At 62.8% G+C, this 56009-nt stretch carries 53 protein-coding genes and 1 tRNA gene (2 of these 54 cut by a window edge); 28 read left to right on the top strand and 26 right to left on the bottom strand.

From position 1 onward, the window contains the following. The 9 genes from O3299_RS18540 to O3299_RS18500 all read right to left on the bottom strand — a co-directional run. Nucleotides 1-310: the 5' portion of an acyltransferase gene (locus O3299_RS18540; protein WP_305054181.1), read on the bottom strand. It extends 779 nt beyond the left edge of the window; only the first 310 of its 1089 coding nucleotides appear in the window; it begins with the start codon at nt 308-310; its stop codon lies off the left edge, out of view. Between the two features lie 360 nt (nt 311-670). Beyond that, nucleotides 671-1543, bottom strand: coding sequence for a dTDP-4-dehydrorhamnose reductase (gene rfbD, locus O3299_RS18535; RefSeq protein ID WP_305054180.1), 873 nt, complete (start codon nt 1541-1543; stop codon nt 671-673). Nucleotides 1544-1584: 41 nt separating this feature from the next. Beyond that, on the bottom strand, nt 1585-2130 hold the full coding sequence (gene rfbC, locus O3299_RS18530; RefSeq protein WP_099666301.1) for a dTDP-4-dehydrorhamnose 3,5-epimerase: 546 nt from the start codon (nt 2128-2130) through the stop codon (nt 1585-1587). 24 nt (nt 2131-2154) lie between these two features. Beyond that, complete coding sequence (rfbA, locus tag O3299_RS18525) at nt 2155-3048, bottom strand: glucose-1-phosphate thymidylyltransferase RfbA (RefSeq protein WP_251350080.1); 894 nt, start codon at nt 3046-3048, stop codon at nt 2155-2157. Continuing rightward, complete coding sequence (gene rfbB, locus O3299_RS18520) at nt 3048-4127, bottom strand: dTDP-glucose 4,6-dehydratase (protein ID WP_099666303.1); 1080 nt, start codon at nt 4125-4127, stop codon at nt 3048-3050. Before rfbB ends, rfbA begins: the two co-directional genes overlap by 1 nt. 91 nt (nt 4128-4218) lie before the next feature. Continuing rightward, nucleotides 4219-5682, bottom strand: coding sequence for an undecaprenyl-phosphate galactose phosphotransferase WbaP (gene wbaP, locus O3299_RS18515; RefSeq protein WP_305054179.1), 1464 nt, complete (start codon nt 5680-5682; stop codon nt 4219-4221). A gap of 77 nt (nt 5683-5759) precedes the next feature. Further along, complete coding sequence (locus tag O3299_RS18510) at nt 5760-7178, bottom strand: mannose-1-phosphate guanylyltransferase/mannose-6-phosphate isomerase (RefSeq protein WP_305062888.1); 1419 nt, start codon at nt 7176-7178, stop codon at nt 5760-5762. A gap of 152 nt (nt 7179-7330) precedes the next feature. Further along, nucleotides 7331-7687, bottom strand: coding sequence for a diacylglycerol kinase (locus O3299_RS18505; RefSeq protein ID WP_305062887.1), 357 nt, complete (start codon nt 7685-7687; stop codon nt 7331-7333). Between the two features lie 235 nt (nt 7688-7922). Beyond that, on the bottom strand, nt 7923-8177 hold the full coding sequence (locus O3299_RS18500; protein ID WP_251350084.1) for a hypothetical protein: 255 nt from the start codon (nt 8175-8177) through the stop codon (nt 7923-7925). 299 nt (nt 8178-8476) lie between these two features. Here O3299_RS18500 and O3299_RS18495 point away from each other — a divergent pair. The 3 genes from O3299_RS18495 (at nt 8477) to galE (ending at nt 10489) form a co-directional block, all read left to right on the top strand. Continuing rightward, a tRNA-Gly gene (locus O3299_RS18495) sits at nt 8477-8550 on the top strand. A 92-nt stretch (nt 8551-8642) separates the two neighbouring features. Further along, nucleotides 8643-9323 carry a tRNA (guanosine(46)-N7)-methyltransferase TrmB gene (gene trmB / locus O3299_RS18490; RefSeq protein WP_305062886.1) on the top strand — a complete coding sequence of 227 codons (681 nt, stop codon included), beginning with the start codon at nt 8643-8645 and terminating at the stop codon, nt 9321-9323. Between the two features lie 146 nt (nt 9324-9469). Continuing rightward, nucleotides 9470-10489: a UDP-glucose 4-epimerase GalE gene (gene galE, locus O3299_RS18485; RefSeq protein WP_305062885.1), complete on the top strand. Its 1020-nt coding sequence runs from the start codon at nt 9470-9472 to the stop codon at nt 10487-10489. 175 nt (nt 10490-10664) lie between these two features. Here galE and O3299_RS18480 read toward each other — a convergent pair whose 3' ends face one another. The 7 genes from O3299_RS18480 to O3299_RS18450 all read right to left on the bottom strand — a co-directional run bounded on the left by O3299_RS18480 (nt 10665) and on the right by O3299_RS18450 (nt 18425). Then, nucleotides 10665-11951: a Glu/Leu/Phe/Val dehydrogenase gene (locus O3299_RS18480; RefSeq protein ID WP_034785857.1), complete on the bottom strand. Its 1287-nt coding sequence runs from the start codon at nt 11949-11951 to the stop codon at nt 10665-10667. Nucleotides 11952-12113: 162 nt separating this feature from the next. Then, nucleotides 12114-13091, bottom strand: a complete 978-nt coding sequence (locus tag O3299_RS18475; RefSeq protein ID WP_077408735.1) for a LysR family transcriptional regulator — start codon at nt 13089-13091, stop codon at nt 12114-12116. Nucleotides 13092-13135: 44 nt separating this feature from the next. Then, nucleotides 13136-13630 carry a hypothetical protein gene (locus tag O3299_RS18470; RefSeq protein ID WP_305062884.1) on the bottom strand — a complete coding sequence of 165 codons (495 nt, stop codon included), beginning with the start codon at nt 13628-13630 and terminating at the stop codon, nt 13136-13138. Then, complete coding sequence (recQ, locus tag O3299_RS18465) at nt 13630-15453, bottom strand: DNA helicase RecQ (protein WP_305054174.1); 1824 nt, start codon at nt 15451-15453, stop codon at nt 13630-13632. Before recQ ends, O3299_RS18470 begins: the two co-directional genes overlap by 1 nt. Before the next feature lie 6 nt (nt 15454-15459). After that, nucleotides 15460-16305: an undecaprenyl-diphosphate phosphatase gene (locus tag O3299_RS18460; protein WP_099666310.1), complete on the bottom strand. Its 846-nt coding sequence runs from the start codon at nt 16303-16305 to the stop codon at nt 15460-15462. Between the two features lie 168 nt (nt 16306-16473). Further along, nucleotides 16474-17622: an MFS transporter gene (locus O3299_RS18455; RefSeq protein ID WP_289900109.1), complete on the bottom strand. Its 1149-nt coding sequence runs from the start codon at nt 17620-17622 to the stop codon at nt 16474-16476. Between the two features lie 32 nt (nt 17623-17654). After that, nucleotides 17655-18425, bottom strand: a complete 771-nt coding sequence (locus tag O3299_RS18450) for a DeoR/GlpR family DNA-binding transcription regulator (RefSeq protein ID WP_305062883.1) — start codon at nt 18423-18425, stop codon at nt 17655-17657. Between the two features lie 145 nt (nt 18426-18570). Between O3299_RS18450 and O3299_RS18445 the strand changes: the two genes are divergently transcribed. After that, on the top strand, nt 18571-18807 hold the full coding sequence (locus O3299_RS18445) for a hypothetical protein (protein ID WP_077408729.1): 237 nt from the start codon (nt 18571-18573) through the stop codon (nt 18805-18807). A 36-nt stretch (nt 18808-18843) separates the two neighbouring features. Here the strand turns inward: O3299_RS18445 and O3299_RS18440 are convergent, their stop codons facing one another. From O3299_RS18440 to O3299_RS18425, 4 genes are all read right to left on the bottom strand, one after another. Continuing rightward, nucleotides 18844-19116 (bottom strand): YkgJ family cysteine cluster protein, encoded by a 273-nt coding sequence (locus O3299_RS18440; RefSeq protein ID WP_305062882.1) that lies wholly within the window; start codon nt 19114-19116, stop codon nt 18844-18846. Nucleotides 19117-19186: 70 nt separating this feature from the next. Next, nucleotides 19187-20056 (bottom strand): head GIN domain-containing protein, encoded by an 870-nt coding sequence (locus O3299_RS18435; protein ID WP_305054171.1) that lies wholly within the window; start codon nt 20054-20056, stop codon nt 19187-19189. Nucleotides 20057-20237: 181 nt separating this feature from the next. Then, nucleotides 20238-21485 carry a PAS domain-containing sensor histidine kinase gene (locus tag O3299_RS18430; protein ID WP_305062881.1) on the bottom strand — a complete coding sequence of 416 codons (1248 nt, stop codon included), beginning with the start codon at nt 21483-21485 and terminating at the stop codon, nt 20238-20240. Beyond that, nucleotides 21475-22818 carry a sigma-54 dependent transcriptional regulator gene (locus O3299_RS18425; protein WP_305062880.1) on the bottom strand — a complete coding sequence of 448 codons (1344 nt, stop codon included), beginning with the start codon at nt 22816-22818 and terminating at the stop codon, nt 21475-21477. The genes O3299_RS18430 and O3299_RS18425 overlap by 11 nt, the downstream gene beginning before the upstream one ends. Nucleotides 22819-23075: 257 nt before the next feature. On the opposite strand from O3299_RS18425, the gene O3299_RS18420 reads away from it, so the two are divergent. The 8 genes from O3299_RS18420 to O3299_RS18385 all read left to right on the top strand — a co-directional run bounded on the left by O3299_RS18420 (nt 23076) and on the right by O3299_RS18385 (nt 33449). Next, nucleotides 23076-24371 (top strand): efflux RND transporter periplasmic adaptor subunit, encoded by a 1296-nt coding sequence (locus O3299_RS18420; protein WP_305062879.1) that lies wholly within the window; start codon nt 23076-23078, stop codon nt 24369-24371. Nucleotides 24372-24403: 32 nt separating this feature from the next. Continuing rightward, the gene (locus tag O3299_RS18415; RefSeq protein WP_099666317.1) at nt 24404-25084 is read left to right on the top strand and encodes an ABC transporter ATP-binding protein; all 681 of its coding nucleotides are present in this window, start codon (nt 24404-24406) and stop codon (nt 25082-25084) included. After that, nucleotides 25081-27474 carry an ABC transporter permease gene (locus O3299_RS18410; RefSeq protein ID WP_305062878.1) on the top strand — a complete coding sequence of 798 codons (2394 nt, stop codon included), beginning with the start codon at nt 25081-25083 and terminating at the stop codon, nt 27472-27474. Before O3299_RS18415 ends, O3299_RS18410 begins: the two co-directional genes overlap by 4 nt. A 16-nt stretch (nt 27475-27490) precedes the next feature. Beyond that, nucleotides 27491-29911, top strand: coding sequence for an ABC transporter permease (locus O3299_RS18405; RefSeq protein ID WP_305062877.1), 2421 nt, complete (start codon nt 27491-27493; stop codon nt 29909-29911). A gap of 248 nt (nt 29912-30159) precedes the next feature. Next, nucleotides 30160-30810 (top strand): TetR/AcrR family transcriptional regulator, encoded by a 651-nt coding sequence (locus O3299_RS18400; RefSeq protein ID WP_099666319.1) that lies wholly within the window; start codon nt 30160-30162, stop codon nt 30808-30810. Between the two features lie 169 nt (nt 30811-30979). Further along, a complete protein-coding gene (locus O3299_RS18395) occupies nt 30980-31630 on the top strand; it encodes a protein-L-isoaspartate O-methyltransferase (RefSeq protein WP_034788761.1) in 651 nt (216 codons plus the stop codon). A 13-nt stretch (nt 31631-31643) separates the two neighbouring features. Further along, nucleotides 31644-31967 (top strand): rhodanese-like domain-containing protein, encoded by a 324-nt coding sequence (locus tag O3299_RS18390; RefSeq protein ID WP_034745954.1) that lies wholly within the window; start codon nt 31644-31646, stop codon nt 31965-31967. A gap of 141 nt (nt 31968-32108) precedes the next feature. Continuing rightward, nucleotides 32109-33449, top strand: a complete 1341-nt coding sequence (locus tag O3299_RS18385; protein ID WP_099666320.1) for a TolC family outer membrane protein — start codon at nt 32109-32111, stop codon at nt 33447-33449. 68 nt (nt 33450-33517) lie between these two features. Here O3299_RS18385 and O3299_RS18380 read toward each other — a convergent pair whose 3' ends face one another. Next, nucleotides 33518-33985: a DMT family transporter gene (locus O3299_RS18380; protein ID WP_305062876.1), complete on the bottom strand. Its 468-nt coding sequence runs from the start codon at nt 33983-33985 to the stop codon at nt 33518-33520. 93 nt (nt 33986-34078) lie between these two features. On the opposite strand from O3299_RS18380, the gene O3299_RS18375 reads away from it, so the two are divergent. Then, nucleotides 34079-34984, top strand: coding sequence for a LysR substrate-binding domain-containing protein (locus tag O3299_RS18375; protein WP_305062875.1), 906 nt, complete (start codon nt 34079-34081; stop codon nt 34982-34984). Between the two features lie 4 nt (nt 34985-34988). Here the strand turns inward: O3299_RS18375 and gloA are convergent, their stop codons facing one another. From gloA to O3299_RS18360, 3 genes are all read right to left on the bottom strand, one after another. Next, nucleotides 34989-35396, bottom strand: a complete 408-nt coding sequence (gloA, locus tag O3299_RS18370) for a lactoylglutathione lyase (RefSeq protein ID WP_010401713.1) — start codon at nt 35394-35396, stop codon at nt 34989-34991. 114 nt (nt 35397-35510) lie between these two features. Next, a complete protein-coding gene (locus tag O3299_RS18365) occupies nt 35511-35933 on the bottom strand; it encodes an OsmC family protein (RefSeq protein ID WP_035828320.1) in 423 nt (140 codons plus the stop codon). 106 nt (nt 35934-36039) lie between these two features. After that, nucleotides 36040-36306 (bottom strand): hypothetical protein, encoded by a 267-nt coding sequence (locus tag O3299_RS18360; RefSeq protein WP_289900118.1) that lies wholly within the window; start codon nt 36304-36306, stop codon nt 36040-36042. 262 nt (nt 36307-36568) lie between these two features. Here O3299_RS18360 and O3299_RS18355 point away from each other — a divergent pair, with 262 nt between their 5' ends. From O3299_RS18355 to can, 7 genes are all read left to right on the top strand, one after another. Then, nucleotides 36569-37528 carry an NAD kinase gene (locus O3299_RS18355; protein ID WP_257218838.1) on the top strand — a complete coding sequence of 320 codons (960 nt, stop codon included), beginning with the start codon at nt 36569-36571 and terminating at the stop codon, nt 37526-37528. A 47-nt stretch (nt 37529-37575) separates the two neighbouring features. Beyond that, the gene (gene recN / locus O3299_RS18350) at nt 37576-39243 is read left to right on the top strand and encodes a DNA repair protein RecN (protein WP_289912898.1); all 1668 of its coding nucleotides are present in this window, start codon (nt 37576-37578) and stop codon (nt 39241-39243) included. 106 nt (nt 39244-39349) lie between these two features. After that, nucleotides 39350-40459 carry a ferrochelatase gene (gene hemH / locus O3299_RS18345; RefSeq protein WP_305062874.1) on the top strand — a complete coding sequence of 370 codons (1110 nt, stop codon included), beginning with the start codon at nt 39350-39352 and terminating at the stop codon, nt 40457-40459. 344 nt (nt 40460-40803) lie between these two features. Beyond that, the gene (grpE, locus tag O3299_RS18340; RefSeq protein ID WP_251350097.1) at nt 40804-41340 is read left to right on the top strand and encodes a nucleotide exchange factor GrpE; all 537 of its coding nucleotides are present in this window, start codon (nt 40804-40806) and stop codon (nt 41338-41340) included. A gap of 91 nt (nt 41341-41431) precedes the next feature. Further along, nucleotides 41432-43375 (top strand): molecular chaperone DnaK, encoded by a 1944-nt coding sequence (dnaK, locus tag O3299_RS18335; RefSeq protein ID WP_070290878.1) that lies wholly within the window; start codon nt 41432-41434, stop codon nt 43373-43375. A gap of 163 nt (nt 43376-43538) precedes the next feature. After that, nucleotides 43539-44672, top strand: coding sequence for a molecular chaperone DnaJ (dnaJ, locus tag O3299_RS18330; protein ID WP_034745985.1), 1134 nt, complete (start codon nt 43539-43541; stop codon nt 44670-44672). Between the two features lie 136 nt (nt 44673-44808). Continuing rightward, complete coding sequence (gene can / locus O3299_RS18325; protein WP_290599984.1) at nt 44809-45480, top strand: carbonate dehydratase; 672 nt, start codon at nt 44809-44811, stop codon at nt 45478-45480. Nucleotides 45481-45501: 21 nt separating this feature from the next. Here the strand turns inward: can and O3299_RS18320 are convergent, their stop codons facing one another. Next, nucleotides 45502-45987 (bottom strand): tetratricopeptide repeat protein, encoded by a 486-nt coding sequence (locus O3299_RS18320; RefSeq protein ID WP_305062873.1) that lies wholly within the window; start codon nt 45985-45987, stop codon nt 45502-45504. A gap of 212 nt (nt 45988-46199) precedes the next feature. Between O3299_RS18320 and O3299_RS18315 the strand changes: the two genes are divergently transcribed. The 4 genes from O3299_RS18315 to O3299_RS18300 are packed head-to-tail and all read left to right on the top strand — an operon-like array spanning nt 46200 to nt 49848. Further along, nucleotides 46200-47084 (top strand): TauD/TfdA family dioxygenase, encoded by an 885-nt coding sequence (locus O3299_RS18315; protein WP_099666330.1) that lies wholly within the window; start codon nt 46200-46202, stop codon nt 47082-47084. A 34-nt stretch (nt 47085-47118) separates the two neighbouring features. Beyond that, a complete protein-coding gene (locus tag O3299_RS18310; protein ID WP_370385290.1) occupies nt 47119-48132 on the top strand; it encodes an ABC transporter substrate-binding protein in 1014 nt (337 codons plus the stop codon). A gap of 1 nt (nt 48133) precedes the next feature. Beyond that, complete coding sequence (locus O3299_RS18305) at nt 48134-48979, top strand: ABC transporter ATP-binding protein (protein WP_305062872.1); 846 nt, start codon at nt 48134-48136, stop codon at nt 48977-48979. Beyond that, nucleotides 48976-49848 carry an ABC transporter permease gene (locus tag O3299_RS18300; protein ID WP_305054158.1) on the top strand — a complete coding sequence of 291 codons (873 nt, stop codon included), beginning with the start codon at nt 48976-48978 and terminating at the stop codon, nt 49846-49848. The genes O3299_RS18305 and O3299_RS18300 overlap by 4 nt, the downstream gene beginning before the upstream one ends. On the opposite strand, the gene O3299_RS18295 is transcribed toward O3299_RS18300, so the two are convergent. Beyond that, nucleotides 49849-50736: an HTH-type transcriptional regulator ArgP gene (locus O3299_RS18295; protein WP_305054157.1), complete on the bottom strand. Its 888-nt coding sequence runs from the start codon at nt 50734-50736 to the stop codon at nt 49849-49851. 144 nt (nt 50737-50880) lie between these two features. On the opposite strand from O3299_RS18295, the gene O3299_RS18290 reads away from it, so the two are divergent. From O3299_RS18290 to O3299_RS18275, 4 genes are all read left to right on the top strand, one after another. Further along, a complete protein-coding gene (locus O3299_RS18290) occupies nt 50881-53343 on the top strand; it encodes a penicillin-binding protein 1A (protein ID WP_305062871.1) in 2463 nt (820 codons plus the stop codon). Nucleotides 53344-53347: 4 nt separating this feature from the next. Beyond that, nucleotides 53348-53971, top strand: coding sequence for a trimeric intracellular cation channel family protein (locus O3299_RS18285; protein WP_099376350.1), 624 nt, complete (start codon nt 53348-53350; stop codon nt 53969-53971). Between the two features lie 96 nt (nt 53972-54067). Continuing rightward, entirely contained in the window at nt 54068-55948 is a 1881-nt protein-coding gene (locus O3299_RS18280; protein WP_305062870.1) for a beta-propeller domain-containing protein, read from the top strand. A 49-nt stretch (nt 55949-55997) separates the two neighbouring features. Next, nucleotides 55998-56009 carry the beginning of a sigma-70 family RNA polymerase sigma factor gene (locus tag O3299_RS18275; RefSeq protein ID WP_305062868.1) on the top strand. 555 nt of this gene lie beyond the right edge of the window, so only the first 12 of its 567 coding nucleotides appear in the window; it begins with the start codon at nt 55998-56000; its stop codon lies off the right edge, out of view.

Genomic DNA, 56009 nt, shown 5'->3' with positions numbered 1-56009 from the left:
ATGGAAACAATAGTGTGCGGGTGCGGGAGATGATTTTCTTGACGTAGCTTTCGGTTGACCATTGTGTGTCATGAAAGAATAGATAGCCAGAGATGAGAAAAAACAGGGGGACGGCGCAACGTGCAATTTCCTGTGAAATAAGAGATTGAATGAAATCGCTAATATGATTCTTCTCACTTGCTCCAGTGGCGATCCCGGAAAACATCAATGTGGCGCCATACACATGAATGAAAACGACACCAACAATCAAAGGGAAACGCAATAGTTGTAGTCTCAAAGATTGTTCATTGCTTAGGGATTTTTTTATCATGGAAAATGAAGTTAATTATTGATTTTTGAGACGAAAAAATCACGAGAGGGAGACGATAAAAAAATGAATGGGCCAATACGGGGGAGATAGCAACTTCACGGTCCTCTGTATTGGCTGACCTGGCGATTACGCCCATGTATCGCCAGATCGTTGCTGCCGACGCGCGTTCTGGCGCAAACTCATTTGAGTCATGCACTACGCCGTGGTGCTCGTTAGCATTGCTCAATGTGAAAAGATTGCTGTCAGCGCGTGTTAAGACACATCCCGAGCACGTGGCTCCGAGATGTCGTCGCTGCTTGAGCTACCTCCGTGGGCCGCGCGGACTTTGCACTGAGTATGCAAAACGGAGTTGGCTCGAGCTCAATCCTGGCACAGTTTCAGCGCATCTTGCCACTGCGGCAAACTACAGAAGGTATTGATAAGACGCTGCGACGATAGTACTGAATTGTTCGGCCGCTTTGCCGGTACCGGATAGTCGCGCGCCAGAATCGGTTTCACGCGGGGTTTTTTCTGAACCGACGTATGTGCCATGATCGCTTCGGTAAAGCCAAACCAGCTTGTCTTTCCTTGGGCCGTCAAATGGTACAGGCCCGAACGTTCTTCCCACCATCCTTGTCGGTCAGCCGTGGCCAGGCTTTGCGCCACGATATGCGCCGTGGTATCGGCAATGGTGCGGCTCCATGTCGGCGCGCCGAACTGGTCGGAAACGATACTCAGTTCGTCACGTTCCTGGGCCAGACGGAGCATGGTCAGCAGAAAGTTCTTGCCGTGCGTACTGTAAACCCAGCTGGTGCGCAGGATCAGATGCGGGATGCCGGTCGCCTGGATCGCCTTTTCGCCGGCCAGCTTGCTGCTGCCATACACATTCACGGGGCAGGTCGGATCGGTTTCGACGTAGGCACCGTCTTTCGACCCGTCAAAGACGTAATCGGTGCTGTAATGGATCATCGCAGCGCCCAGTTTCTTTGCTTCTTCCGCCATGACACCCGGCGCTTCGCCATTGATTCGCAGCGCCAGTTCCGGTTCACTTTCAGCCTTGTCGACCGCCGTATAGGCTGCCGGGTTGACGATCAGCGTCGGTTTGATGCGGCAGATGACGTCGCGCACCTGGTCCAGGTCAGCCAGGTCCATCTGGCTGCGGTCCACCGCGATGATCTCGCCCAGGCCCTGCAGGCTGCGTTCTAGTTCGTAACCGACCTGGCCGGTTTTTCCTGTGATTAAAATACGGCTCATGAAATAGTTTTGTTCCAGTGTGTCAGATTGGTCGGTAACGGTCAGGCAAAAACGTCGGCATTGGCCAGCAAGGTACCGACTTTATCTTTGCCAGACAGCAGTGGTTCGCCATCGAGCGGCCAGTCGATACCGATGGCTGGATCGTTCCACAGGAGGCTGCGTTCGAACTCCGGTGCCCAGTAGTCGGTCGTCTTGTACAGGAACTCGGCGCTGTCGCTGGTGACCACAAAACCGTGGGCAAAGCCTTCTGGTATCCACAACTGGCGTTTATTGGCCGCTGATAAGGTCACGCCTATCCAGTGGCCAAACGTCGGCGAGCTTTTGCGCAGGTCGACGGCGACGTCGAAGACTTCGCCAGCGGTCACACGCACCAGCTTGCCTTGCGGTTGCTGGATCTGGTAGTGCAGGCCGCGCAACACGCCCTTGGCCGACTTGGAATGATTGTCTTGCACGAAATCGCGCGTGACGCCGGTCAGTTCGGCAAAGCGCTTCTGATTGAAGCTTTCGTAGAAAAAGCCCCGGTCATCGCCGAACACGGTGGGTTCAAGGATCAGGACGTCCGGTATGGCGGTGGTTTGAATTTGCATGGTGTGAAATGAGCCGTTCAGGCTTTAGTATATTTTTTCTTCGAGCAAGCGCAGCAGGTATTGACCGTAAGCGTTCTTTTTCAAGGGTTGTGCCAATGCTTCGAGCGTGGCTGCATCGATGTAGCCACGGCGGTAGGCGATTTCTTCAGGGCAAGCAACTTTCAAGCCCTGACGGTTCTCGATGGTGGCGATGAATTGGCCCGCTTCGAGCAGGGATTCATGCGTGCCGGTGTCGAGCCAGGCCATGCCACGGCCCATCAGTTCTACGTTCAACTGCCCGCGCTCCAGATAAGTACGGTTGACATCCGTGATTTCCAACTCGCCACGTGGTGACGGGGCGATGCCGGCGGCGATATCGCACACCTGGCTGTCGTAGAAATACAGGCCGGTGACGGCGTAGTTCGATTTTGGCTTGAGCGGCTTTTCTTCAATGCTGATGGCCCGGCGTTGTGCATCGAAATCGACGACGCCATAGCGTTCCGGATCGGTGACATGATAGGCAAACACGGTCGAGCCGCTGGTGCGCGCCGAGGCCTCGCGCAACTGCGATTCAAAGTCGTGACCGTAATAGATGTTGTCACCCAGAATCAGCGCCGATGGTGCATCGCCGACAAACTCTTTGCCGATGATGAACGCCTGTGCCAGGCCATCCGGGCTGGGCTGCACGGCATAGGTCAGGCTGATACCCCACTGGCTGCCATCGCCCAGCAACTCCTGGAAGCGCGGCGTATCTTGTGGCGTGGAAATGATCAGGATATCGCGTATGCCGGCCAGCATCAGGGTGGTCAGCGGATAGTAGATCATCGGCTTGTCGTATACGGGCAGCAGTTGCTTCGAGACGGCCATGGTGACAGGGTACAGGCGCGTGCCGGAACCGCCAGCCAGGATGATGCCCTTGCGTTCGATGGGGGTTGCCATTATTGCTGCTCCTTGGCCGTGTCGCGTGCCGCGTAGTTTTTCTCTACCCACTTGAGGTAGTCACCCGACTGGACATCGCGTACCCAGGCCTGGTTGTCCAGGTACCATTGAACGGTCTTGCGGATGCCGGTGGCGAAGGTTTCGGCCGGCTTCCAGCCCAGTTCGCGCTCGATCTTGCGTGCGTCGATGGCATAGCGGCGGTCGTGGCCAGGGCGATCCTGTACATAGGTGATTTGTTCGCGATAGCTGCCGGACGCCTTGGGATCGAGCGTATCGAGGATGTCGCACAAGGTATGCACGACTTCCAGATTGGCCATTTCATTCCAGCCGCCCACGTTGTACACCTCGCCCAGACGACCTGCTTCCAGGACGCGGCGAATCGCCGAGCAGTGGTCGCCCACGTACAGCCAGTCGCGCACTTGCATGCCATCGCCATAGATAGGCAAGGCCTTGCCGGCGCGGGCGTTGCTGATGATGAGCGGAATCAGTTTTTCCGGGAAATGGAAGGAGCCATAGTTGTTCGAACAGTTGGTCGTCAGCACGGGCATGCCATACGTATGGAAATACGCACGCACCAGATGATCGGACGCCGCTTTCGATGCCGAGTAGGGGCTGTTTGGCGCATACGGCGTCGTTTCCGTGAATGGCGGATCATTCGGTCCCAGGGTGCCATACACTTCGTCGGTCGAGACGTGCAGGAAGCGGAATCCATCCTTGGCTTCGCCCGTCAAGCCGCTCCAATAGGCGCGTGCCGCTTCCAGCAGGCTGAAAGTACCGTTGACGTTGGTCGAAATGAATTCGCCGGGGCTATGGATCGAGCGATCGACATGGCTCTCTGCGGCAAAATGCACGATGGCGCGTGGCTGATGTTCTGCCAGCAGGCGCGAGATGTGAGCGGTATCGCAAATATCGCCACGCACAAAGATATGCCGCGGGTCTTGCTCCAGGCTGGCCAGATTGCTGAGATTGCCAGCATAGGTCAGTTTATCAAAATTGATCACGGGCTCATCGTTGAGCGCCAGCCAGTCGCGTACAAAGTTGGAGCCGATGAAGCCGGCGCCGCCAGTCACTAAAATCATGTTGTTATCCTTTTTTACTTGAACATCGTCACGATGCTTCACTCTTCTATTTCCGAAATGAAATTATTTGAAATTTTATTTGATCATGTAGTTAATACGCGCCATCTTTCTTGAAAATGACTTTAACCGTTTTCAGTAGAATAACAATGTCATTGAATAAAGACCAGTTCTTGACATACCATGCATCCAGATAAACGCGCGTATCATAGCTGACGTCGTTCCTGCCGCTGACTTGCCATAGACCCGTGACGCCGGGTTTCGCTTCCAGGTAATAGTCTACTTGGGGGCCATAACGCTCCAGTTCCGCATCAACAACCGGGCGCGGCCCGACCAGGCTCATTTCGCCTTTCAGTACGTTCCATAGCTGCGGCAATTCATCAAGACTGGTCCGGCGCAGGAAGTGGCCGATCGAGGTGATGCGAGGGTCGTTCTTCAGTTTGAAATCACGGTCCCACTCGGCACGGGCTTCAGGGTCGCGCTCCAGCAATTCTTTCAGCAAGACGTCTGCATTGACGGCCATGGTACGGAATTTGTAGCAGAGAAAATGCTTGCCATTCTGCCCCACACGTTTGTGGCCGTAGAAGATGGGGCGGCCAGAGGCCATGACCTTGGCGGCGATCCACAGCAGGATGGGCGCCCCGACGACCATCACGGCGATCGCCGTCGTCAGATCAAAGCAGCGCTTGATCATTTGTAAACCTGGCCGTGCCAGGTTGTTGCGCATGGTCAGCAGCAGCACCTCATGTGTAAAGAAATGGTTGACCTCCATGCCATACAGGGGCAGGCCGCGTACGGCAGGTACCACTTGCATATTGGCAACGCAACGGCTGACTTGCTGGATCATGCCCTGATAGGCATCGATGCCGCCTTGCTCCAGAGCGACAACTGCATGCGGATCACCCAGCAGCTTGAGCGTTTCTTCAGGATTGACACCAAGCGGAATGCACGGCACCGCCTGTTTGCTGCGGTTCACGTAGTGTTGCTCCAGGCGGCCTTGGCCTTCGGGGATCAGGAAGGCAATCAGGCGATAGCCCATCAATGCTTCCTCATCGAAGGCCCGCGCTGTTTGCAAGGCATTGTCACCCCATCCGATGATGACCATGGGGCGTATCCAGCCGCCAGCTTTCATCAGCAGGTATTTGACCATGCCGCGCAGCAGCAGGACACAGCATGGCACCAGCAGCCAGGTGGCCAACAGTGCCTCGCGCGAAGAGTCGCGCTTGTCGAGGAAGACCAGGGCCGCGTCGATCAGGCCCATGACCATGGCGATCTTCAGCAGTTCCTTGATTTCATTCGAGTACGGGCGGCGTTTGGCATGATGGCCCTTCAGCTTGAAGATCGCCACAGTGACCACGGATAGCAGGCCGTAACTGAGCAGGCGTGAGCTATCCAAGCCCCAGTTGTTCAAATCGCCGCCATCGAGGGTCCATGTGCCGGCGAGCCAGAATGCCGTGAACATGGCTAACGCATCGGCAAAGGTGAGGAAATATTTTTCTACCCTGCTGCTGCAATACCATTTTATTTCCTGTACAAAGATGCCTTCGATTGGTTTCATGATGACTTGCTAAACCTTATAAACTTCAGTGTAAATTCTTGTGGTGCCGTATGCATGGTGCTTACGTATCTGCTCGGTCAAGTGCGGCCGTAGCGGTCTTCAAAGCGGACAATATCGTCTTCCCCAAGGTAGCTACCCGATTGAATTTCAATCAATTCCAGCGGCAGCTTGCCCGGGTTGGCCAGGGAGTGGACGACGCCGAGGGGGATATAGGTGGACTGGTTTTCGGTCAGCAAATATTCCTTGTCGCCATTCGTGATCTGCGCCGTGCCGGATACCACGATCCAGTGCTCGGCGCGGTGATGATGCATTTGCAATGACAGCTTGGCGCCAGGCTTGACAGTGATGCGCTTGACCTGGAAGCGCTCGCCAGTGCCTATGGAATCATAGGAGCCCCATGGGCGGAAGACTTCGCGGTGCATGGTGGCCTCGGGACGCTCCCTGGCGACCAGCTGCGCGACCATTGTTTTCGTTTGTTGTGCCTGATCCGCGTCCATGACCAGCACGGCATCGGCGGTTTCTACGATCACGGTATTACGCATGCCGATGGTGGTGACCAGGCGGCTGGTACTGTGCACCAGGCAATCGTTGCAATCCTGGATCAACACATCGCCGTGGGCGCTATTATTATTGGCATCTTTTTCCGCCACGTCGAGTACGGCTTTCCAGGAGCCGATATCATTCCAGCCCGCATCGAGAGCGATGGTAGAGGCATGGCTGGTGCGCTCCATGACGGCGTAGTCGACGGCAATGTCGGGACTGGCAGCGTAGGCATTCTTGTCCAGACGAATGAAGTCGAGGTCGCTTTTCGCTGCGCTGATGGCAGCGCGGCATGCGGCCAGAACAGCGGGTTGGAAGTGTTCCAGCTCTTCCAGGTAGCGGCTGGCGCGGAACAGGAACATGCCGCTGTTCCAGAAGTAATCACCGCTAACGATATATTGTTCTGCAAGCGCCTGAGCCGGTTTTTCCACGAATTCGAGTATGCGCTGGACTTGCCCGCTTGCAGCGTTCTCGGCGCGAATATAGCCGTATCCTGTTTCTGGACCCGTTGGCGTGATGCCGAAAGTCAGCAAATTGCCTGCCTCTGCAGCAGTACGCGCCAGTGCGATTGCACGATGGAAAGCCGGGGTATCCAAAATGACGTGGTCCGATGGCAGTACCAGCAGGAGCGGATCCTCACCACTCTCCATCGCATGCAAGGCTGCCGAGGCGATTGCTGGAGCCGTATTGCGGCGCATGGGTTCAAGCAGCATGCGGCTATTTTCCAGACCGATCTCACGCACTTGCTCTGCGACAACAAAACGCGAGGATTCGTTGCATACCAGCAGTGCTGGCGACACGGTGTCTATGCCTGCCAGGCGCTGCAGCGTTTGTTGCAGCATGCTGCCCTGAGTGGACAAGCGCAGAAACTGTTTCGGGAATACCTCGCGCGAAAGCGGCCATAAACGTGTGCCGGAACCACCACAAAGAATTACCGGTACGAGGGGAATAGTCATTTATGCTTCAATGTAAATGTAATTATTGCCAATGGGAGCAATATTTTTAATAAATTACAGGAATCTTTGTATTTTCTCCGGACTCCATGGAGCCTGAGAGACACGCACTTTGGCGCGTCCTGTATTGTAGTTTGCTGCCCCGGTATTTCTGCTTAGCACGCAACGTTTTCAAGCAAAAAAGCAACAAACACGCATAGGGCACTGATACTGAGAATGAGCACGGCTCCTGCGGCGCAGTCCTTGACGATCTTGATGCTGGGATGGAGGGCCGGATGAAGGTGATCAATCAGATTTTCGAGAGCGGTGTTGAAGAGCTCCGCCGCGAGGACCATGCCACAGTTGAGCAATAACAAAGCCCACCAGATCATCGCTGGCCGGTACCAGGCAAGTACAAGCAATACCAGGAGGGCGGCAAGGCATTGCAGCCGGAAGCTCGATTCCATGCGCAAGGCGGCACCCAAGCCTTGCAGGGCAAATCCCATGCGTTTATGGAGAGGCTGGTTTTTCATTAACTATGCATGATTGGTCAGGGCGTTTCATGTTCCTGACGGCTGCGGCTCTTGGCGCGCGCATTATTGAAGAAAAATAAAAAGCCCGTTTTCAAGAAATGAAAAAGGGCTTTTATCGAGGAAGTGGCGCTGCGTATGACAAAGCCAGCTTCTCGTGAGACCAGGCCAGCGTCTCGCGATTTGACGTCAGGTCGCGGGCTTGGTCTTGTCTGTTTCAGCCAAAGGCGTCGACAGATTATTTGGCGTGGCTTGGGGTCGTGTGCGCGGTGGTCGAGTCCGAGCTAGCTGCACCGGCCACAACGGCAACTGCGGCGCCGATTGCGATCAGGGCGCTCGTGCTCAGGCCGGCAACAGTGGCGCCGGCAGCGGCGCCAGCAGCAGCACCACCAGCTGGTGCCGCTGCGACTGGTACAGGAGCTGGAGCCGATTGAGCCATGGCTTGTGCGGAAGCGAAGCACAGGATTGCCGAAGCGATCAGAATTTTCTTCATGGGATATCCTTTTAGGTTGAACAGCGGGAATGCTAAACTGTCACATGATTGTAGCAACATTTCTCTTGCTAGTCTGCGCCGTACAGTCCGTGGCAACGATAATTTATTCTATTTTAGCTACATACCTGACCATTCTGCGTGTCTGGCGGTCTGAAGATGTTGTTCTCTATCAACAAAAACAGCACCTTGCCGAGGCTGCGGTCCATGTTTTTGTCAAATATCGCGGGAATTGCTGATGCATTCGAAAGCGATCCACAAGTTTGCCAAGTCCTCGCCATCCCGCGTAAAATGCAGGCTTCGCGGGTGTAGCTCAATGGTAGAGCAGAAGCTTCCCAAGCTTACGACGAGGGTTCGATTCCCTTCACCCGCTCCATTTTTCGCTGGCGCATGGCTTGATGCGGCGCAGCCACTTATTTCTCCATTCCCATGTCTTCTGATACCCCAGCAAACGGCCCGGCGCGGCCGATGATGTACGATCCGACCGAACACCGCATCCGCAGTTTCGTGACCCGCGCGGGACGGCTTTCCGTGGCGCAGGCGCGCGCGCTCGAGACCCTGGGCCCGCAGTTCCTGTTGCCTTTCGCCAAAGAACCGATGGATTTCGAGCAGGTGTTCGGCCGCAAGGCGCCCGCCATCCTGGAAATCGGCTTCGGCATGGGCGCGACGACCGCGCATATCGCCAAAGCCATGCCGGAGAAGGATTTCATCGGCGTCGAAGTGCATACGCCTGGTGTCGGCAGTCTGTTGAAGCTGATCGGTGAAGAGTCGCTGACGAATCTGCGTCTGCTGCAGCACGATGCCGTGGAAGTGCTCACGCACATGATTCCCGCCAATTCGCTGGCCGGTATCCACGTTTTCTTCCCCGATCCATGGCACAAGGCGCGTCATAACAAGCGCCGCCTGATCCAGTCGCCATTCGTCAAGCAATTGACCGATCGCCTGGCGCCGGGCGGCTATCTGCATTGCGCCACCGATTGGGAAGATTACGCGGTGCAAATGCTGGAAGTACTGGGCGCCGAGCCGCAGCTGCACAATAGCGCCGATGGCTATGCGCCGCAGCCGGCGTATCGTCCTCTGACCAAGTTTGAAAACCGTGGCTTGAAGCTGGGCCATGGCGTGTGGGATCTGGTGTTCATCAAGAAATAACCTGGCGGTTTGCCCACCCGTGCCGTTTGCACGAGAACAAGCCTGCCGCGGCGACGCCGCAGGCTTTTTTTAATGCGCGCTAGTGCGCTGGCTAGGCAAGGCGGGGGAATTACGGTAGTCTTATCTTTTTTGCATTGATTGATATTATGTCCAAGAAAATACTCGTGACGGGCGCATCCGGTTTCATCGGCTCGCATACCTGTGTCGAATTGCTGGCTGCCGGCTTTGATGTCGTCGCGGTGGATAACCTGTGTAATAGCGCGCGCGAAGCGATGGCGCGCGTGGAGCGCATCTCCGGCAAAAGCGTACCCTTCTATGCAGCGGACGTGCGCGACCGCGCGGCCATGGCCGCCGTCCTGCGCGAGCACGCCATCGATGCCGTGATCCATTTCGCGGGCTTGAAGGCGGTGGGCGAATCCGTGGCGCAGCCGCTGATGTATATGGACAACAATGTCACGGGCACCGTGGCCTTGCTGGAAGTGCTGGCGGCGGCGAATGTGAAACGTTTTGTGTTCAGCTCGTCGGCCACCGTGTATGGCGACCCGGAGGCCTTGCCGATTCTGGAATCGTCGCGCCTGTCCGTGACCAACCCGTATGGCCGCTCGAAGCTGATGGTCGAGCAGATCCTGGCTGATCTCGTGCATGCCGATGCCCAGTGGCAAGTCGGCGTGTTGCGCTACTTTAATCCGGTGGGTGCGCATGCCAGCGGCTTGATCGGCGAAGATCCGGCCGGCATCCCGAACAACCTGATGCCGTTCATTGCCCAGGTGGCCGTGGGTCGCCGCGAACGCCTGGCCGTCTTCGGCAACGACTACGCCACGCCGGACGGCACGGGCGTACGCGACTATATCCACGTGGTCGACCTGGCGCTGGGCCACGTGGCCGCGTTGAACCGCCTGTTTGCCACCGACGGCGGCTTTACCGTCAACCTGGGCACGGGCCATGGCTACAGCGTGCTCGATACCGTACGCGCCTTCGAAGCCGCCAGCGGCCGCCGGGTACCGTACGACATCGTGCCGCGCCGCCCCGGCGACATCGCCAGCTGCTACGCCTCGGCCGACAAGGCAAAGGAACTGCTGGGCTGGCAAGCGCAGAAAAACATCGACGACATGTGCCGCGACCACTGGCGCTGGCAGCACCAGAACCCGCAAGGCTACGCAGCGTAAACAAGTCCGCAGATACAAAAAATCCCGCTCACACGCAAGTGTGGCGGGATTTTTTTAGAGCGCCATCAACCCAATGGCGCCTGAAAAATGTCTGGGGCTAGGCGCAAAGCCGAAGACAGTACGCAAGTACGGCGAGGCGAAGCAACAACGCCCCAGGCATTTTCTCAGGTAGCCATTAAGGGTACAGGCCGCGCACTTCGCGAGCCTGGAGAACACGGGTGCACGCCAGGATGAAGGTCGCGGTACGCATCGACACTTTCTTCTCTTGCGACACTTGCCATACGGCGTCGAACGCTTCGCGCATGATGCGGGTCAGGCGGCTGTTGATTTCTTCTTCCGTCCAGAAGAAGCTCGAGAAGTTCTGCGCCCACTCGAAGTAGCTGACGGTCACGCCGCCGGCGTTGGCCAGCACGTCCGGCACGATCAGTACGCCGCGGTCGGTCAGGATGTCGTCCGCTGCCGGCAGGGTCGGGCCGTTGGCGCCTTCCAGGATGATCTTGGCGCGAATGACTTGAGCGCGTTCAGCCGTGATTTGCTGTTCCAGCGCGGCCGGGATCAGGATGTCGCAATCGATGCCCCAGAAATCTTCGCGTGGCACGAATGCCTCGGCGCCTGGGAAACCTTCGACGCTGCCCACTTCGGCCACGTGTGCCAGCAATTGCGGGATGTTCAAGCCGCCAGCGTGCACGACGGTGGTCTTGTGGTCTTGTACCGCCACCACTTTCGAGCCGGCTTCAGCGAACATGCGTGCAGCGACGCCGCCCACGTTGCCAAAACCTTGCACGATGACTTTCGCGCCTTCGAGCGACATGCCGACCTTGGCGGCCGCATCGCAACCGACGACGAACACGCCGCGGCCCGTCGCATCGCGGCGGCCCAGGCTGCCGCCCAGCGAGATTGGCTTGCCCGTCACCACGCCGGTCGACATATTGCCGCCGATCATGGCGTAGCTGTCCATCATCCACGCCATGACTTGTTCATTCGTGTTGACGTCCGGCGCCGGGATATCCTTGTTCGGTCCGATGATCATGCTGATCTCGCTCGTGTAGCGACGGGTCAGGCGTTGCAGTTCGTTGCGCGACAGGGTCTTCGGATCGACACGGATACCGCCCTTGGCGCCGCCGTATGGCACGTTGACGGCGGCATTCTTGACCGTCATCCAGGCCGACAGGGCCATCACTTCCGACAACGTCACGTCCTGGTGGAAGCGCACGCCACCCTTGCCCGGGCCGCGCGACAGATTGTGCTGCACGCGGTAGCCTTCGTAGTGGGCAATGGTGCCGTCATCGCGCTCGATAGGCACGTCGACCGTCAGGATGCGCTTTGGACGCTTCAGCGTTTCCACCCAGCGCGACAGGTTGCCCAGGTACGGCGTAACGCGGTCGATCTGCTCGAGGTAGACGCCCCATGGGCCAAGGTCTTCAGGATTCAGGTAGGAAGGAAGTGCGTGCTTGCTGGTCATGCTTGATAAGCTCCTGGACAATACGAATACGTTAGAGGCACAGCCGATATGCAGCTGCGCGCAGCGGAACCGCATCGTAGGCGATAGCCTCATGCCCCGGCCAATGCTTTGTGCGCATCCGGTTATGCATTTATTGCATAGTTGTGTTGCCAGGATTGCCAGTCAGGACTGGGGGGCCTCGGTGGCGCGTTTGCGGCGCTTGCCCATGCGTGCCTTGCCATCCTGCGACTGCACCAGGTATTGCCACAGGCTTTCGACGATCTGCTTGCCGGGACGCAGGCTGGACGGGCGTTCGCGGTACAAACGGATTTCCAGCTCGATTTCCCAGCCTGGCGCGCCGCCATCGGCGCGCGCCAGGTGTTTGTATTTGACGTCGCGCATGACGGCCGATTCGGGCAGGAAGGCGATGCCGCGGCCTTCCAGCGCCATCATCTTCAAGCCTTCGGCCATGTCCGTTTCATAGCAGGTTTCCAGGAACAGCGGCGCCTTGGCGTCGGCCACCAGCAATTCCACCATGCGCCCCAGGTAGGCGTTGCTGGTGTAGGAAAGGAAGGGCAGCGGCTCCTTGGCGCTGCCGGGCAGGACGAAGTCCGGCACCTTGTCCTGGCCGCAGCGCGCATAGGCGCGCAGGGTTTCGCGGCCCATCACCAGCATGTCGTAGCGGCCCGGGTCCAGCTGCACCGGCTGGCGCGGATGGTGATAGCACAGCAGCAGGTCGCAGCCGCCGTCGACCAGCTGCAGCACGGCGTCGTGCACGTTCAGCGCCATCAAACGGCTGTTGATCGGCGCAAAACCTTCTTCCAGCGCCGTCAGCCATTTCGGCATGAAGGTCAGCGACAGGGTATGCGGCACGGCGAAATCGACGCTCGTCTGCGTGGCGGCCCGCTTGCCGCGCAACAGGGCGCGCACGCCGTTGATCTGTCCCAGCATTTCCAGCGCCTGCTCGTAGAACACGGCGCCGGCCGGCGTCAGTCGCGTCGGGTAGGACGTGCGGTCGACCAGGTCGATACCGAGCCAGTTTTCCAGCGACTGGATGCGCCGCGAGAATGCTGGCTGAGTGACGTGGCGCAGGGCCGCGGAACGGCTGAAGTTATGCGTTTCAGCGAGCGAGATGAAGTCTTCCAGCCATTTGGTTTCCATCGCGGCAGCATTCCGTTATCAAGGGCAGAGGCAAGGTAAAGTGGTCAGGGCGTCTCGGGCGATGCCGCCGGCTGGTACAGGGCGGCGGGCAGGCCAAAGAAGGATGGCGGGCCCAGGGTCGTGCCATCGAGCGAGCCGCCCGCATTCAATCCCTTGTTGATGGCCGACAGCAAGGAGCTGCGGTTGGCCAGGTTTTGTATCAACGCGCGCGGGCCGTTGTGGAAGGTGTGCTGGGCGATATCCGCGGCGACGACAAAGATCGGTTCGCGGCGCATGGGGAACTCCACCCATTCGCCGTCCTCGTCCTGGGCGCAGAACGTATGGGGCAGGGTCATGTTTTCGGCGCCGGGAAGGTGCGACGCCAGCACCAGGCCGAAGGCTTCCGGCACCACGTCGGCCAGGCGGCGCACGGTGAGATCGTCCTGCACCAGTAACCGTACTTGCGCTTCCACCTCGTCTTCGGCGTCGGGCTGGGCGCCGAGAATTTTCACGGCCTGATAGATCAGGTCGGACGAGAGTGCTTCCATCAAATCTTCCATCAAATCATCTCCAGGATCATGGCGACGATTTCGTCGCCGTACGAGGCCAGTTTTTTCTCGCCCACGCCGCTCACGCCGCGCATCTGCTCGAGCGAGGTGGGCTTGGCCTTGGCGATTTCGCGCAGGGTGGCGTCGACAAAAATCACGTAGGCCGGCACGTTGTGTGTGCGTGCCGTCTCCACGCGCCACCAGCGCAGCTTGTCGAAAATCGCCTGCTCGCTGGTGGACAGATCCGTCTCGACATAGCCCTTCGCCACGCTGGTGCTGCGCTTGCTGGTTTTCACCGGCTTCTGGTACTGGCGCAGCTGCACTTTCTGGCCGCCCTTGAGCACGGGGCGCGAGGCATCCGTCAGTTTCAGCGAGCTGTATTGTTCATGGTCGACCGAGACGAGGCCCAGCGCGATGGCCTGGCGCAGAATCGATTTCCATTCCGCTTCGCCCAGGTCCGAGCCGATGCCGAAGACGGACAGCGAGTCGTGGTGCCAGGTCTTGATGCGCTCCGATTCCACGCCGCGCAGCACGTCGATCACGTGGCCGCCGGCGAAGCGCTGGTCGACGCGGTAGATGGCCGACAGCAGTTTTTGCACGGGCACGGTGCCGTCGAACGAGATTGGCGGCACTAGGCAGGTGTCGCAATTGCCGCACGGCGAAGCCGGTTCGCCGAAGTATTCGAGCAATCGCATGCGGCGGCAGCTGAGCGTTTCGCACAGGCCCAGCATGGCGTCGAGTTTGACGCCCAGCACGCGCTTGAAGGTGTCGTCCGCCTCCGATTCGTCGATCATGCGCCGCTGCAGCACCACGTCCTGCAAGCCGTACGCCATCCACGCGTTGGCGGCCATGCCGTCGCGGCCCGCGCGCCCCGTTTCCTGGTAATAGCCCTCGATGCTTTTCGGTAGATCCAGGTGGGCGACGAAACGCACGTCGGGCTTGTCGATGCCCATGCCGAAGGCGATGGTGGCGACCATGACGATGTTTTCTTCGCGCAGGAAGCGCGCCTGGTTGGCGCTGCGCTTCGCGTACTCCATGCCGGCGTGATAGGGCAGGGCGCGGATGCCGCTCTGGTTCAGAAATTCCGCCGTCTCCTCGACTTTTTTACGCGACAGGCAGTAGACGATGCCGCAGTCGCCCGCGTGTTCCGTGTTGATGAAGTCGAGCAGCTGCTTGCGGCCATTTGCCTTTTCCACGATCTGGTAGCGGATGTTCGGGCGGTCGAAGGACGAGACGAACTGGCGCGCGTCTTCCAGCTGCAGGCGCAGGGCGATTTCGGCGCGCGTCTGCGGGTCGGCCGTGGCCGTGAGCGCGATGCGCGGCACGTCCGGGAACTGCTCGTGCAGCACCGACAGCTTGATGTATTCGGGACGGAAGTCATGGCCCCACTGGGCCACGCAGTGCGCCTCGTCGATGGCGAACAGGGAGATCTTCGAGGCCTGGAACAGGTCCAGGCAACGCTGCGTCATCAGGCGTTCTGGCGCCACGTAGACGACGTCGATGCCGCCCGTGCGCACCAGGCGCTCGATGCGGCTCGCTTCTTCGTAGGTTTGCGTGGAATTGAGGAAGGCGGCGCGCACGCCGACTTCCTCCAGCGCGTCCACCTGGTCCTGCATCAGCGCGATCAATGGCGAGACGACGACGCCGACGCCGTCGCGCAGCAGGGCGGGAATCTGGTAGCACAGCGATTTGCCGCCGCCCGTGGGCATCAGCACCAGCGCGTCGCCGCCATGGCTGACGTGGTCGACGATGTCGGCTTGCTGGCCGCGGAAGGCCGGGTAGCCGAAAACCGTTTGCAGCAGGTGCAGCGCGCGCTGGTTAATATCTTGATTCATAGTGCCTTATTCTGCCCAAACAACCCAGCCGTAGTGGGCGCTGGCCAACACCAGCAAGCCGAACACGATGCGGTACCAGGCAAAAAACGTGAAGTCGTGCGAGCTGATGTAGCGCAGCAGCCAGCGCACGCACAGGAAGGCGGAAATGAAGGCGGCCACGGTGCCCAGGCCGAACAGGGGCACGTCGGTGGCCGACAGGATGTCGCGCGCTTTGTACAGCGAGTAGAAGGTGGCCGCGAACAAGGTCGGGATGGCCAGGAAGAACGAGAATTCGGTGGCTGTCTTGCGCGACAGGCCCAGCAGCATGCCGCCGATGATGGTCGAGCCGGAACGGCTGGTGCCCGGAATCAGCGCGAATGCCTGCGCGCAGCCCACCTTCAGGGCGTCGAACGGCGTCATTTCATCGACCGAGTTGACGCGCACGGTGACGGGGTTGGTGCGCGCGCGGCGCTCCACCAGCAAGATGATGATGCCGCCGATGATGAAGGCCATGGCGACCGGTACTGGCTTGAATAGCGCATGCTTGATCATCTTGCCGATGGCCAGGCCGATGACGGCCAGCGGAATGAAGGCGATGGCCACGTTCAGCACAAATTTGCGCGACTTGACTTCGGTGCTGAAGGTGGACAGCACGCTGCCGATGCGCTGGCGGTATTCCCAGCACACGGCCAGGATGGCACCGGCCTGGATGGCGATCTCGAAGACGTCCATGACTTCTTTCGAGACATCCTTGGTAAAGTCGAGCAGACTGCCGGCCAGGATCAGATGCCCCGTGGACGAAATCGGCAAGAATTCGGTAAAACCTTCGACCAGCCCCATGATGATGGCTTTTAACGCAAGAATGAGATCCATAGATGTATAAAAGGGTATAAGTACGGGTATAAGTGACAGGATGGGATGACCGCGTGGCGCCAGCAATGTGCGCGGGGTCGAAGCTTACCATGCCGCAGGCCCGCGGACCTTATTTGGGCGCAGTTGGGCGGCGCTTTTTTAGCGCCGTCCGCCAGGCAGGAGGAAGGATCAGGATACTTGTTTTGCCTGCGCCACCAGGCGCGCGCTGGCCGCCACCAGCAGCAGGGCGGCGCCCAGCATGGCAAAGGCGATATTCAGGCTGGTGGCGTGGGCGACGAAGCCGATCACGGCCGGGCCGGCCAGGATGCCCGCGTAGCCGATGGTGGTGATGGCCGCCACGGCCAGGCTGGCCGGCATGGCATGCTGGTTGCCTGCCGCCGTAAACAGGATGGGCACGATATTTGCCGCGCCCAGGCCGATCAGCACGAAGCCAAGCATGGCCAGGCTGGCGTGCGGCGCCAGCACGGCCAGGAAAAAGCCCGCCGCTGCGCACAAGCCGCCAAAAGTGAGCACACGCTTGCCGCCAAAACGGCTGACCACCTTGTCGCCGGTGAAACGGCCCACCGTCATGGCGATGGCGAAGGCGGCGTAGCCGAGGCCGCCCTTGGCTTCTTCCACGCCGCGCGTGGTGGTGAGGAACAGGGCGCTCCAGTCGAGGATGGCGCCTTCGGCCAGGAAAACGATAAAGCACAACAGGCCAATGAAAATGACGGCGCCATGCGGCATGACGAACAGCGGCGTCTTTTCGCCGGAGGCGGACGCCGTCGGCAGCAGATGGCCTTGCGCCGCGCCCAGGACGCCGCACAGCAGCAGCATCACCACCACGCAGGACCAGGCCGGCGTCAGGCCCAGCCACAACAGCAGGGCCATGCAGGCCGCACCGGCGAAGCCGCCCACGCTGAACAGCGCATGAAAGCCCGACATCATGGCGCCGCCGTTGGCTTTTTCGATGATCACGGCCTGGATATTGATGGCCACGTCAAACGTGCCCATGGCCGCGCCGAACACCAGCAGCACTAGGCCCAGTTGCAGCGGCGTGGCGGCCAGCGCCAGGCCGGGCAGGATGGCGGTCAGCAGCAGGCCGGCGCCGACGATGACCTTGCGGCAGCCGAAGCGTGCCGTGAGCATGCCCGTAAACGGCATCGCGCACAGCGAGCCAGCGCCCAGGCACAGCAGCAAAATGCCGAGGGTGGCTTCATCGAGGCCCAGGCGCGACTTGGCGTAGGGAACCAAGGGCGCCCAGGCGGCCATGCCGAGGCCGGCGGCGAAGAAGACCAGGCGCGTGGCGCGTTGTTGCAGGGTGCCGGTGAGATGCATGGGGGAGCTTTTCAAAGTCGGGGTGGATAAAATCAGGCGCGGGCGCGCAACACTTGTACGCCCAGCCGTTCAAAGGCGGCCACGTGGGCAGCGTCGGCATCGGCTTCCAGCACCAGGTGCTGCAGCAAGCCCGTGGCCAGTACGCCAAAGGGTGCGGCGGTGCCCAGCTTGTCGCTGGTGACGGCCACGACCACCGCCTTGCTGGCGCCGGCGATGCTGCGCTTGAATTCCGCCTCGTCGTAATTGAACGCTGTCACGCCCGCGTCCGCATCGGCGCCGCAAGCGCCGAGGAAGCACAGGTCGGGATGCATGCGCTCGACGGTGCGCAGCGCCTGCGGCCCCAGGCTGGCGCCGGCGCGACGGTCGACCCTGCCGCCAGCCATGATCAGTTCGATTTCCGGGCGTTCCATCAGGGTCATGGCAATGGCTGGCGCGTTGGTGATGACAGTGAGCGCTAACTCTGGCAAGGCGCTGGCGATGGCGAGATTGGTCGAGCCCGCATCGAGAAACAGCACCTGGCCCGCGCGCAGGAGGGAGACGGCGGCCTGCGCCAGGCGCGCCTTGCGTTCCGGCGCTTCCTGCTTGCGCTGGCTCAAGGTGCCGCCGTCCGGCGCCAGCGGCAGGGCGCCACCATACACGCGCTGGCACAGGCCGGCCGCCGCCATCTCGCGCAGATCGCGCCGTATCGTATCTTCGGATACGTCGAGCTGGCGCGCCAGGTCCAGCGCTAGCACGCGACCGTCGGCATGCAATTGTTGCTGGATCAGCGCGTGGCGTTGTTTGAGGAGCAGGGTGGAGGACATGGTGAACCTATAAACGTGCAAGAATGTGCATGAATATACGCAAACGTGCAAACAGAGTCAAGCGTACGCAGGTTTCCATCAAATATTGCCGAAAAGATATAAGTTCTGTTAGTGTTGTAAAAAATGGAATGAAATAAGGGAAGCCATGTTTTCAAGTACCTCTTTCAAGGCAAGCTTGCCGGGCCGCGCCCTGCGCCGCAGTGGATGGTTGATCCTGGGCATGATGATCGTGTTGAATGCGCTGCATTGGATGCGTCATGGCACGCTGGGCTGGAGCGATGCACGCGACTCCGTGTGTCTGCTGCTGATCTATCTGGGGATTGCCACCTTGCTGGAATACAAGCGGCAGCGCGACGCCGAGGAAGCGGAAGACGCGCGTTAAGCGCGACGCAAGCAGGGACGCCGTGCGCGTCGCCGCTCAGGGTGCCGTCAGCCGTTCCAGCTCGGCCAGCCAGTGCACCGCGTGTTCGCGGCTGTCGCCGCACATCTCCGCGGATGGCTGCAAGCCGCCGCAAAACGCGGGCCGTTCCGGCTGGCCAAAGATCTTGCAACGGTTGTCATCGGCCAGCTGCACGCAGCGCACGCCCGCCGGTTTTCCCTTCGGCATGCCGGGAATCGGGCTGGTGATGGACGGTGCGGTGCAGCAGGCGCCGCACGAGGGACGGCATGCCAGGGGGGCAGATGGTGACATGGGAGTTCAGACGAGCGGGTGAGGAGCCGACAGTATAGCAAGCCGGCTCCCATGTGTTGCCCGGGCGCGTTCAGCGCACGATGCTGACGCGCTTGCCCGATAAAGTGCGGCGGGCCGGATCGCCATGCACGGTGATGCGGCCGGAACCGCTGGCGCGGGCGTTGACTTCATTCTGGACGCTGACGTCGATGTCGCCGGAGCCGTTGCTCGCCAGATAGGCAACGTCGCTGCGCAGCGACGCCAGGTTGACATCGCCCGAGCCATTCACGTTGGCGTCGAGGCGCTGCACGGCGCCGTTGGCGCTGATGCTGCCCGAGCCGTTGACGGCCACGTTGATGCGTTCGCCGTGCACGCTGCCCAGCTGGATGCTGCCCGAGCCGTTCTGCACCGCGTCCGTGTTGCCGCTGGCGAGGGCCGCCGCGTTGATGCTGCCCGAGCCATTGTTGGCCACGTCGAAGCGTCCCGTCGTGCCCGACAATTCGCTCTTCATCGACCCGCGCTGTTCCAGGCTGAAATCGTCGCCATTCAGGCCGCTGACTACCAGGCGGCCCGAGCCGGAGATGTTGATCTTCCTCAATTGCGGCGTCGTATAGATGACGTGGATGCCATTGCTGCTGCGAATTTTCGTGTCGCTCCACAGGCGCAGCGTATTGCCGCTCACGTCGCTATGGATCAGCGGTTGCAAGTTGCTGTCCGCTTCGATCACCAGCGATGCCGTCGGGCCGACGCGCACGTCGATCTTGATGTCGATGCGCTTCATGTTGTCGATGTCGAGCGCGCTGATGGTGCTGACCTGGCGCACGTCGCGGCTCACTTGCCCATTGCCCTGGATGACATTGCTGCTGGAATCGGCATAGCGTACTTCGCCATCGTTGGGGTTGATGACGATGGCGCAACCGCCAAGGGCAACGGCACAGCACAGGGCCAGCAAGGTACGCATGGTGTTTCCTTTATGATTGTTTTAGTTCGGGACAAGAAAAGAGCCGGCTGCCGCGCCGCGGCTGCCGTGCTGTCGATGAGAAGATAGCAAAGCGGTGCGCTGGCTGGCAGGGAAATGCGACGAACTGCGTAAAACGCGGGGTGAACTGCAGGCGCGTGCGCCTGACGTGGTGCCGTCGGCCTTAAAAGCTGAGCAGGAAACAGGCGCCGGCGCCGACGGGCCGCGCATGGCGCAAGGTGCCGCCGTTGGCATGGGCCAGGTGGCGCACCAGCGCCAGGCCGATGCCGCGCCCCTGCTTCCTGGTCGAGAAAAATGGCATGAAGATGTGCGCGGCCAGCGTATCGGGCACGCCATGGCCATTGTCGCGCACTTCGATGCGCAGGCGCGCGCCCCGGCTCAGGCGGGCGCTGACCGTGACGCGCGGCGCAGCAATCCCCTGCGTGGCTTCGGCAGCGTTCTTGAGCAGATTGATCAGCGCCTGTTCCAGCTGGCCTGCATCGATCCGCACTTCCAGCGATGCCGGTTCGACGGAAAATTCCGCCCTGCCGCCGCGCGCCTGCCAGGTCGGCGCCAGCAGCGCTTCCAGGCGCTGGAACAGTTGTTCCAGGCGCACCGCTTCGGGTTGCGGCGCGGGCACGCTGGACAGGCTGCGGTAGCTGGCCACGAAGTCGGCCAGGCTGGCGGCGCGGCGGGCGATGGCGTCGAGCGCCGTCGCCAGGTCGGCATGGGTGTCGTGCGGCAGCAGGGGGCGCACGTCCGCCAGCAGGTCGCAGGCCGTGCGCGACAGCGAGGCGACGGGCGTCAGCGAATTCATGATTTCATGCGTCAGCACTTGCACCAGGTCGCGCCAGGCGTTGAGCGCCTCGGCTTCCAGTTCGCTCTCCACCGGCATCAGCGCGGCCAAGTGCTGCGGTGCGCCTTGCAAGGTCAGCGCCGCCACGGCCACCAGCGCCCGCTCCACGCCCCGCTCCGTGTCAAAACTGAGCAGGCGGCGCTGGCCGGGCGGCTGCGCCGCCAGCAGTTGCTGCCACCGTTGCGGTTCGCTCGCATGTCCGGGCGCCAGCTGGCGCCGTGCGCTTGCATTGAGGGGCGTTACCTTGCGTTCCTCGGCGTCGTTCCGGATGCGGAACAGGGCGATGGGCGCGTGCTCGAGACAGGCTTCGAGCGCCCTCAGCGATTCTTCATCGGGCGTAGGCGACGGCGCCGCCGTCATTGCCGTTGCCATCGTCGACTCCTGGCGTGACAGGCGCGGCGCGAGGCGTGTCAGGCAGCGGGACAGCAGCCACGCCGGCGCTATCGACAGCAGCAGGCACAATACACTCAGGCGCGGCGACGCCAGCGCGACAAAATACCCGGCGCCGCCGGCCAGCGCCAGCATGGCGACGATGCTGGCGCTGGCCGTCGTCTTGAGGCTGCGCTCAGATGCCATGTTTGTTCAGCTTGCGGTACAGGGCGGCGCGGCTGATGCCCAGCGCCTTGGCCGCATGGCTGATATTGCCGTCGACCTGCTCCAGCGTGCGGTGGATGGCGTCGCGTTCCAGCGCGCCCAGCGTCTGGCGTGCGTGGGCGGGCGCCGTTGGCGCCTGGCCGGCGCCGTCGAACAGGCCGAAATCGCCGCGCGTGTAGTGCGCTTCGTTCCCCAGGATGACGGCCCGTTCGCAGGCATGGCGCAGCGCGCGCACATTGCCAGGCCAGTCATGCTGCTGCAGGTAGTCGAGCGCCTCCGCCGCGGGCGCGCGCGCAGGGCGCTGGTACTGGCTTTCGTAGTGCGCCAGGTAGTGCCGCAGCAGCATGGCGATATCCTCGCGGCGCGCCCGCAGCGGCGGCACGCGCAGCACGATGGTATTGAGGCGGAACAGCAGGTCGGGCCGGAACACGGCCGGATCGAACAGCCGCGCTTCATCGACATTGGTGGCGCTGAGGATGCGCACGTCGATCGCTTCCGGACGGTCGGCGCCGAGCGGCGTCACTTCGCGCCGTTCCAGCGCCGTCAACAGCTTCGCTTGCGCCGCCAGCGGCAGGTTGCCGATTTCATCGAGAAAGAGCGAGCCGCCGCGCGCCGCCTGGAAGCGTCCTGCGCGTTCATGCCTGGCGTCGGTGAACGCGCCCTTGCGGTGGCCGAACAATTCGCTTTCGAAGGTTGTCTCCGGCACGGCGCCCATGTCCACCGGCAGCAGGGGACCGGCGGCGCGGCGCGAGGCCTGGTGCAGCGCGCGCGCCACCAGTTCCTTGCCGACGCCGTTTTCACCGAGCACCATCACGTTTGCCTCGGTGGGGCCGACGCTGGCGACCATCGCGCGCAGCGCGCGCATGGCCGGGGAGTCGCCCATCAGGTCCGGCGCGGCCGTGCCTGGCGATGCCATGCCGGCGCGGCGCGCCAGCGCCTGTTCCACGGCGGCGGCCAGGCGCGCGTTGTCCCAGGGCTTGGTGATGAAATCGCCGGCACCGCGCTGCAGCGCCGCCACGGCCAGCGGCACGTCGGCATACGCCGTCATGGCGATCACGCAAGGCGGCCGTGGCAGCGCGCGCAGCAGGTCGAGCAAGGCCAGGCCTTGTGCGCCATCGGTCTGGCCGGGCTGGAAATTGAGGTCGAGCAGCACCACGTCGGGCACTGCCCGGGCCAGCAGCGCGGGCAGCCCTGCCGGGTCGCACAGCGTATCGACCTGGCCGTCGCGGTAGCGCCGCCGCAGCAGCAGCTGTGCGGCGCAGGCGACATCGATATCGTCGTCGAGGATCAGGACGTGGGCTGCGGTGTGGGCCATGGAGAGCATAGTGAGCGTCGGTCGGTGGCGCATTCTAGCAGCCGCGCAGGGGGCGTGGCGGCTGCTCTGGGCATGTCCGTTTGCCGGCGCTGTGCGCTTGCGAACAGCCGCTGTCCGGAAATGGACACTGCGGGACACCGCGCCGCGCCGCCCGTGCCGGCGCACGGTTGCGTGGCGCAAGTCCGCGTGGCGCCTGCCGCTGGCACGCTGCTTGCTGATGCAGGGACAAGACCAGTGCGAAAGACGTGAAAATAAGTATGCATGCTCCCCGATCTTCGATCCCCCCTTTGCCGGCCAGCGGCGCCGCCATGGATACGCGCGTGCCGCGCAGCCGGCGCAAGCTGGTCGCCGCCGGCCTGGCGGGCGTGTTGCTGCTGGCCGCGCTTGCCGCCACGGGGTGGTGGGCCATGCCGCGCGGCTTGCAGGTGCCTGCCGCTGAATTGCGCATCGGTATCGCAGAGCGCGGCATTTTTCTCGATGAAGTGGTGGTGCGCGCCAGCGCCGAGCCGCTGCATTCCGTGCTCCTCGATTCGGTCGAGTCGGGCCGCATCGACGAGGTGCTTGCCGGTGACGGCGCGCTGGTCAGGAAGGGCCAGCTGCTGTTCCGCATCTCCAATCCGCAGCGCAACCTGGAACTGTTGGCCCGCAAGGCCGAACATGCGCAGCAGATTTTCAACTTGTCCAACTTGCGCGTGGCGCAGCAGGCCAGCGCCAGCGAGCACCAGCGCCGCCTGGACGACCTGGCGTTCGCGCTGCAGCAGGGCGGCAAGCAGCATGCGCGCCATGTCAGGCTGGCGGCGCAGGGCTTCATTTCCAGCGTGGCGCTGGAGGAGTCGGCCGACAGCCTGCTGCAGCAGCAGCGCGCGCTGGCGCAGGAACAGCAGGCGGCGCAGGCCGAGGCGCGGGTGCGCCGCGATGCGGCCGCCCAGCTTGAGGCGTCCATCGCGGGCCTCAGTTCGGGCCTGCTGCTGGTCGGCGCCACGGTCGATGCCCTGGCCGTGCGCGCGCCGTCCGCCGGCCGGCTGACGGATTTCCGGCTGCAGGTGGGCGAGTCGATTGCGACGGGCAAGAATGTGGGCCGCATCGACGACCCAGTGCGCTACAAGCTGTCGGCCAGGGTGGACGAGTTTTACCTGAACCGCATGGCGGCGGGACGGCAAGCCAGCATCGTCCAGGATGGCCGCGCTTATGCGCTGAGCGTGCAGACGATTTATCCGCAGATCAAGGAGGGCCGCTTCACGGTGGAACTGGTGTTCACGCACGGCCAGCCGCCCGTGCTCAATCCGGGACAAAGCCTCGATGCGCAGATCACCCTGGGCGAGCCGGCCGCCGCGCTGCTGCTGCCGAACGGCGCTTTCGTCAACGACAGCGGCGGCGCCTGGGTCTACGTGCTCGATGCGTCCGGCGGCCAGGCGCAGCGGCGCGCGGTGCGTATCGGCCGGCGCAACAACAGCCAGCTCGAAGTGCTGCAAGGGCTGCAGGCAGGCGAACGCGTGATCCTGTCCGCCTACGCCGCCTATGGAAATTCCCCCAGATTGCACATAAGCCGGTAAATTCCCTCTCATCTTCCATAAAGGTTCCACCCATGCTCAAACTAGTCGGCGTCAGCAAGCTGCATCAGTCAGGCGATATCCAGACCAAGGCCCTGGACCGCATCGACCTCGAAATCGAGGCGGGCGAATATGTGGCCATCACGGGCCCGTCGGGCTGCGGCAAATCGACCCTGCTGGGTCTGCTGGGCTTGCTCGATATTCCCAGCCAGGGCGAATACTGGTTCGAGGGCCAGAACGTGGCAGGCTGGAGCGAGGCGAAGCTCAATGTGCTGCGCCGCGGGCGCATCGGCTTCATCTTCCAGAGCTTCAACCTGATCGAGGAACTGAGCGTGTTCGAGAACGTGGAGCTGGCGCTCGAATACAACGGCACGCCGGCACGCGAACGGCGCCAGCGCGTGGCCGCCATGCTCGACAAGCTGGGCGTGGCCCACCGCGCGGGACACCGGCCGTCGCAGCTGTCCGGCGGCCAGCAGCAGCGCGTGGCGATCGCGCGCGCGCTGGTGGCCGGGCCGGCCGTCTTGCTGGCCGATGAACCGACGGGCAACCTCGATACGGCGCACGGCAATGAAGTCATGCGCCTGCTGCGCAGCATCAATGCGGAGGGCACGACGGTGGTGATGGTGACCCACTCGCCCGACCATGCGGCGCAGGCGTCGCGCACCCTGCATTTGCTGGACGGCCGCGTCGTGGTCGACGCCTTGCAAGCCGCATGAAGGCGGCCGATTTCCGCATCGGCTGGCGCCTGCTGGCGCAGCAGCGTGGCGCCTCGGCGGCCGTCATCCTGGGCCTGGCGGTGGGTTTCGCGGCCTGCTTTCTGCTGCTGGGCTTTGTCGGCTACAGCCTGGGCTACGATAGCCACGTACCGCAGCGCGAGCGCGTGCAGCTGGTCAAGCAGCGCATCAATCTGTTCATCCGCCCCGAGTGGCAGAACTACGCCTATCTGTCGCTGCGCGACGTGGCGCAGCGCAGCGGTGCGGTGGAGATGGCGAGCATCGTCAGGCAACTGGCTTTGCCCGTGCAGCGCGGCGAGCGCCCGTATGCACTGAACGTGCAAGCGGTCGATGCGGATTTTGCCAGCCTGTTCGGCGTGACGGCGCTGCAGGGCGACTTGCGGTCCACGCTGGCGCAGCCCGATGCCGTGGCGCTGACGCAGACGGCGGCGCGCAAGCTGTTTGCCGACGGGCCCGCGCTGGGCCAGTTGCTGCGGGTCGGCGGCGTCACGCTGCAGGTGCGCGCCATCCTGCCCGACCATCAGCGCAACACCACCGTGCCGTATGAAGTGCTGGTGGGTACGCTCAGCAGCGCCTGGCCGGCGGCGCAGCGCGAGGCCGCTTTTTCCGGCACGGGGCGCGGCGCCATTTACCTGCGGATGCGCCCCGGCGCAGACCCCGATGCGCTGGCGGCGCTGCTGCAGCGGGCCGTCAACGATTCGCCGCAAGACCGGCAGGTGCGCGGCGCCTCGATGGGTCGCGCACTCGAGGGGCGCAACGTCACCGACATCGCGCTGCTGCCGCTGGCGCAGGCTTACTTCGATGCGGACCTGTACAACAGCCGCGCGGCGGCGCGGCATGGGCAGCGCGCCAGCGTGGCGGGACTGGCCGTGCTGGCGCTGCTGATACTGGCCCTGGCCGTCATCAATTACGTCAACCTTGCCACCGTGCGCACCTTGCGCCGCCAGCGGGAAATCGGCGTGCGCAAGCTGCTCGGCGCCAGTGCGGGGCGCCTGGTGCGGCAGTTCCTGGCCGAGTCGGTGCTCACAGCGCTGCTGGCGGCCGCCGCCGGTTTGCTGCTGGCCTGGCTGGCGCTGCCGCTCTTCGCCGAGCTGGTCCAGCGGCCGCTGGACGATATGTTCACTGCCTGGCGCTGCGCCGGCGCCTTGCTGTCCGGCGTGCTCACGGGCTTGTGCGCGGGCGCCTATCCCGCCTGGTGCGCGCTGCGCGTGCGGCCCGGTCCCGCGCTGGCTGGCCGCGGCAACAGCGAAACGGTGGCTGGCCTGTGGCTGCGCCGCGTGCTGACGGTATTGCAGTTCGGCGCCGCCATGGCGCTGTGCGCCGCGACCCTGGCCGTCGGCTGGCAAGCCTGGTATGGCAGCCATGCCTCGCCGGGCTTTGCGCCGGATGGCTTGCTGGTGCTGGACTTGCCGCCCGGGAGCGAGGACAGTCCGCAGGCGCGCGCCTTCGAAGAGGCGCTGGCGCGCCTGCCCGGCATTGCCGGCGTGGCGGGCATCCTGGAAGCGGTCGGGCGCGATGGCAGCAAGGTCGTCGGCAGCGTCAGGACGCGCGGCGGGCGCGACGTGCGCCTCGAATACAAACCCATGACGCCGGGCTGGTTCGACCTGCACCGCATCGTGCCTCTGCACGGGCGATTGTTCGACGCGGCGCGGGACAGGGTCGGCAGCCAGGTGGTGGTGCTCAATGCGGCGGCGGCGCTGGCGCTGGGCTACCCCACGCCGCAGGCCGCCGTGGGGCAGGCGATGCCGGACGGGCAGGTGATCATTGGCATTGCGCCGCCGATCCGCTTCCAGGACATGCGTCAGGCGGCCCAGCCGATGCTGTTCGATTTGCGCCCTGGCGGCACGCTGTCCTTGCGCAGCGCGGACGCCGTGGCAGTGGCCCATGCGCGCATCGAACCGCTGTGGCGGCGCTATTTTCCGGAGCGGATGCTGGAGCTGCGCACGGCGCAAAGCCTGCTGACGGGGATGTATGCCGAAGATCTGCGCCTGGCGCGCATGCTCGGCCTGGCCAGCCTGATCGCCCTGCTGCTTGCCGCCTTCGGCATCTATGTGCTGTCGGCCTACAGCGTGCAGCGCCGCAGCCGTGAAATTGTGCTGCGCAAGTTGCATGGCGCCGGCCGCGCCGCCATCGCGCGCCTGGTGGGACGCGAGTTCATGCTGCTGCTTGCCGCCGGCGCCGTATTGGGCCTGCCGCTGGCGGCCCTGGGCATCGCGCACTACCTGGCCGGCTTTGTCGAGCGCGCGCCGCTGGGCGCCTGGCCCCTGGCGGCGGCATTGCTGCTGGCCCTGCTGGTGGCCCTGCTGGCCACCGTGCGGCACACCTGGTCGGCCATGCGCATGGCGCCGGCGCTGGCCTTGCGCGCTGACTGATACTTCAAGGGATAGCATGATGTCTGCACGAGATTTTCGCATCGGCTGGCGCTTGCTGGCGCAGCAACCGGCGTATTCCGCCGCCGCGCTGGGCGGGCTGGCGACGGGTTTTGCACTGTGCCTGTTGCTGCTTTGCCTGGTCCGCTATTCCTTCAGCTTCGATGCCGCCGTGCCGCAAGCCGAGCGCGTCTATGTGCTGAAGCACCGGCTCAACTTCATTCCGCAGCCGCAGTGGCTGGAATACACGCCATTTGCCCTGCGCGACGTGGCGCTGCGCAGCGGTTTCCCCTTGCAAGCGAGCGTGTTCTGGCCGCGCAAGGCGACCTTCGAGCAGGATGGTCGTCAGCAGGAACTCGAGATCACGGCCGTCGATCCCGCTTTTGCCGCCATCTTCCAGCCGCGCGTGCTGGCCGGCGACCTGTCGGCGGCGCTGAGCCGGCCCGATGGTCTGGCCGTGACGGAGTCGATGGCGCGCCGCCTGTTCGGCCACGCCGACGTGCCGGAGCGCGTGCTGGGGCGCGATATCGCGCTGGACCGGCAACGTCTGCGCGTGCGCGCCGTGCTGGCCGATCCGCCGCTGGCCAGCACGGTGTCCTATGCGCTGCTGGCGGGGACGGGCAGCGTGCTGTGGCCGGCGCCCCAGCGCGACGCGGCGCTGGCCAACTGGATGGGCATCGCCGGCAAGATTTATGTCAAGGCGGGAGCGGGCGTGAGCGCCGAAGCCTTGCGCGGCGCGCTGCAGACTGCCACTGACCAGGGGCCATGGAACAGCCTCGTGCCGCCGCAGCAGCGCGCCGCGCTGGGCGAGCGCAAGCCCGTCGAAATCGCGCTGGGGCCCCTGCGCGACGCCTATTTCGACACCACGGTGGCCAACACCATCGGCAGCGGTCCGCGCGCCGACCGGCGGCTGGTGCTGGGACTGGGCGCCGTCGGCCTGCTGATCCTGCTGCTGGCCGTGTCCAACTACATCAGCCTGGCGGCCGTGCGCACCTTGCAGCGCCAGCGTGAAATCGCCGTGCGGCGCGTGCTGGGCGCTTCCTCGGGGCAGTTGCTGGCCCAGTTCCTGGCCGAATCGCTGTTGCTGTCGCTGGGGGCCACGGCGCTGGGCGTGCTGCTGGCCTGGTTGCTGCTACCCCTGTTCGCCGCGCTTGTGGCGCGGCCGCTGGATGACATCTTTGCACCGCTGCCGCTGGTGCTGTGCGTGCTGGCCGGCACGGCGGCGGGCGCCTATCCGGGTTGGCTGGCCTGTCGTGTCGACATGCGCCAGGCGCTGGCGCAGCGTAGCGGCGACACCCGCGGCAGCGCCGGCCTGCGCCGCGTGCTGACGGTGTCGCAGCTGGCCCTGGCGATGGGCCTGGGCAGCGTGGCGCTGGCGGTAGCCTGGCAGACGCGCTATGCCAGCGAGGCTGCGCGCGGCTTCGATGCGGCGCCGCTGCTGGTGCTGGAATTGCCGAAGGGGCAGGATATGCGCCAGCCGGCCAGCGTGGCCTTCCGCGACGCCGTGCTGCGCCTGCCCGGCGTGGCGGCGGTGGCGGACAGCCGCGACGTGCCTGGCCGCGACGGGGGCGGCGGCACGCGTTCCAGCGATATCGTGCAGCGCGGCGACGGCGGCAGCATCTCGCTGGAGATCCGTGAAGTCAGCGCCAGCTTTTTCGACGCGTACGGGGTGGCCGCGCTGGCGGGGCGCGCGTTCGATCCCGCCATCGAGCGTGCGCCGGAGGCGAGCGCCGTCGTCATCAACATGGCGGCTGTGCGCGCGCTGGGCATGGCCACGGCGCAGCAGGCGCCGGGACGCTGGCTCAATGGCCAGGCCTTGCAGATCGTCGGCGTCGTGCCGGACATCCGCTGGCAAAGCTTGCGCGAGCCGCTGCTGCCCGTGATGTACCGACTCGACCCTGCCAATGCGATGCTGACCGTGCGCCTGGCGGCGGGGGAGGACGGCGCCAGCGTGACGGAAGCCGTCGCCCCGCTGTGGCAGCGCTATTTTCCGGGGCAAGTGTATGCGCCCAAGCCGCTGACGGCATATGCCGCCAGCGCCTATGCCGACGATCGCCGCATGGCCAGCCTGCTGGCCTGGGCCAGCGCCGCCATCTTCGTGCTGGCGGCCTTTGGCGTATATGTGCTGGTGGCGCACAATGTGCAGCGGCGCGCGCGCGAGATCGTGTTGCGCAAGCTGCATGGCGCCGGGCGCCTGGCCATCGGGACGCTGGTGGTGCGCGAGTTCCTGTGGCTGCTCGCCATCGCCGGCGTGGCAGCCTTGCCGCCGGCCGCGTTGGCGATCGCGCGCTACCTGGCGGCCTTCAGCGCGCATCCGCCCATCGGTGCCTGGCCCCTGGCGCTGGCGCTGCTGGCGGCCGCGTTCGTGGTGGCCCTGGCGACTGCGCGCCACGCCTGGCTGGCCATGCGCATGGCGCCGGCGCAAGCCTTGCGCGATTGAGACGGGCTTGCCGCTTGGTGTCAGCGTCGGACGCTCCCAGCCGATGGGCGCCATGCCACAGCGACGCGTTACAATGGCGAGCGTGCGGATCGGCCAGCCGGCGAGGTGCGGCTGCCTATATGTATACGCATCAGTGTACTTCTGCGCCCTTTTCGTGCGATCAGGATGGGTCTGGCAACCGGCGCTTGACCTTGACGGTAGACCGGTCTACCATTAATGACTCAAAAGTAAGTTACTTGGAAAGACACATGCAAGCCCCGATTGATACCAAGCCCCGCTGGGAGCGGCGCAAGGATGCCCGCCCGCAGGAATTGCTCGCCGCCGCCCTCGACCTGTTTGTCGAACGGGGCTTCGCATCGACGCGCCTGGAGGATGTGGCCAAGCGGGCCGGCGTGTCGAAAGGCACCCTGTACCTGTACTTTGAGAACAAGCAAGAGCTGTTCAAGGCCGTGGTGCGCGACAATATCGTGCATTCCATCGGCGAGGCGGAAGACAGCATGGCCGCCTCGGACAGCACCAGCGCCGAGTTGTTACGCAGCATGATGATGCAATGGTGGGAAGAATTCGGCGCCACCAAGCTGGCCGGTTTGACCAAGCTGATGTTGGCCGAAGCGAACAATTTCCCGGAACTGGCGCAGTTTTACAACGAAGAGGTGGTCACGCGCGGCAATGCGCTGATCGCCACCTTGCTGGAACGGGGCATGCAGCGCGGCGAATTCCGCCAGGTCGATCCCGTGCTGGTCAGCACCATCCTCAGCGCGCCCGTCACCATGCTGATGATGTGGACGCACTCCTTCCTGCCGTGCGAGGTCAAGAACATCGATCCCGTCGCCTACATGGATGCTTTTATCGATATGAGCTTGCGCAGCTTGCAGGTGGAGGCGCCCGGGAAAAGTTGATAAGCGGAGCTAGCCTCTACCGTTCAGTTGCCCCTTTTCCAAGGTTCGCCCCCCCAAATCTGCAGATCGTCGCAAATTTCCTCCATTCCCCGCCTTTATGGTTAACATGTGCTTTCAGCCAGTTCAACGATAAAATGGCGGATTATTACTTCACTTACCGAGTCCAAAGATGAATATCGAACAAGCCCGCTTCAATATGATCGAACAGCAGATCCGTCCATGGGACGTACTGGATATCGACGTATTGGAGCTGTTGAACGTGGTCAAGCGTGAAGATTTCGTGCCGGCCGCCTATAAGAACCTGGCCTTCGTCGATACCGAAATTCCACTGGGCGGTGGCGAATGCATGTTGACGCCGAAGCTGGAAGCGCGCATTTTGCAAGACGTAGCCGTCAAGAAGCATGAAAATGTGCTGGAAATCGGCACCGGCAGCGGCTATATGGCCGCGTTGCTGGCGCACAAGGCACGTCATGTGACGAGCGTGGAAATCGTTCCCCAATTGAAAACCCTGGCCGAGCAGACCCTGGCCGCCAACGGCGTGACGAATGTCACCGTGGAACTGGGCGACGGCGCCCAGGGCTGGAGCAAGGGCGCACCGTATGACGTGATCGTCGTGTCCGGCGCCCTGGCCGTGTTGCCGGAAGCACTGTTGCAACAAGTGAAAGTCGGCGGCCGCATCCTAGCCATCATCGGCGAAGCGCCGATCATGTCGGCGCACTTGATCACGCGCAGCTCGGACAAGGCCTACGACACGCGCAAGCTGTTTGAAACCAATGTCACGCCGCTGCAAGCCGTGGCACCGTCGCATTTCCAGTTCTGAGGCGACCGATTCGATGGAGCATTTGAGTGCACCGCAGCTGGCCGCCTGGCTGGCTGACCCTTCCCGCCCGCGCCCCTTGTTGCTGGACGTGCGGGAACAGTGGGAGTTCGACCTGTGCCACCTCGACGGTGCCACCCTGATGCAGATGAATTCGATTCCTGCGCGCATCGATGATCTCGATGAAGACGCCGAGATCGTCTGCATCTGCCATCACGGCATGCGCAGCATGCAAGTGGCAGCCTTCCTGGAGCGCAATGGTTTTGGCAAGATCAGTAATTTGACGGGCGGCGTGCATGCCTGGGCGCTGCAAGTCGACAGCGCGATGCCTAAATACTAAGTTATTTTGCAGTAGATGCACCCAGGCATGTTTTCCTGCATGCCTGCGGAGGCCTGTACCCCGCTCACCCGGCGGGCGCAAGGCAAGCGGTAGCAGATTTTTGATTCCATCAACTTTTGACGACTCCAACGGAGAAATGCAATGCGGAAACCCCTTATCGCCGTGCTGATGACCAGCGCCTTTGTCTCGATGACATACTCGCTGCAAGCGCAGGCGGCCGATCTCATCCAGGTGTACCAGCAGGCGCTGGCCAATGACGCGCAGTACGCCAGCGCGCGCGCGGCCCTGTCGGCCGGGATGGAGCGGGTTCCGCAGGGATTGGCAGGCTTGCTGCCGCAAATCTCCGCGTCGGGCAGCAATACGCGTGGCAATCAGGAACAGATCGCCCAGAACAATGGCGGCAACAAGATCACCTCGCCGTCCGTGAATGTGCGCACGAATGCCTACAATTTGACACTGGCGCAACCGCTGTTCCGCTGGGATCGCTGGGAAACCTATCAGCAAAGCAAGCTGGCGCAGGCGATTGCCGAAGCGCAATTTGCACAAGTGCAGCAAGACCTGATCACCCGCGTGGCGCAGGCGTATTTCGACGTGCTGAGCGCGCAGGACAACCTGGGCGCCACGCAGGCGCAAAAGGTCGCCACGACGGAGCAACTGGCATCGGCCAAGCGCAACTTCGAAGTCGGCACGCAAACGATTACCGATACGCACGAAGCGCAAGCGGCCTACGACCTGGTGGTGGCGCAGGAATTTGCCGCCATCAATGACCTGGCCAACAAGCGCAGCGCCTTGCAAACCATCATCGGCGAAGCGCCGACCACCCTGGCGCCGATGCGCACGGGTGTCGTCATCAGCGCGCCCGAGCCGGCTGCCGTCGAGCCGTGGGTGTCGTCCGCCGAAGAGCAGAACTATGGCGTCGTCACGGCCCAGTTCAATGTGGAATCGGCCAAGCGCGACATCGGCCGCAACCGCGCCGGCCACTACCCGACCGTGGACCTGATCGCCAACGCTGGCCATACCTATTCCTCGGGTGGCGGCAATGGCAACGGCAATAACAATAATGCCATCGGCGTGCAGTGGAGCATCCCGATCTTCAGCGGCTTTGCCGTCACCAGCAAGGTGCGCGAATCGATCGCGCTGGAAAACAAGGCCCGCAACGACCTGGAAACGGCACGCCGCACGGCCTCGCAAGGCGCGCGCCAGGCTTTCCTGGGCGTCAATAGCGGCCTGGCGCAAGTCAAGGCGCTGGAAGCGGCGGAAGTGTCGAGCAAATCGGCGCTGGAGTCGAACCAGCTCGGCTATCAAGTGGGCGTGCGCATCAATATCGACGTCTTGAATGCGCAGAAACAATTGTTCTCGACGCAAAAAGACCTGTCGAAAGCCCGCTACGACACCATCATGAACGGTTTGCGCCTGAAGGCGGCAGCCGGCACCCTGAAGGAAACGGACTTGATGCCCGTCAATGCCTTGCTGGACAAATAATCCAGTATTGCGCACGATCAAAACCAGCCCCGGCGACGGCGCTGGTTTTTTTTCGTCTTGCCGTGTTATCACACGGCGCGGCTGTTGGCCACTTGCGTCAGGATCACGCCCGCCACCACCAAGGCCGCACCGGCCCAGTGCAGCGGAGAAATATGCTTCACGGCAAAGCCCAGCAAGCCGTAGCGGTCGATGGCCAGCGCGGCCAGCATTTGCCCGCCGATGACGGCCGCCATGAAGGGACCGGATCCCATGCGCGGCGCCAGCATCAGCGCGGCCGTAATATAAAACACGCCGGCCGCGCCGCCCAGCCAGGACCAGCCCGGTCCGCGCATGGCGAGCTGGACATCGGGCGCCGGCACCCGCCAGAGCAGCATCACGAGCGACGCGAGCACGGCGCTGACGGCCAGCGAGGCGAGGGTGGCCCACAGCGGGTGGCCCAGGTTGCGGCCCAGCGCGGCATTCGCGCCCGCCTGGAAGGGAACGACGGCGCCGGCCAGCATGGCCAGCGGGGCAAATACGGTGATCCATCCATGCATGGGCGACTCCATCTTTGTTGAGTTGATGCGATCATCGTATTATGCTGTCATGATTAAATCCAATTCGTAGTTTGTCATTCAACTATGCATGAAATGAATAATCTGCGCGCCGTCGATTTGAACTTGCTGGTGATCCTGGATGCGCTGCTCAGCGAGCGCCATTTGTCGCGCGCGGCCGAACGGTTACATATGAGCCAGCCTGCCGTCAGCCATGCGCTGGCCCGCTTGCGCCACCTGCTCGGCGACCCGCTGCTATTGCGCGGCAAGGGCGGCTTCCAGCCGACGGCGCGCGCACTGGAATTGGCGCGGCCCTTGGCCGAAGCCCTGCAAAGCGTGCGCTCCGTGCTGGGCGGCGCCGTCTTCGAGGCGGCCACGGCGCAGCGCGTGTTTCGTCTGGCCATGTCGGATTACGGCGCGGCCTTGCTCTTGCCCGCTTTGTTGCGGCGCGTGCGCGCGGACGCGCCCGGCATCGACCTGGCCGTCAGCTACGCCAGCCGCCCGGCCGTGATCGCTGGCGTGCAGGATGGCGAGATCGACCTGGCGCTCGGTGTATTCCCGCAACTGCCCGAGCAGTTACACAGAGAAACTTTATTTGAGGAAACGTTCGTGTGCGCGCTCGATCCGGCCAGCCTGGCGGCCGGTGAAGTGTTGAGCCTGGAAACCTATCTGGCGCGCCCCCATGTGCTGGTGGCGTCCAGCGAAGGCGGCATGGCGGCCGAAGTCGACGCGGCGCTGGCCCAGCTGGGACAGACGCGCCGCATCGCCGTGCGCGTGCCGTACTGGACGGTCGCTCCGGATGTCGTGAGGGGGACGGACTTGGTCCTGACGGTGGCGCGGCGCGCCTTGCAGGGCAGCGCGGCGCAAGGGCTGGCACAGTACGCTGTGCCGTTTGCCATCGCGCCGTTTGCGTTTGAAGTGATACGGCACCGCCGCACGGACGGCGATGCGGGCATCGCCTGGCTGCGCGCGGCCATTGCACAGGCCGCCGAGCCAGGCTGAGGTATTACAGGCCGCCGCCCTGGCCGTCGAACTTGCGCTCGATCAATTCGATCTTGTAGCCGTCCGGGTCGGTGATGAAGGCGATGACCGTGTTGCCGCCTTTCACGGGGCCCGGTTCGCGCGTGACATTGCCGCCATTCGCGCGTGCCGCGTCGCAAGCGGCGACGATGTCGTCGGCCGAGATGGCGATGTGGCCATACGCCGTGCCCAGCTCGTAGCTGGTGGTGCCGTAGTTATACGTCAGTTCCAGTTCCGCGTGGTCGGGATTCGATCCATAGCCGACGAAGGCCAGCGTGTATTGGTATTCCGGGTTGTCGCTGGTGCGCAGCAATTTCATGCCCAGGACCTTGGTGTAAAAATCGATGGAGCGCTGCAGGTCGCCAACCCGTAACATGGTGTGCAAAATACGCATCGTAAATCCTTGAGGGTGAGAGGGGAATGGCAGGATTTTATGCGTTTTACGGCTTTCTTGCCGAGGCCGCCCCTGCCGTCCTGCGATGGGACGGCAGCGGACGGCATGCCGGCATTACTCCAGATGGGCGTCCAGGGTGATTTCCGTGGCCAGCAATTTGGACACGGGGCAGCCGAGCTTGGCGCGCAGGGCCGCGTCCTGGAACGCTTCGTCGGTGGCGCCGGGGATGGTGGCCACGAGGGTCAGGTGCACGGCCGTGATGGCATAGCTGCCATCGATTTTTTCCAGGCTGACATCGGCCGTGGTTTTCAGGGCCGTGGCGCGCAAGCCCGCCTCGCCCAGCTGGCCGGACAGGGCCATGGTGAAGCAGGCCGCATGGGCGGCGCCGATGAGTTCTTCCGGATTGCTGCCGGGACCGTCTTCGAAGCGTGTGTTGAAGCCATAGGCTACGTTGTCGAGCGCGCCGCTTTGGGTGGAAATAAACCCTTTGCCATCTTTAAGGCCGCCACTCCAGACGGCTGATCCTGTTTTTTTCATGATGTACTCCTTGCGTGGTTCGAGCGTTCATCATGCGCGCCGGGGCTTGCCGCTTCCGTTCGTTGCGTCACACTGTGGGAGCATGCGCGGCCCACGACAGTTCGACTCAGCGCGCCTTCTTTGGTTCCAGTTCTGCGTCGGGACGCGCCTGTTTCGGTTCGGCCGGCTTGACCTTTTCCACGCCGGGCTGGGCACGCCGGTCCGTATCGACCAGGCCTTGCTCCAGGTCGCTGGCTGCCTGCTGCATGATCTTGCGCGGGCGCACGTTTTGCGCATCGGGCGATTCGTCGCGCTCGTGCGGCAGGCGGTCGACGCCGTCATTGCTGACTTTTTCATCGGTATTGATCTTGCGCTCGCTTGGCTGGGTAGCCATATGGCCTCCTGACAGTAAAAATGATGTGCCATCAGTGTCCCGCCGCGCCGGGCCGCCCGCAAGCGGATTTGTCCGGGCAGGGAGCGCTGGCGCACGCATGGACGATTCTTTTTCTGCGCTACACTGCGTGCAACATCAAGAACGCCCCTTGCAGGCACGCGGCAGCCGCACTATACTGTGCATATATACAGTATTATGCGATGCCGGCGTGCGATGCGACAGCCTGGGGCGGTTTGCCACCGAATTCACTACCGAGACTCTTATGCCCGTCGATACACACGCCGAACAGCCAGCCGCGACCTTGCCAGCCCCGGGCGAGCGCTTCAACCTGGGCGCCAAGACCATCGCCCTGGTCGTGCGCCAGAATACGGATGGCATTGCCGAGCCCGTGAAAAGCATCGTCGATTTCCTGCAAGTGCTGGGCCACACGGTGGTCTTCGAGGCGGAGACGGCTGCGCACCTGAACCTGGCGTTTCCCGGCGTGCGTGCCATGTCGCCGGCCGAGATCGGCGCCGCCGCCGATTGCGCCATCGTCATGGGCGGCGACGGCACCATGCTGGGCATTGCGCGCCAGCTGGCGCCATTCGACGTACCTTTGATCGGTATCAATCAGGGGCGTTTGGGTTTCATGACGGATATTCCGCTCGAGCGCATGCTGCCCGTGCTGGCGCAAATTCTCGGCGGCCGCTTCAAGGCCGAACGACGCACCTTGCTTGAAGGCAGCGTGCTGCGTGACGGCGAGTCGATACACGTGGGCATGGCCGTCAACGATGTCGTCGTCTCGCGCGGCGGCGGCGCCGGCATGGCCGAATTGCGCGTCGAGGTCGACGGCCACTTCATGTACAACCAGCGCTCGGATGGCTTGATCATTTCCACGCCCACGGGCTCGACCGCGTACTCACTGTCGGCCGGCGGCCCCCTGCTGCATCCGACCCTGGGCGGCATCGTGCTCGTGCCGATCGCCCCGCATGCGCTGTCGAACCGCCCCATCGTCTTGCCCGATTCCAGCCAGATCGTCGTGGAAATCGTGCGCGGGCGCGATATCAGCGTCAATTTCGACATGCAGACCTTTGCCAGCCTGGTGCAGCAAGACCGCATCCTCATCCGCCGTTCGCCACATGCGATTACCTTCCTGCATCCGGAAGGGTGGAGTTACTACAACACCCTGCGTGAAAAATTGCACTGGAATGAGTACCCGTCGGGCGAGGGCAAGCTCAGCTAACATTTTCTCAACGTCAACCCGCGGTGCGCCGCCCAACCACAGAAGCCATGCTCCATACACTGTCCATTCGCGATTTTGTCATTGTCGATACCATTGAACTGGAATTTTCCGCCGGCTTCAGCGTGCTGACGGGGGAGACGGGCGCCGGCAAGTCCATCCTCATCGATGCGCTGACCCTGGCGCTGGGCGGGCGCGGCGACGCCAGCGTGGTGCGCGAAGGCGCGGCCAAGGCCGACATCACGGCCGATTTTTCCGTCAGCGAGGTGGCGCAAGCGTGGCTGGTCGCCAATGAGTTCGCCAACGACGAGGGCGGCGCCCTGTTGCGCCGCGTAATCGACAACGCGGGCCGCTCGAAGGCGTATATCAATGGCATCCCCGCCACGGCCGCGCAGCTGCGCGAGCTGGGCGACATGCTGGTCGACATCCACGGCCAGCATGCGCACCAGTCCTTGCTGAAAAGCGAGGCGCAGCGCGCCTTGCTCGACGGCCAGGCGACGGCGCGCGAAGCGGGCGCGGAACAGGATGCGCGGCAAGTGGCCGCCCTGCACAAGCGCTGGCGCGCCCTCGTGCGCCAGCGCGAGGAATTCGAAACCAACGCCGCCAACGTGCTGTACGAGCGCGAACGCCTGGAATGGCAAGTGGGAGAACTGGAAAAACTGGCCGCCAAGCCCGGCGAATGGACGGAGATCACGAACGAGCACAGCCGCCTGTCGCACGCGGCCAGCCTGCTGGAAGGGGCGCAGGAAGCCTTGTCCATCATTTCTGAGCAGGAAGACCATCCGATCGTGTCGCAACTGTCGGCCCTGAACCAGAAGCTGGGCAAGCTGGTGTCCGTTGATGCGGAATTGCAACCGATTGTCGACCTGATCGAATCGTCGCGCATCCAATTGCAGGAATCCGTGTACGCGCTGAACAATTACCTGGACCGGGTCGAGCTGGACCCGGAGCGCCTGCACCAGCTCGACGCGCGCATGGAAGCCATGCACAGCACGGCGCGCAAATTCCGCGTCACGCCGGAAGAATTGCCCGAGGAACACGCGAAGCTGTCGGAAAAGCTGCAGCACCTGGCCGACGCCTCCGACATCGAGGGCTTGTTGCGCCAGGAAGCGAAGATCGAGGCGGAATATCGCGGCGTGGCCGAACGGTTATCAAACACGCGGCGCGCCGCCGCCCTGGAACTGGGCCATGCCGTCACGCGCGCCATGCAGGAGCTGAGCATGACGGGCGGCAGCTTTGAAATCGCCCTGCACCCGTGCGAACCGGCCGCGCATGGCCTGGAGCAAGTGGAATTCCTCGTCGCCGGCCATGCGGGCACGGCGCCCCGCTCGCTGGCGAAAGTCGCGTCCGGCGGCGAACTGGCGCGCATCGCGCTGGCCATCTCCGTGATCACCTCGCACGCCACCACCACGCCGACCCTGATCTTCGACGAGGTCGACAGCGGCATCGGCGGCGCCGTCGCCGAAGTGGTGGGACGCCTGCTGAAACGCCTGGGGCAAGGGCGGCAAGTGCTGTGCGTGACCCACTTGCCGCAAGTGGCCAGCCAGGCGAATCAGCATTTCCAAGTGGCAAAAAGCACCCTGGACAATGGCAAGACGGCGTCGCGCATCGACATGCTCGACGCCAAGGCCCGGGTGGAAGAAGTGGCGCGCATGCTGGGCGGCCTGGAAATCACGGCCACCACGCGCAAGCATGCGCGCGAATTGCTGGCGATTTGACCTTGGACTGCGGGGAGCGCTGCCTTTGCCTGGCAGCACTCCCCGATGTTGACGCAATGTAACTATAATGGTCGGCTAATCCATCCAACGCCTTCGAAGAGCTTTCATGTCATTTCAAACAGAACCGCCGTACACGCATGGCAGTATCGACCGCAGCGCCGTGGTGCTGGTCAACCTGGGCACGCCCGATGCGCCGACCTCGTCGGCCGTGCGGCGCTATCTGAAGCAATTTTTGTCGGACCCGCGCGTGGTGGAGATTCCCCGTCTCGTCTGGTGGTTCATTTTGAACCTGATCATTTTGCCTTTCCGCTCCGGCCAGTCGGCCAAGAAATACGCATCGATCTGGACGCGCGACGGTTCGCCCCTGAAAGTGCACACGCAAAAGCAGGCGAAATTGCTGGCCGGCGCCCTGGCCGAGCGGGGGCACGACGGCGTCACCGTCGCCATGGCCATGCGCTACGGTTCGCCTTCGCTGCCCGAAGTGCTGGCCAGGTTGAAAAGCGAAGGCTGCGAGCGTATCGCCATCCTGCCTGCCTATCCGCAATACTCGGGCACGACGACGGGTTCCATCTACGACGCCGTGTTTGCCCATTACGCCACGGTGCGCAATGTGCCGGAATTGCGCTTTATCAAGCAATATCACGAGCACGACACGTATATCGACGCCTTGCGCGATTCCGTGCTGAACCATTGGGAAGCGCATGGCCGTCCCGAAAAACTGGTGATGAGTTTTCATGGCGTGCCCAAGCGTACCTTGCTGCTGGGCGATCCCTACCACTGCCAATGCCTGAAAACGGCGCGCTTGCTGGCGGAAAAGTTGAAGTTAAGCAAAGATCAATACGTGGTGACCTTCCAGTCGCGCTTTGGCAAAGCCGAATGGCTGCAGCCGTACACGGCGCCCACCCTCGTGGCGCTGGCGCAACAGGGTGTCAAGCGCGTCGACCTGCTGTGTCCGGGCTTTACCAGCGATTGCCTGGAAACCTTGGAAGAGATCGCCATGGAAGCCAAGCATGACTTCGAAGCGGCAGGCGGCCAGCAATTTCATTACATCGCTTGCCTGAACGAAACGCTAGCCTGGATCGCGGGCCTGGCGGAAATTGCCGAACAGCACATGATTGGCTGGCCGACGATGAAGACGGCGGCGCAGCGCGAAGCGGACAAGAAGGCGGGCGAGCAGGCGCGCACGGCGGCCCTGGCCCTGGGCGCGCCGAATTAAAGGAAATTATTTTTTGACAATAAAAAGCCGCGCTTGCGCGGCTTTGTCATGTCTGGCGCAGCCAAGGTGTTTTCTGAATAGCAACATCGCCAGTGGCGATGGCTGCGGCGGGGCTGGTAGAATGCCCGCTTTGCCGTGGGAAGCCTGGAAAATCAAGGGGGGCGCGCACGGATCGCTGCCCGAAATGGGAAGTGCTTTGTAATAAGCTGTAACATGGATCGCTGTAATTCCGGTTTTGCCATGCATACCCCTTGAAACAATAGGATATAGCCCCATCTGCCCGTTAGTGTTGTAAAGATAGTTAGACTAACTCATTTAAGTCATTGATTGTAGGAGCTTTTCAGATGCAAGATCAGGAAAACCAAGCTGTACCTAATCCGCAAGCGGACGCCGCGGCGACTGCCCCATCGACTCCCGCAGAGCCTACTTTGGAAGAGCAGCTGGCGAGTACCGAAGCGCGTCTTGCAGAGATGCACGATGCCTTCATGCGTGCCAAGGCCGATGGCGAAAATATCCGCCGCCGCGCGCAGGAAGATGTTGCTAAAGCGCATAAATTTGCAGTGGAAAGCTTTGCCGAAGCCATGGTGCCGGTGAAAGACAGCCTGGAAACGGCGCTGACGGTGGAAACACCGACCATCGACTCGCTGAAAGAAGGTGTCGAGATGACCCTGAAGCAACTGAACGCCGCGTTCGAGCGCAACCGCCTGGTGGAAGTGTTGCCGGTGCAGGGCGAGAAGCTCGATCCGATGAAACACCAGGCTGTTGCCGTGGTGCCAGCGGACCAGGAAGCCAATACCATCGTGTCAGTCCTGCAAAAGGGCTATATGATTGCGGACCGCCTGCTGCGTCCAGCCATTGTAACGACCGCGCAAGCAAAATAATCAGAGTGCGGCATCAAGCAAGCCTTGAAACCATGCCGCTTTGCCACATATAAGAACCATCTGAAATCTAGCAAATAAAAGGAAAAAAATCATGGGTAGAATTATCGGTATCGATCTGGGAACCACGAATTCCTGCGTTTCCATCATGGAAAACGGTCAACCAAAGGTAATCGAAAACGCTGAAGGCGCACGCACGACGCCGTCGATTATTGCTTATCAAGAAGATGGCGAAATTCTCGTCGGCGCGCCAGCGAAACGCCAGGCCGTGACCAATCCGAAAAACACGCTGTACGCAGTCAAGCGTTTGATCGGTCGCAAGTTCGACGAAAAAGAAGTGCAAAAAGACATCGCGCTGATGCCGTACCAAATCATGAAAGCCGACAACGGCGATGCATGGATCGGCGTACGCGACAAAAAACTGGCGCCGCCGCAAATTTCGGCTGAAGTCCTGCGCAAGATGAAGAAAACGGCAGAAGACTACCTCGGTGAAGAAGTCACCGAAGCCGTCATCACCGTGCCTGCGTACTTCAACGATTCGCAGCGTCAAGCTACCAAGGATGCCGGCCGTATCGCTGGCCTGGACGTCAAGCGCATCATCAACGAGCCAACCGCGGCAGCGCTGGCGTTCGGCCTGGACAAGACCGAAAAAGGCGACCGTAAAATCGCCGTGTATGACTTGGGTGGCGGTACGTTCGACGTGTCGATCATCGAAATCGCAGATGTTGATGGTGAGAAACAATTTGAAGTGCTGTCGACCAACGGCGACACCTTCCTGGGCGGCGAAGACTTCGACCAGCGCGTCATCGATTACATCATCGACGAGTTCAAGAAGATCAACGGCATCGACCTGAAAAAAGATCCGATCGCCCTGCAGCGCATCAAGGCTTCGGCCGAGCGCGCGAAGATCGAATTGTCGTCGTCGCAACAAACCGAGATCAACGAGCCGTACATCGCCATGGCGAACGGCGCACCGGTCCACTTGAACCTGAAGATGACCCGTGCCAAGCTGGAGTCCTTGGTGGAAGAGCTGATCACGGCCACGATGGAACCATGCCGTACCGCCATCAAAGATGCTGGCGTGAAAGTGTCGGACATCGATGACATCATCCTGGTCGGCGGTATGACGCGTATGCCGAAGGTGCAGGAAAAAGTGAAGGAATTCTTCGGCAAGGATCCACGCAAGGACGTGAACCCGGACGAAGCCGTCGCCGTGGGCGCAGCGATTCAAGGTTCGGTCCTGTCGGGCGAACGCAAGGATTTGCTGTTGCTGGACGTCACCCCTCTGTCCCTGGGTATCGAAACCCTGGGCGGCGTGATGACCAAGATGATCCACAAAAACACGACGATTCCGACCAAGTTCAGCCAGGTCTTCTCGACGGCCGACGACAACCAGCCTGCGGTGACCATCAAGGTCTTCCAGGGTGAGCGCGAAATCGCCGCCGGCAACAAGGGTCTGGGCGAATTCAATCTGGAAGGCATCCCGCCAGCATCGCGCGGCACGCCACAGATCGAAGTGACCTTCGACATCGACGCCAACGGCATCTTGCATGTCGGCGCGAAAGACAAGGCCACCGGCAAGGAAAACAAGATCACGATCAAGGCCAATTCCGGCTTGACCGAGGCGGAAATCCAGAAGATGGTGAAAGACGCCGAGTTGAACGCGGAAGAAGACAAGAAGGTCAAAGAATTGGCCGAGTCGCGCAACCAGGCCGATGCTCTGGTACACTCGACCCGGAAATCCTTGACCGAATACGGCGACAAGCTGGATGCGGGCGAGAAAGAGAAGATCGAAGCGGCGATCACCGACCTGGAAGCAAGCATCAAGGCGGGCGACAAGGCTGAGATCGACGCCAAGGTGGAAGCACTGTCGAGCGCATCGCAGAAACTGGGCGAAAAAATGTATGCCGACATGCAAGCGCAGCAAGCTGCCGGCGGCGCGGAAGGTGCACAGCAAGCTGCTGGCGCATCGGACGCAGGCGCCAAGCAAGACGACGTTGTTGACGCTGACTTCAAAGAAGTCAAAGACAGCAAGTAATTGTCTTGCGCTCCCATGAACTGGGGGTAGCCGGGCTGAACGCTACATCGCGGGATTAGCCGCGAAGACCGGCCGAGCCGAGTCGCTGCGCCTAGCGCAGCACTCGACTCGGCTTTTTCGTGTAATTTTTACATCAGTAGATAGACTGCAAGGTGCCGACAACATGGCAAAGCGTGATTTTTACGAGACACTCGGTGTCGCAAAAAATGCTTCGGAAGAAGAGATCAAAAAGTCTTACCGTAAACTGGCGATGAAATACCATCCGGACCGCAATCCGGATAGCAAGGAATCGGAAGAAAAGTTTAAGGAAGTCAAAGAAGCCTACGAGATGCTGACCAATCCGGAAAAGCGCGATGCGTATGACCGTTACGGGCACGCTGGCGTGGATCCGAACATGGGCGGCGGTGGCGGCTTCGGCGGCGGTGCTGGCGGCTTTGCCGACAGCTTCGGCGATATCTTCGGCGACATCTTTGGCGGTGGCGGTGGACGCAGCCGCAATGCGGGTCCACAGGTGTACCGTGGCGCCGACTTGCGCTACAACCTGGAAATTACACTGGAGCAAGCTGCTCACGGCTTCGACACGACCATCCGCGTGCCGAGCTGGGATAAGTGCGACACTTGCCACGGCAGCGGCGCCAAGCCGGGCACCTCGCCCACCACCTGCGGTACGTGCGGTGGCCACGGCCAGGTGCGCATGCAGCAAGGTTTCTTCAGCATCCAGCAAACCTGCCCGAAATGCCATGGTAGCGGCAAGGTCATCACTGACCCGTGCACGCCATGCGGCGGCGCCGGTCGCATCAAGCGCAACAAGACCCTGGAAGTGAAAATTCCAGTCGGTATCGACAACGGCATGCGTATCCGTTCGTCCGGCAACGGCGAACCGGGCACGAATGGCGGTCCGTCGGGCGACCTGTATGTGGAAATCCACATCAAGCCGCACGCCGTGTTCCAGCGCGAAGGCGACGACCTGCATTGCGAAATGCCGATTTCGTTCACCAAGGCGGCCCTGGGCGGCGAAATCGAAGTGCCTACCCTGAACGGCAAAGTGTCGTTCACGATTCCCGAAGGTACCCAGTCGGGCAAGACCTTCCGCTTGAAAGGCAAGGGCATCAAGGGCGTGCGCTCCGGTTACGCGGGCGACCTGTTCTGCCACGTGGCCATCGAAACGCCGGTGAAATTGACGGAAAAACAGAAAGACCTGCTGCGCGACTTTGAAAAGTCGACGACCGAGGGCGGTGCCAAGCACAGTCCGCAAAGCAAGACCTGGAAAGACAAGGTCAAGGATTTTTTTGAGTAAGCACACGTAATACCATGCGCCGGGATGCTGAAACATCCCGGCGTTTTTTTCACCACGACTGAGAAATGTGCGCGCATCGCCGGCCTATGGGCGCGATCTGCCGCCAACTCAGTCGTACGCACACAATGGGAGCGATATGACCGAACCGAAAAATGGCCTGGCCCTGGCGGAACTGCTGCAGCGTAACCGCCGCTGGGCCGACTCGATGGTGGCGAAAGACCCGAACTTCTTCAAGAATCTGGAAGCGCAAACGTCGCCCGAATACCTGTGGATCGGCTGCTCCGACAGCCGCGTGCCCGCCAACGAACTGCTGGGCATGGCGCCTGGCGATGTGTTTGTGCACCGTAATATTGCCAATGTGGTCGTGCATTCCGACCTCAATTGCCTGTCCGTCCTGCAATTTGCCGTGGACGTGCTGAAAGTCAAACATGTCATCATCGTCGGCCATTACGGCTGCAAGGGCGTGCATGCTGCCATGACGGGCACGCGCATCGGCCTGGTCGACAACTGGCTGCGCCACGTCCAGGACGTGGGCCAGAAGCATGAGCGCTACCTGGGCGACGTGCTGACCAGCCGCCAGCGCGGCGACCGCCTGTGCGAGCTGAACGTGGTGGAACAAGTCTTGAACGTGTGCCAGACCACCATCGTGCAAGATGCGTGGGAACGCGGCCAGGAACTCAGCGTCCATGGCTGGGTCTATGGCTTGAAGGATGGCTTGCTGAACGACCTGGAAGTGACCGTCACGGCCGGCCACGAGCTGGCGCCGCGCATGGCGGCCCGCCTGGCCCGCTACGAAGCGACGGCGTAAGCCAGCAATGCTGGCGCGGCGCTAAGGTGCCGCGCCTTCCAGGCGGCCCAGGTAGTCGGCCGCCTCCCGCACGCCCTCTTGCGCCGCCTGGCGCAGCCAGGTCTTGGCCTGGGGAATGTCCTGCGGCGTGCCCCGGCCTTCGGCCAGCGCCACGCCATAGTGGTAGCGCGCCAGCCGCGCATAGGCGGCGTCATCATTCGTATGCGCGCCGCGCCGCATCAGCGCCGTCGCCTGCGCCAGGTCCTTGGTCACACCGATGCCGGTTTCATACAGCTGGGCCAGCCAAATCATCGAATACACATCGTTCCAGCGCCGGATGCAATCTTCAAAGATGGCGACGGCGGCCGCATGGTCGCCCGTCTTGTCGGCCGCATAGCCGTACAAACACTTGATGCGCTTGTCGCTGTGCACATAGGCTTTGTAGCTGAGATCACTTTCACCCTGGCTATCCTGGGCATGGACGGGAACAGTCAACAACAAGGCGAGCAGCAGGGCGTAGATGGGCATGGCTTTCCCGGGGCTAGGGTTAAAGCTTGGTAGATAAGCAAGTTTCGTGCTAGCGCCATGCCCGGGCAACGCCGGTACTGCTGTGCCAATTCGTGACAGCCGCTGTTGCAGCGTGGCGCAACGCGCCGCGCATATCCATATAGTAAATGCTTCGTTTGCAAGCAAGGCTGGCCGGCATACAGTGGACTTCCCCTGACTCTAGTCGAGTTCCCATGTCGGCCGTCCTGAAACCCGCGTTTTCTTCCAGCCCGTTCCGTATCGAGACTTTCGATGCGCCGCTCGGCGCGCAAGTGCTGGGGCTGGACCTGGCGCAGCCGCTGTCGCTGGGCGATTTCCAGCGCCTGCACCACGCCCATCTCGACCATCACGTGCTGGTGTTCCGCGACCAGCGCATCACGCCGCAGCAGCAAGTCGATTTCAGCCGCCGCTTCGGCCCCCTGCAAATCCACGTGCTGCGCCAGTTCCAGCTGCCCACGCAGCCAGAAGTGCTGATCATCTCGAACATCGTCGAGGATGGCCAGCCCATCGGCCTGGGCGACGCGGGCCATTTCTGGCATTCCGACCTGTCGTACAAGGAAGTGCCCAGCCTCGGTTCCATGTTGCACGCGCAAGAGTTGCCGCAGGACGGAGGCGATACCGTGTTTGCGAATATGCACCTGGCCTGGGAAAGCTTGCCGGCCGCGCTGCGCCACGCCGTGCGCGGCGCCCGTGCCGAGCATAGCTACCTGAGCCAGTACGAGGAATTGCGCCGCCGCAACCCATGGCGGCCCGCCCTGACCCAGGCGCAGGTCGATGAAGTCAAACCCGTGACGCACCCCGTCGTGCGCGTGCACCCGGAAACGGGCCGCCGCGCCCTGTTTGTCAGCGAACACTTCACCACGCGCATCGTCGGCTTGCCCGACGATGAAAGCCGCGCCCTGCTCGATGAACTGTTTGCCCACAGCGTGCGCCCGGAGCATTTATATGTGCACCGCTGGCAGCCGCACGACCTGGTGTTCTGGGACAACCGCTCGCTGATGCACCTGGCGACGGGCTGCCCGCCCGACCAGCGCCGCAAGCTGTATCGCACCACCATCGAAGGCGATGCGCCTTACTGATTTTTTGATTGTTGATCTGACTCAAGGAGTGTCCATGTTGCCGATCTTTAGCTTTGCCCGCCGCCTGCTCGCCGCCATCGCCCTCCTGTGCATGGCCATGCCCATGGCACGGGCTGAAGGGCAGATCCGCATCGCGGGCCAGCATGGCATCACCTTCTTGCTGCTCAATATTGCGCAGGAACAAAAGCTGATTGAAAAGCATGGCAAGCAGCAGGGCGTCGATGTCAAGGTCGAGTGGATCACCCTGTCCGGCGGGCCGGCCATCAATGACGCTTTGTTGTCCGGCAATATCGATATCGCGGGGGCTGGGCTGGGGCCGCTGCTGACCATCTGGGACCGCACCAAGGGAAGGCAGAACGTGCGCGGCGTGGCTTCGCTCGGTAATTTTCCCTACTATTTGATCAGCAACAACCCCAAGGTGAAAACCCTGGCGGACTTGACGGACAAGGACCGCATCGCCTTGCCCGCCGTGTCCGTCTCCGTGCAGGCGCGCATCTTGCAAATGGCAGTGGCGAAGCAGTGGGGCGACAAGGAATTCGCCCGCCTCGATAAAATCACGCAAACCCTGCCGCACCCGGACGCGGCGGCCGCCATCATCGCCGGCGGCACGGAGCTGACGGGCCACTTCGGCAATTCGCCGTTCCAGGAACAGGAACTGGCGCAAAACCCGAATGCTCACATCATCCTGAACTCGTACGACGTGCAAGGCGGACCCAGCTCGTCGACCCTGCTGTATGCGACGGAAAAGTACCGCAAGGACAATCCGAAGACTTACCGCGCCTTCATCGCCGCCCTGGCGGAAGCGGCGCAGTATGCGAGCAGCAATCCGCAAGGCGCGGCCGACATCTATATCAAGGTCAACAAGAGCAAGGTAGACCGCAACCTGTTGCTGAAAATCTTTGCGAATCCGCAAGTGCAATTCAAGATCGCGCCGCAAAATACCCATGGCCTGGCGCAATTTTTGCACCGCGTGAACGCCATCCGCAACCTGCCCGACAGCTGGCGCGATTACTTCTTTGACGACCCTGCCATCACGCAAGGAGGCTGACATGAACGCACCCGCTTTTCACCTGGTACGTCCGCCAGTCGCCTTACAGCCTTTGCTCAGCGTCAAGCATGTCAGCCTGGAATATCAGACCGAACAGCGCACCGTGCGCGCCACGCATGACGTCAGTTTCGACGTATTCCGCGGCGACCGTTTTGTGCTGCTGGGGCCATCCGGCTGCGGCAAATCGTCCTTGCTGAAAGCCGTGGCCGGCTTCATCGCGCCGCGCGCGGGCAGCATCGCCATGCAGGATCAGCCCATCCAGAAACCGGGGCCGGACCGTGTCGTCGTATTCCAGGAATTCGACCAGTTGCCGCCATGGAAAACGGTGCTGGAAAACGTCATGTTCCCCTTGCTCGCCAGCAAGCGGCTGGACAAGGTGGCGGCCCGCGAGCGCGCCCATCACTGGATCGCCAAGGTGGGCCTGGCCGGTTTCGAGGATGCCCATCCGCATACCTTGTCGGGCGGCATGAAACAGCGGGTAGCCATCGCCCGCGCCCTGGCCATGCAGCCGGAAGTGCTGTTGATGGACGAGCCGTTTGCCGCCCTCGACGCCTTGACGCGGCGCAAGATGCAGGAAGAGCTGAGCCGCTTGTGGGAAGAGCTGCGTTTTACCCTCGTGTTCGTCACGCATTCGATCGAGGAAGCCTTGGTCGTGGGCAACCGCATCCTGCTGCTGTCACCGCATCCGGGCCGGGTGCGCGCCGAACTCAACAGCCACCAGTTCGGCCTGCACAGCGCCGGCAGCGCGGAATTTCAGGCCGCCAGCAGCCGCATCCATGGTTTGCTGTTCGATGAGGAAACCGTTGCCGTCCCGCCAGCACAGACTGCGCACAGGGAGGCCGTATGAGCGCGCTGCTGGAACCGCCGATCCGCCAGGAATTCGTCTATGCGGCGCCGCCGCCGGCCGGCGTCACCGTCGAGCGGCCGCTGTCGCGCTGGCAGCGCCTGGGCCAGCATGCGCTATGGCGCAAGGCCTTGATTTTGCTCAGCCTGGCCCTGCTGTGGGAAGGCGCGGCGCGCTGGACGCACAATGATTTATTGTTGCCCAGTTTTCTGCAGACGGCGCAGGCATTCATCGGCGGCATCGCCAGCGGTGAGTTGCTCACGCGTACGGCCGCGTCCCTCGTCGTCTTGCTGCAGGGCTATGCCGTGGGCGTGCTGGCCGCCTTCGTGCTGACCTTGCTGGCCGTGTCCAGCCGCATCGGGCGTGACGTGCTGGAAACCCTGACGGCCATGTTGAACCCGCTGCCCGCCATTGCCCTGTTGCCGCTGGCTTTATTATGGTTTGGCCTGGGGCGCGCCAGTTTGATCTTTGTCATCGTCCATTCCGTGATGTGGCCGCTGGCGCTCAATACCTACGCGGGCTTCCAGAGCGTGCCCGAGACCTTGCGCATGGCAGGGCGCAACTATGGGCTGAGTGGCTTGCGCCTGGTGCTGCACATCCTCGTGCCCGGCGCCTTGCCCTCCATCGTCTCGGGCCTCAAGATCGGCTGGGCGTTTGCCTGGCGCACCCTGATCGCGGCCGAGCTGGTATTCGGCACCACGTCGGGACAGGGCGGCCTGGGCTGGTACATCTTCCAGAACCGCAACGAGCTGTACACGGACAAGGTGTTCGCGGGCCTGGCCGCCGTCATCGTCATCGGTCTGCTGGTGGAAAACATCGGCTTTCGCAGCCTGGAGCGTGTGACTCTCAAGCGCTGGGGCATGCAGCGGTAGCTATTTCAGCATGCTGCGCGCCGCCGCGACGATTTGCCGCGACAGCTGCTCCAGGCGCGGCGACTGCACCTTCCACGTGTGCCAGTACAGGGCCACGTCGGCCGGGGTCTTGGGCGTGAGCATTTCGACCAGCTCGCCATCCGTATTCGCTTTCAGCAGCAGCTCGGGCACCATGCCGTAGCCGAGGCCGTAGCGGATGGCGTTGAAGTGCGAGGTGGCGCCCGGCACGTAATGGCAGGGATAGGCTCCTTCGGGCAGCCCCAGCGCCTCTTGCAGGAACGACGATTGCAGTGTGTCCTTGCGCGTGTAGGCGACGACGGGCGCCGTGCGCGCCGCCTTGCGCGTCAGCCCGTGCGCGAACCACTGCTGGCGGAACGCGGGCGTGGCCACCAGCCAGTAGCGCATCACGCCCAGCGGCTCGGCCGTGCAGCCGCGCATGGGCTTGGGCTCCGTGCTGATGCAGCCGATCGCCATGCCCGTTTCCAGCAAGGTGTAGGTGTGGTCCTGGTCTTCCACGGTCAGGTCCAGCAGCACGCGCTCGCGTATCAGCACTTCGGACAGGGCAGGGAAGAACCAGGTGCCCATCGAGTCCGCGTTCAGCGCCAGCACCAGGGTCAGCGGGGCATCCTGCTGCACCGCCAGTTCCGCCTGCAAGTCCGCTTCCAGCAGCTTGGCCCGCTTCAGATACTGCATCAGCCGCTGGCCCACGCGCGTGGCGCGCGCGGGACGGCTGCGCACGATCAGCGCGTTGCCCAGCTGGCTTTCCAGCGCCCGCACCCGCTGCGAAATGGCGGGCGACGTCAGGTGCAGCCGCAGCGCCGCCTGCTCGAAGCTGCCCGTTTCGACGACGGCGCGGAACGCTTCCGTGTGCTTGGGATTGAGGTCCATGGTGCGCGCCTAACATAAGAAAAATTTATCAATACTAAATAATACTTACTTTTTATAAGGATATGTGTGTTGCGGTGCACAATGCTTCTTTGATGGAGTGCCGCGCGCCTGCGCGGGGCCTCCTGGCAGCAAAGGAATGACAATATGGAAACGCAAGATACGGCGCAAGACAGCTCGCAAGACAGCGGCAAAGACGGCGCCACGGCGCGCAAGCCGCCATCCAAGCTGGCGCGCAAGCTGAAATTCGGCCTGGGACTGACCCTGGGCCTGGGCTTGTCCGCAGCCCTGGCGGGCGGCTGGTGGCTGCGCCAGGCGTGGCAGGATTTGCCCGCCGTCGAGCACCTGGCGCAGTACAAGCCTGCCCTGCCGCTGCGCATTTTCTCCAGCGAAGGCGAGCTGCTGGCCGAGTACGGTGAAGAGCGCCGTGAATTCCTGCCGTTGAAAGACATCCCGCTGCGCATGCGCCAGGCCTTGCTGGCCATCGAGGATGCGCGTTTCTACGAGCATGGCGCCGTCGATTTCTATGGTCTGACGCGCGCCACGCTCGCCAACGTCGTCACGGGCCACCACGCGCAGGGCGCCAGTACCATCACCATGCAGGTGGCGCGCGACTTCTTCCTGTCGCGCGACAAGACCGTGCAGCGCAAGCTGACGGAGATGCTGCTCGCCTACAAGCTGGAACAGCACTATGGCAAGGACAAGCTGCTGGAGCTGTATATGAACCAGATTTACCTGGGCGAACGCTCCTACGGCTTTTCCGCCGCCTCGAACATTTACTTTGACAAGCCCCTGGCCGACGTCAGCATCGCCGAAGCAGCCATGTTGGCCGGCTTGCCGAAGGCTCCATCGGCCTACAACCCCGTCGCCAATCCGCAGCGCGCGACCGTGCGCCAGCACTATATCCTGCAGCGCATGCGCGAACTCGGTTACATCACGCCGGCCGAATACACGGCCGCCGTGGCGGAAAAACTGGCGCTGAACAAGGACCGCAACAGCTCCGTGCATGCGGCCGCGTATGCGGTCGAAGAAGCGCGCCAATTGATCCTGCAAAGCTATCCCGAGGGCGCCTACAGCATGGGCCTGGACGTGACGACGACCATCCGCATGGCGCCGCAGCGGGCTGCCGACAAGTCGCTGCGCGATGGTTTGCTGAATGCGCAGGCACGGCGCGGCTACCGTGGTCCGGAAGCGCGCCTGGCCGCCTCCGAAGACAGCGTGGCGCGCCAGTTGGCCGCCTATCCGGACAGCGGCGAATTGCGCGCCGCGCTGGTGCGCAAGGTGGAGACGAGCGGCACGCGCCAGGTCAAGGCGCAGCTGCGCAATGGCGACGAGATCGTGCTGACGGCATCGGACGCGCGCCTGGGCGGCAAGCTGCAGTGGGATGGCAAGCGCGCCATCGTCGAGGGCAGCGTGATCCGCGTGGTGTACGACGCGGCCAAGAACCGCTGGCTGGTGAGCCAGTTGCCCGAGATGGAAGGCGCGCTCATTTCCGTCGAGGCGCACAGCGGTGAAATCGTCGCCATGGCGGGCGGCTTCGATTTCTACCGCAACCACTACAACCACGCCATGCAGGCTTACCGCCAGCCCGGTTCCAGCTTCAAGCCCTTCGTGTACTCGGCGGCGCTGGAAAAGGGATACTTCCCTGGCACGGCCGTGGACGATACGCAGCGCCTGCTGCTGCCGCAGGAAACGGGCGCGCAGCCCTGGCGTCCGCGCAATTACGGCAACAACTATGAAGGTTTCATCAGCGTGCGGCGGGGCCTCGTGCGCTCGAAAAACCTGGTGGCCGTCAGCCTGATGCAGGCGGCTGGTCCAGGCTATGTGCAGCACTACGCCACGCGCTTCGGTTTCGAGGGCGCGCGCAATCCCGTTTCCTTGCCGCTGGCGCTGGGCGCGGGCGCCGTCACGCCGCTGCAGCTGGCGCAATCGTATGCCGTGTTTGCCAATGGCGGCATGCAGATGCCGCCGAAATTGATCAAGGAAGTGCGCAGCCGCAGCGGAGAAGTGCTGTTCAGCGATGCGGCGCCACGCGCCAAGGGAGAACCGGCGCCGGGCACGCAAGTCATATCCACACGCAACGCCTACGTCATGGACAGCATGCTGCGCGACGTCGTCAAGAGCGGCACGGGTCGCGGCGCGCTGGCGCTGGGACGCGGCGACGCGGCCGGCAAGACGGGAACATCCAATAACGCGTACGACGCCTGGTTCGCCGGCTATTCCTCGGGCCTCGTGTCCGTCGTCTGGCTCGGCTACGACCAGCCTAAGAGCCTGGGCAACGCCACCGGCGGCACCCTGGCGCTGCCCGTCTGGCGTGATTACATGCAGGTGGCCGTGCAGGGCCGGCGCGAACAGGTGCTGGCCGAACCGGCAGGCCTGGCCCTGCTCGACGGCGATTACGTGTATGCCGAATACCTGGCCGGCGACTGCCTGAAGGATAACTTTGCCTTTATCCACAGCAGCGTCAGTTGCGGCAGCCTGGGGGCGGATACGCGCATGGCGCACGGCGATGCTGGCAACGGCGGCTCCAGCACGGGCACGAACGAGGCGCGCACCCTGAGCGAAGCGCGCGAACGCGAACAAATTCTCAAATCATTTTCGGAAGAGTAAGAGCATGCTGTTATATACGATTTACCTGGTGGCGATTGTCGCCGAAGCGATGTCCGGCGCCATCATGGGCATGCGGCGCGGCATGGATTTGTTCGGCATCTGCATGATCGGCACCGTCACGGCGCTCGGCGGCGGCACGGTGCGCGACGTGCTGCTGGGGCACTATCCGCTGGGCTGGATCGCGCATCCCGAGTACCTGCTGTTTACCATCGGCGCGGCCGTCGTTACGGCCTTTGTCGCGCGCTACCTGCACCATCTGCGCGCCGTCTTCCTGCTGGTCGATGGACTGGGCCTGGTGGCGTTTTGCGTGATCGGCTGCGACATCGCCATGTCGGCCAAGATGCATCCGGCCATCGTCGTGCTGGCGGGGATGATCACGGGCGTCTTCGGCGGCCTGCTGCGCGATATCCTGTGCAACCAGATTCCCCTCGTGCTGCAGCGCGAAGTGTATGCCACCGTGGCCCTGTTTACGGGCAGCCTGTACGTGGGCCTGCTGTACTTCAAGGTCGACAGCTCGGTGGCGCAGCTGGCATCCATCGGCGCCGGTTTCCTGTTCCGCTTCCTGGCTTTGCACTTCGAGTGGCGCCTGCCGAATTTCAATGGCGACCGGATTCGCGGATTTGAATAGGGCGCTAGCCTCCTGAATATTTTTACGCGCATTTAACCCCTTTTTCTCCGCCGCTGCGTTTCATGTTGGACACCCCAGCCAACCGGAGAAGAAGCGATGTCCAGCGCCCTCAAGATCACATTGATACTGTCCCTGCTGCTGTCGGCGGGCTGCCACGCCGCCGGCACGGCGCCAGGCAAGACCCTGGCGCCGTTTTCCAGCGAGCAAGCCTTGAGCAGCTACCTGCAGCAGTTGCAGGCGCGCCAGGCGGCACAGCAAAGGGAACAGCAGAAGTTGCAGGGCGCCACGGCGCAGTACATGTCGGCGCCACCGCCTGCGCCGATGGTGGCGAAAGCCGCGCCGGCAGCGTCGGCAGAAGCGGCGGAATCCGTCACCAATGTGCAGACGGCGGGCGTGGACGAAGGCGGCATCGTCAAGCTGCATGGCAAGCACCTGGTGATGCTGCGGCGCGGCAAGTTGTTCACCGTGCAGGTGGGGGGCAAGGCCCTGCAGCCCGTCGCCTCGCTCGACGCGTTCGCGCCGGGCAGCGACCCTTCCGGCAGCTGGTATGACGAAATGCTGATCGATCGAGACACGGTGGTGGTGATCGGCTACAGCTACAGCCGGGGCGGCACGGAGATCGGCCTGTTCGACATCGATGCGGACGGCAAGCTGGCCTACCGCGCCACCTACCACTTGCGGTCCAACGATTATTACTCGTCGCGCAATTACGCGAGCCGCTTGATCGGCAGCAAGCTGGTGTTTTACTCGCCCCTGTCGCTGAACTTGCGCCGTGGCGACCCGTTCGGCGGCTTTCCCGCCCTGCGCCGCTGGCGTCCCGACGCCATACCATCGGACTTCAAGCGCATCGCCCCAGCCACGCGCATCTACCGCACCGACGAAGACCCCGAGATGGGCGCCGGCCTGACCCTGCATACGGTCACCGTGTGCGACCTGGCGCAGCGCGACATGCGCTGTGAAGCTACCGCCGTGATGGGACCGCAGGGGCGCGTGTTCTATGTGTCGGGCGAATCCGTCTTTGTCTGGACCACGCGGCGCGGCAGCGACTCGGGCGTGTTCCGCATCCCCCTCGATGGCACGGCGCCCAGCGCCCTGAAGGTGGCCGGCGCACCCGTCGACCAGTTCTCGTTCCTGGAAAGCGCGGATGGCCACCTGAACGTCCTGCTGCGCGCAGAAGGCCAGGGCGACGCCATGTGGGATGGCACGCGTGGCCGAGGCGACATGGCGCTGCTGCGCGTGCCATTGGCGTCGTTTTCCGATGGCCGCGACAGTGCGCCAGCCAGCAGCTACAAGGCGCTGCCCGGTGGCGGCGGCTACGGGCTGCAGAACCGTTATGTGGGACCGTATCTGTTGTACGGCAATCCGGGCAATCCCGGACGCCGCAAGGCGGATCAGGCTTGGCCGCGCCAGCCCCTGTATGCCGTGCGCTGGGCCGATGGGGGCAGCGTGCAAGCCTTGTCCCTGCCGCACGGCGTGGAACGCATCGAAGCGCTGGGCGATGACGCCGTAGTGATCGGCGCGCAGGGCAAGGATCTGCATTTCAGCAGCATCCGCCTGGGGGCGCAGGCGGCGATTGCCGCGCGCTACATCCGCGCCGACGCGGCGCAGGGCGAATCGCGCAGCCACGGCTTTTTCTACAAGCCGCAAGCGGCGGGGGAGGGCATGATCGGACTGCCCATCCTGGGCGCGGAGGAGCGGCCAGGCCTCAACAAGTCAGCCGCATCCGTCCTCTATCTGCGCAACAGCGGCTTGCAGTTGACGGAGCTCGGTGCACTGGCCGCACGGCCGGGCCAAACGCCGGACGACGGTTGCCGCGCATCCTGCGTGGACTGGTACGGCAATGCGCGGCCTCTGTTCCTGCAGGGGCGGGTCTTCGCCCTGCTCGGCTATGAATTGGTGGAAGGAGCGCTCAAGGAAGGACAGATCCGCGAAGTGCGCCGCATCAGCTATGCGCCCATTGCGTCCACTTTACGCTGAAGGAGCAGGGAAATTGCCGCTGCCGCGCAGTTCGGCTACACTGTTTCGCATGCCCGACACC

It is taken from the genome of Janthinobacterium sp. SUN176, from assembly GCF_030587335.1.
In the GTDB taxonomy this organism is placed as follows: domain Bacteria; phylum Pseudomonadota; class Gammaproteobacteria; order Burkholderiales; family Burkholderiaceae_D; genus Janthinobacterium; species Janthinobacterium kumbetense.
Note: the sequence above shows the minus strand (reverse complement) of the source record. Positions and strands in the feature narration are given on the sequence as shown.

What these genes read in the sequence shown, in the direction of transcription:
- rfbD (WP_305054180.1), bottom strand. Translation starts at nt 1,543, where the DNA reads ATGAGCCGTATTTTAATCACAGGAAAAACCGGCCAGGTCGGTTACGAA.
- rfbC (WP_099666301.1), bottom strand. Translation starts at nt 2,130, where the DNA reads ATGCAAATTCAAACCACCGCCATACCGGACGTCCTGATCCTTGAACCC.
- rfbA (WP_251350080.1), bottom strand. Translation starts at nt 3,048, where the DNA reads ATGGCAACCCCCATCGAACGCAAGGGCATCATCCTGGCTGGCGGTTCC.
- rfbB (WP_099666303.1), bottom strand. Translation starts at nt 4,127, where the DNA reads ATGATTTTAGTGACTGGCGGCGCCGGCTTCATCGGCTCCAACTTTGTA.
- wbaP (WP_305054179.1), bottom strand. Translation starts at nt 5,682, where the DNA reads ATGAAACCAATCGAAGGCATCTTTGTACAGGAAATAAAATGGTATTGC.
- O3299_RS18510 (WP_305062888.1), bottom strand. Translation starts at nt 7,178, where the DNA reads ATGACTATTCCCCTCGTACCGGTAATTCTTTGTGGTGGTTCCGGCACA.
- O3299_RS18505 (WP_305062887.1), bottom strand. Translation starts at nt 7,687, where the DNA reads ATGAAAAACCAGCCTCTCCATAAACGCATGGGATTTGCCCTGCAAGGC.
- O3299_RS18500 (WP_251350084.1), bottom strand. Translation starts at nt 8,177, where the DNA reads ATGAAGAAAATTCTGATCGCTTCGGCAATCCTGTGCTTCGCTTCCGCA.
- trmB (WP_305062886.1), top strand. Translation starts at nt 8,643, where the DNA reads ATGATGTACGATCCGACCGAACACCGCATCCGCAGTTTCGTGACCCGC.
- galE (WP_305062885.1), top strand. Translation starts at nt 9,470, where the DNA reads ATGTCCAAGAAAATACTCGTGACGGGCGCATCCGGTTTCATCGGCTCG.
- O3299_RS18480 (WP_034785857.1), bottom strand. Translation starts at nt 11,951, where the DNA reads ATGACCAGCAAGCACGCACTTCCTTCCTACCTGAATCCTGAAGACCTT.
- O3299_RS18475 (WP_077408735.1), bottom strand. Translation starts at nt 13,091, where the DNA reads ATGGAAACCAAATGGCTGGAAGACTTCATCTCGCTCGCTGAAACGCAT.
- O3299_RS18470 (WP_305062884.1), bottom strand. Translation starts at nt 13,630, where the DNA reads ATGGAAGATTTGATGGAAGCACTCTCGTCCGACCTGATCTATCAGGCC.
- recQ (WP_305054174.1), bottom strand. Translation starts at nt 15,453, where the DNA reads ATGAATCAAGATATTAACCAGCGCGCGCTGCACCTGCTGCAAACGGTT.
- O3299_RS18460 (WP_099666310.1), bottom strand. Translation starts at nt 16,305, where the DNA reads ATGGATCTCATTCTTGCGTTAAAAGCCATCATCATGGGGCTGGTCGAA.
- O3299_RS18455 (WP_289900109.1), bottom strand. Translation starts at nt 17,622, where the DNA reads ATGCATCTCACCGGCACCCTGCAACAACGCGCCACGCGCCTGGTCTTC.
- O3299_RS18450 (WP_305062883.1), bottom strand. Translation starts at nt 18,425, where the DNA reads ATGTCCTCCACCCTGCTCCTCAAACAACGCCACGCGCTGATCCAGCAA.
- O3299_RS18445 (WP_077408729.1), top strand. Translation starts at nt 18,571, where the DNA reads ATGTTTTCAAGTACCTCTTTCAAGGCAAGCTTGCCGGGCCGCGCCCTG.
- O3299_RS18440 (WP_305062882.1), bottom strand. Translation starts at nt 19,116, where the DNA reads ATGTCACCATCTGCCCCCCTGGCATGCCGTCCCTCGTGCGGCGCCTGC.
- O3299_RS18435 (WP_305054171.1), bottom strand. Translation starts at nt 20,056, where the DNA reads ATGCGTACCTTGCTGGCCCTGTGCTGTGCCGTTGCCCTTGGCGGTTGC.
- O3299_RS18430 (WP_305062881.1), bottom strand. Translation starts at nt 21,485, where the DNA reads ATGGCATCTGAGCGCAGCCTCAAGACGACGGCCAGCGCCAGCATCGTC.
- O3299_RS18425 (WP_305062880.1), bottom strand. Translation starts at nt 22,818, where the DNA reads ATGGCCCACACCGCAGCCCACGTCCTGATCCTCGACGACGATATCGAT.
- O3299_RS18420 (WP_305062879.1), top strand. Translation starts at nt 23,076, where the DNA reads ATGCATGCTCCCCGATCTTCGATCCCCCCTTTGCCGGCCAGCGGCGCC.
- O3299_RS18415 (WP_099666317.1), top strand. Translation starts at nt 24,404, where the DNA reads ATGCTCAAACTAGTCGGCGTCAGCAAGCTGCATCAGTCAGGCGATATC.
- O3299_RS18410 (WP_305062878.1), top strand. Translation starts at nt 25,081, where the DNA reads ATGAAGGCGGCCGATTTCCGCATCGGCTGGCGCCTGCTGGCGCAGCAG.
- O3299_RS18405 (WP_305062877.1), top strand. Translation starts at nt 27,491, where the DNA reads ATGATGTCTGCACGAGATTTTCGCATCGGCTGGCGCTTGCTGGCGCAG.
- O3299_RS18400 (WP_099666319.1), top strand. Translation starts at nt 30,160, where the DNA reads ATGCAAGCCCCGATTGATACCAAGCCCCGCTGGGAGCGGCGCAAGGAT.
- O3299_RS18395 (WP_034788761.1), top strand. Translation starts at nt 30,980, where the DNA reads ATGAATATCGAACAAGCCCGCTTCAATATGATCGAACAGCAGATCCGT.
- O3299_RS18390 (WP_034745954.1), top strand. Translation starts at nt 31,644, where the DNA reads ATGGAGCATTTGAGTGCACCGCAGCTGGCCGCCTGGCTGGCTGACCCT.
- O3299_RS18385 (WP_099666320.1), top strand. Translation starts at nt 32,109, where the DNA reads ATGCGGAAACCCCTTATCGCCGTGCTGATGACCAGCGCCTTTGTCTCG.
- O3299_RS18380 (WP_305062876.1), bottom strand. Translation starts at nt 33,985, where the DNA reads ATGCATGGATGGATCACCGTATTTGCCCCGCTGGCCATGCTGGCCGGC.
- O3299_RS18375 (WP_305062875.1), top strand. Translation starts at nt 34,079, where the DNA reads ATGAATAATCTGCGCGCCGTCGATTTGAACTTGCTGGTGATCCTGGAT.
- gloA (WP_010401713.1), bottom strand. Translation starts at nt 35,396, where the DNA reads ATGCGTATTTTGCACACCATGTTACGGGTTGGCGACCTGCAGCGCTCC.
- O3299_RS18365 (WP_035828320.1), bottom strand. Translation starts at nt 35,933, where the DNA reads ATGAAAAAAACAGGATCAGCCGTCTGGAGTGGCGGCCTTAAAGATGGC.
- O3299_RS18360 (WP_289900118.1), bottom strand. Translation starts at nt 36,306, where the DNA reads ATGGCTACCCAGCCAAGCGAGCGCAAGATCAATACCGATGAAAAAGTC.
- O3299_RS18355 (WP_257218838.1), top strand. Translation starts at nt 36,569, where the DNA reads ATGCCCGTCGATACACACGCCGAACAGCCAGCCGCGACCTTGCCAGCC.
- recN (WP_289912898.1), top strand. Translation starts at nt 37,576, where the DNA reads ATGCTCCATACACTGTCCATTCGCGATTTTGTCATTGTCGATACCATT.
- hemH (WP_305062874.1), top strand. Translation starts at nt 39,350, where the DNA reads ATGTCATTTCAAACAGAACCGCCGTACACGCATGGCAGTATCGACCGC.
- grpE (WP_251350097.1), top strand. Translation starts at nt 40,804, where the DNA reads ATGCAAGATCAGGAAAACCAAGCTGTACCTAATCCGCAAGCGGACGCC.
- dnaK (WP_070290878.1), top strand. Translation starts at nt 41,432, where the DNA reads ATGGGTAGAATTATCGGTATCGATCTGGGAACCACGAATTCCTGCGTT.
- dnaJ (WP_034745985.1), top strand. Translation starts at nt 43,539, where the DNA reads ATGGCAAAGCGTGATTTTTACGAGACACTCGGTGTCGCAAAAAATGCT.
- can (WP_290599984.1), top strand. Translation starts at nt 44,809, where the DNA reads ATGACCGAACCGAAAAATGGCCTGGCCCTGGCGGAACTGCTGCAGCGT.
- O3299_RS18320 (WP_305062873.1), bottom strand. Translation starts at nt 45,987, where the DNA reads ATGCCCATCTACGCCCTGCTGCTCGCCTTGTTGTTGACTGTTCCCGTC.
- O3299_RS18315 (WP_099666330.1), top strand. Translation starts at nt 46,200, where the DNA reads ATGTCGGCCGTCCTGAAACCCGCGTTTTCTTCCAGCCCGTTCCGTATC.
- O3299_RS18310 (WP_370385290.1), top strand. Translation starts at nt 47,119, where the DNA reads ATGTTGCCGATCTTTAGCTTTGCCCGCCGCCTGCTCGCCGCCATCGCC.
- O3299_RS18305 (WP_305062872.1), top strand. Translation starts at nt 48,134, where the DNA reads ATGAACGCACCCGCTTTTCACCTGGTACGTCCGCCAGTCGCCTTACAG.
- O3299_RS18300 (WP_305054158.1), top strand. Translation starts at nt 48,976, where the DNA reads ATGAGCGCGCTGCTGGAACCGCCGATCCGCCAGGAATTCGTCTATGCG.
- O3299_RS18295 (WP_305054157.1), bottom strand. Translation starts at nt 50,736, where the DNA reads ATGGACCTCAATCCCAAGCACACGGAAGCGTTCCGCGCCGTCGTCGAA.
- O3299_RS18290 (WP_305062871.1), top strand. Translation starts at nt 50,881, where the DNA reads ATGGAAACGCAAGATACGGCGCAAGACAGCTCGCAAGACAGCGGCAAA.
- O3299_RS18285 (WP_099376350.1), top strand. Translation starts at nt 53,348, where the DNA reads ATGCTGTTATATACGATTTACCTGGTGGCGATTGTCGCCGAAGCGATG.
- O3299_RS18280 (WP_305062870.1), top strand. Translation starts at nt 54,068, where the DNA reads ATGTCCAGCGCCCTCAAGATCACATTGATACTGTCCCTGCTGCTGTCG.